We start from the raw sequence: 56,278 nt of genomic DNA on the forward strand, positions 1-56,278 counted from the left end.
GCTTCAATCTGGCCAAATCCACCGCGCACGCCAAGGTGCTGAACTTCACCTCCAACGTTGGCGGCCTGACGTTTTTTATCATCGGCGGCAAAGTGGTGTGGGGCATTGGCCTGGTGATGCTGATAGGGCAGGTGCTCGGCGCACGCCTGGGCGCACATATGGTGATGACCCGCGGGCAGAAGCTGATTCGGCCCATGATCGTCATCGTCTCGCTGGTGATGAGTTGCAAACTGTTGTACGACAACCACGGCGCGGAAATTCAGCAGTGGCTGGCGCTGCATATTTAGCATGCCGAGAGAGCACTAAAGTGGAATAATTACCACTTTATTTTTGTGGTTATAGAGTTTTTATTTATGTCAGACACACAGACTACCCATCAATACGAGCAGCTGATTGATATATTTAATCAATGCTTTAGCGAAGACTACAACACGCGGTTGGTCAAGGGCGATGATGAGCCGATTTACCTGCCGGCCGACGATGAACTGCCGTACCACCGCATCGTTTTTGCCCATGGCTTTTACGCCAGCGGCCTGCATGAGATCTCGCACTGGTGCATTGCCGGTGAAGAACGACGCAAATTGGTGGATTTCGGCTACTGGTATTGCCCGGATGGGCGCGATGCGCAAACGCAAAGCGAATTCGAAGCGGTAGAAATCAAACCGCAGGCGCTGGAGTGGATGTTTTGCATGGCCGCCGGTTTCCCGTTCAACGTCAGCTGCGACAACCTGAACGGCGACTGCGAGCCGGATCGTATCGCCTTCCAGCGCAAGGTGCGCGACCGGGTGCTGTCACTGCTGGAACAGGGAATACCCACAAGACCCGCGCGCTTTATTCAGGCGTTACAATCGTTCTACAATACGCCCCCGCTGGCCGCCGGGCATTTTCCCTATCCGGAAGATTTCTGTTAACGCCACAGCTTGCTATTTAAAGAGGAAATTTGATGATCGCAGAATTTGAAGCGCGCATTCTGGCGCTGATTGATGACATGGTAGAGCACGCCAGCGATGATGAACTGTTTGCCGGTGGCTACCTGCGCGGTCATCTGACGCTGGCGGTGGCAGAGGCGGAAGAGCACGGCGAGCACACCGCCGAAGCGCTGAAAGCGCGGGTGGAAAACAGTCTGCACAAAGCCATCACCGCCGGTGAGTTGTCGCCGCCGGACCAGATTTTGGTGCGCGGCATGTGGGAAAATCTGTACCAGACCGCACTGCCGACCGCCTGATGCCCATCACAGGGCGCTTCAAAAGCGCCCTGTAACGTCTGCATTAAACCGCGCGCCCCTTTAGCAATTTCCTCACCCACATCCGGTTCGGATTCAACGCCGCCAGCATCTCCGCGTCGCCCGGCAAGGGTTCGCCAAACAGCTGCGCCGCCAGGATCTCTGCCGCCAGCGGTGCCGAACACAGCCCGCGTGAACCCAGGGCACCAAGAACAAACAGGTTGGGATAAAGCGGGGCGTCTGCCACGGTTTCGCCAAGCTGACGGCGGCGTTGCAAATCCTGATACTGCTTCAGCGTGGCCTGATAGTCCGGCACTGCGCCAATCATCGGCAGGTGATCGCGGGTAGCGCTGCGCACGCCGCAGCGGGCATGGTGCGCGCTGACGTCCACCTCTCGTGGCCATGCTTGTTCCGGCAGGCAGCGCAACAGACGCGCTCGGTTATCCTGCTGCTCTTCCTCGCGGTATTCAGTGGCGGTATCGCCGCGCTGGTAACTGGCGCCGATACAGTGCTGTTGATTATGAGCATTGACCGGCGTCAGATAGCCGTCGTAACACAGCACCTGCTTCAATTCGCTCAGCGCCGGGGTGGTAGGAATATGGGAAACCTGGCCGCGTACCGCGTATACCGGCAGCGCTTCACTTTGCGCCAGCTCGGAAAGGCGGTGGCCATTGGCCAGAATGACCGTGGCATGCCGGCGGGTTTCGCCATTGCCGAAGCCGAGCTGCCAATTGCCGTCTGTGTGTATGAGGTTGTTTACGTCGTACTCGTAATGGCAACGCATCCCCTGACGTTGCGCCAACGCAATGGCGCCCCGCGTCAGCTCCGCCGGGCATAGCCAACCGCCTTGCGGGTAGCTGATGCCGCCGAAACCGCTGTCTACGCCGCACAGCGCGCTGAGCGTGGCGCGATCGGCCGGTGCCGCCAGCGCCGAAGGCCATTCAACCGCCACTATATTGGCAATTTTCCCGGCACTCTTCTCATCAAAGGCCAACTGGCTGACGCCGCACCATTGATGATCGAATGCCACGTCCTGTTGCAACAGCGCATCGTACAGTCGACGGGCAAACGGGAAGGCGGCGCTGAAAAAGGTTTCCAGCGCGTCACCGCGGCCGTTCAGCAACGGATAGAGCGCGCCCTGACGGTTGCCCGATGCGCCTTCGGCCGGTTGCGGATCGGCGCAGTATAACGTCACTTTCGCGCCACGGCGCAGCAGGGCGAGGGCGGTAAGCGCGCTGGCGACGCCGCCGCCGATGATAGCGATATCGTCAGTGTTTTCCGCCGCCGGGCGCAGGAACCAGGGCGAGGGATGCGGCAAGGCTGGCGCATTGGCGGGTAACTCGCCGATCAGCATTTCGCGTTTCTGACCGAAACCTTTGCTCTTTGCTACCTCAAAACCCGCCTGTTGCAACCCGCGCCGTACAAAACCTGCGGCGGTAAAAGTGGCTAAGGTGCCTCCCGGCCGGGCGAAACGCGCCATGGCGGCGAACAGCTGCTCAGTCCACATATCCGGGTTTTTCGCCGGCGCAAAGCCATCGAGGAACCAGGCGTCGACCTGGTGATTCATGCTGGGGTCAAAGTGCGGCAGCAGCGCGTTGACGTCGCCGAACCACAGATCCAGCGTAATGCGGCCCTGAGCCAGCAGCAGGCGGTGGCAGCCCGGCAACGGCAGCGGCCACTGAGCGCGGAGCTCATCGGCATAGGGGGCCAGTTCCGGCCAGCGTGCGTGCGCGGCCGCCAGATCGGCGTGCAACAGCGGGAATTTTTCAAAACTGATGAAATGCAGCCGTTGCAGCGGGGCATCTTGCATTGCAGCACGAAAACCGGCAAACGCCTGCCAAAGGGTTAAAAAGTTGAGCCCGGTGCCAAAGCCGGTTTCCGCGACGATAAACAGTGGGCGCGGGTGCTCGCTAAAACGCTGCGGCAGCCGGTTGCCCTTGAGAAATACGTAACGGGTTTCTTCCAGCCCATCCTGATTAGAAAAGTAGACGTCATCAAACTGTTTCGAAACAGGTGTACCCTGTTCGTTCCAGGATAACGCTGCGGTTTGGATCGGGGCGTGGTTCACGGTTAGTTGCTCGTAACTCAAGGGGTGACGGGATTCTAACGGGGCTAGCGAAATGGCGCAAACTGGATAAGAATAAAGCTGAAAAACGCTGATCGGACTTGTTCGGCGTACATCTGTACGCTAAAGTGCGATGCAAAATCCCGAATGTAAAATTGTGGAAGAGGTACTGAATGAAACGTGCAGTGATTACTGGCCTGGGAATCGTCTCCAGCATTGGTAACAACCAGCAGGAGGTCCTGGCGAGCCTGCAGGAAGGACGTTCTGGGATCACTTTCTCCCAGGAGCTGAAAGATTCCGGCATGCGTAGTCACGTATGGGGCGATGTTAAACTGGACACTACCGGTCTGATCGACCGTAAAGTGATGCGTTTTATGAGCGACGCGTCCGTTTATGCCTATCTTTCCATGGAAGAAGCCATCAAGGATTCCGGTCTGGCTGCCGATCAGGTTTCCAACGATCGCACCGGTCTGGTGGTTGGCTCTGGTGGCGGCTCTCCGCGCAACCAGGTTGCCGGTTCCGACGGCATGCGCGCCAAAGGCCTGCGCGGCGTTGGTCCTTACATGGTGACCAAGGCCATGGCTTCAGGCGTTTCCGCTTGCCTGGCAACCCCGTTCAAAATTCGTGGCGTTAACTACTCCATCAGCTCTGCCTGCGCAACCTCTGCACACTGCATCGGTCACGCGGTGGAATTGATCCAACTGGGCAAGCAGGACGTGGTCTTTGCCGGCGGCGGTGAAGAACTGTGCTGGGAAATGGCCTGTGAGTTCGATGCGATGGGCGCACTGTCCACCAGCTACAATGAAACCCCTGAAAAAGCGTCCCGTACTTACGACTCTGCGCGTGACGGTTTCGTCATCGCCGGTGGCGGCGGTATGGTGGTGGTTGAAGAGCTGGAACACGCTCTGGCGCGCGGCGCGCACATCTATGCGGAAATCATCGGCTACGGTGCGACTTCCGACGGTGCTGACATGGTAGCGCCTTCGGGCGAAGGCGCAGTGCGCTGCATGAAGATGGCGCTGCAAGGCGTTGATACCCCAATCGATTACATGAACGTGCACGGCACCTCCACGCCGGTGGGCGACGTGAAAGAGCTGGGTGCCATTCGCGAAGTGTTTGGCGACAACACCCCGGCTATCTCTTCCACCAAGGCCATGACCGGTCACTCTCTGGGTGCCGCGGGCGTGCAGGAAGCGATCTACAGCCTGCTGATGGTTGAGCACGGCTTTATCGCGCCGAGCATCAACATCGATAATCTGGATGAGAAAGCCGCTGGCATGAACATCGTGACTCAGCCGACCAAACGCGAGCTGACCACCGTGATGTCCAACAGCTTCGGTTTCGGCGGCACCAACGCCACGCTGGTCATGCGTAAGCTGCAAAAGTAATTTAGCCGTAATCCATGCCAGTTGATCAAGCCCGCTTTGCTGCGGGCTTTTTACTGCCTGTCGCTGCCCGTTCAGAGTTATCCCAAATTACATCTTTTGACGGATCATTAACGCCTCGTTCAGCCTTTTACGCATACAATAGCCCGATAACGCGATTATCACTCGGCGTAGCGTTTTCAGAGTGATCGAACCTTGAGGCATGAGTATGAAAAAGTTAATTGCGGTTGGGTTGCTGTCAGTGTTTCTGGCGGGGTGCGCGACTGAGTCACCTTGTGTCCCGGTTTATGACGATCAGGGGCGTTTGGTGCACACCAACACCTGCATGAAGGGCACGACGCAGGATAATTGGGAAACCGCGGGCGCTATCGCCGGTGGTGCGGCGGCGGTTGCCGGCCTGACGCTGGGTATTATCGCGTTAACCAAATAATCGCCTGTCGGTGAATGTCCCCGCAAAAAGCTCAGCCATTGCTGGGCTTTTTCTTTGGGCGATGAGCCGCCAGTTGATTGAAGTCATGGTATTTTTATTTCTGGTGCGCTGACGAATACCGCTTTGTCAGCGGGTGTAAATTCCATTCCTGCTCCTGCCCTGGGTCGATATACTCCCGCTATCTCATCCGTTGGAATGATCTGATGTCGGCTTTGACGTCCATATCCTTATCCATGCACCGTCTGCGCTTCGCTAAAAAGCGGGCCTGTGCATGGTTATGGGTCGTCAGCTGGCTGTTGTTGAATACCCAGCTGGCGCTGGCCAGCCATAACTGCAACCTGCAGTTCAGCGGCGAAGCGCCGATGGCACAGCATATGATGCATATGCAAAACAGCGTGCCGTCGCAGCAGCAGATACAGGCCCAAGAGCCGCTATGCGAGAAACACTGCGTACCTGAGTCAGCCCAACAGGATCACACCAACCTGACGTTAGCTGCTTTGCCCACCAGCGGCGAATTGGCCGTCATTACGCCTTTCCCGTCACGTTCTACCTCGTCCAATACCTGGCAAACGCCGCCAATAACAGGCCCGCCGGCAGAGATTGTTTTCTGCCGGTTCCGTGAATAGCTCTGACAACCGCTTTGCCGTCCCCGACGGTTTTCCGCGTTTGTTAACTATTTTATGGAGTACCCGTTATGCGTAATGTATTTGTCGTCGTAGTGTTCACCCTTTTTTTTGCCTTTACCGCCAGCGCTGCCGATAGGGCGATGCAGGATCCTGCCGCCAAACCGACCGTCGAAATCCACAGTCAGGGCATCATCAAAGCCTGGGATGTGCGGAAGGTGTCCATCGCTCACCAGGCCATTCCTGCGCTTGATTGGCCGCCAATGACCATGAGTTTCCTGCTCCCACCAGCGCCTTCCTTCGCCGCATTGCCGGTGGGTACCGCGGTTGACTTCAGCTTTCTGCCGATCGACGGCGGTTACCGGCTGATCGCTGTCGCTGCCGCTCGGCAATAACGGAGGCACCATGACCATTATCATTTCTCACCCTCTACGGGTGGGCTGGCTGCTGCTCGCCTGTTGGGCACCGGTTTCTCAGGCGGCGGAACTGACCTTACAGCAGTCGCTGACGGCGGCGGAAGGTTATTCTGCGGAACTGTCCGCCAATCGGCATCAGGTGAACGCCTTGCAGAACATGGCGGATTCGGCGATGCAGTTGCCCGATCCCAAGCTGAAGTTCGGTATTGAAAATGTGCCGGTGCAGGGCGGTAACGCCCAGCGTTTTACCCGCGAAGGCATGACCATGGGGCGAATCGGCATCATGCAGGATTACGTCAGCGGCACCAAACGTCAGCGTAAAGCGGACACCTTGCGTGCCGAAGCCAGCCAGACAGATGCAGGCAGCGCCACCCTTCGCGCTCGTCTACAGCAACAAACTGCGCAGGCGTGGCTGGCGCTGGCGTTGAGCCGACAAACCTTGAGTGATGCCTCAGCGCTGGTGGCGGAGAGTGAACGTCAGATCGCCACTCAGCATGCTGCCGTGGCCGGCGGTGGAACGTCTGCGAGCGGCGTACTGGACGCCAGGCTGACGCTGCTGAGCATGCAGGATCGCATCAGCGAGGCGCAGCGTGACGTTGCTGTCGCGCAGGCACGCCTGGCGCAACTGACCGGCCTGTCTGCAACGGATACTGCTGGGGCGATGCCGCGCTTTGAGCGTTTACCGGCCGACAGCGACGTATTGCGGCAGGCCATCAGGCAGCATCCCGAAGTGCTGCAAGCCAGCCGCGAGGCTGACGTTGCCAAAGCGCGCTCGGCTCAATCAGCGGTGGCGGCAATACCGGATGTCGGTGTTGAGGTGTATTACGGCAAGCGCGCCGACGATTACGAGGATCTGGCCGGGGTGATGTTTACCGTCGATTTGCCGTTGTTCCGCGCACAGCGGCAGGACAAGGACTATGCCGCCGATGTTTCCCGCAGCATGGAGGCCAACGATCGGGTGACGCTGTTGATCCGCGACCATCAGGCACAGCTCGATACGCTGTTGGCGCAGTATCAGGCAGCGCAGGCGCAGTGGCAGCGCCAGCAACGTCAGGTCATTCCCCTGCAGCAACAGCGAGTGAGCCTGTTGTTAGCGCAATATCGCAGCGGTAAAAACGACCTGTCTGCGGTGCTGGAAGCGCGGCGGGCGCTGCTCGACAGCCGCCTCAGCGCCGGTAAGGCCGCCAGGGAACTGGCGCAGATTTGGGCCGCCATTCGCTATCTCACCCCTCAGGAATCGATGCAATGAAAATACAATTCAAGCTGGCGCTGTTAGCGGCGCTGTTAGCGGCGCTGATCGGCAGTGGGCTGGCGGGATACTGGTTTGGCGCAGCGGGGGGAGACGCGCCCGCGCCGGCCGCCAAGAGTGAGCGACAGGTGCTTTATTGGTACGACCCGATGATGCCGGGACAGCGTTTTGACAAACCGGGTAAATCGCCTTTTATGGATATGCAACTGGTGCCGCGCTATGCCGATGAGGCAGAGCCCGAGGGCGGCGTGACCATCAGCGCCCGCCAACAGCAGAACCTGGGCGTTCGCACCGAAGCTGCGCAATTGCGCCAACTGGAGCCGCAACTGAGCGCTTTCGGCAGCGTCGCGACCGATGAACGTGGAGTTCAGATTATCGCTGCCCGCGCCAACGGGCTGGTGGAAAAACTCTACGTGCGTGCCAGCCAGCAACAGGTGAAAAAGGGCGAAGCCTTGGCGCAGCTGTGGATCCCCGACTGGAGTGCGGCGCAGCAGGAGTATCTGGCGGTACGCCAACTGGGAGACACCGCGTTAAGCGCCGCTGCACGCCAGCGGTTGCAACTGCTGTTTATGCCCGAGGGGGTGATTCGGCAGGTGGAGCGCACGGGTAAACCCGAGCCGCGCGTCAAGATCACGGCACCGGGAAATGGGTTTGTGAATAAGCTCAGCATTCTGGAAGGCGCTCAGGTCACCGCCGCGCAGGGGCTGTTTGAGATAGCCAGCCTTGATCCGGTGTGGATCGTTGCCGATTATCCGCAGGCGCAGGCCGGATTGCTGAAAGTGGGCGATAAGGTGCAGGCCGCCTCCGCCAGTTGGCCTGGTGAAAGATTTGAAGGCGAGGTGAGCGAACTGCTGGCCAATGTCGATCCGCTGACCCGAACCTTCAAAGCGCGCATCCTGCTGAAAAATCCGCAGCAAAAACTTCGGCCGGGCATGTACCTGCAACTCACGCTGTCGCACAGTACCCTCGGTCAGCCGGTGTTGGCGATACCGCAGGAGGCGCTGATCGGCAGCGGCGATCGCAATAGGGTGTTGCTCGCCGAAGGCAATGGGCATTTCACGCCGGTTGAGGTGGTGGCCGGGCGTGCACAGGATGGCTGGGTGGAAATCAAACGCGGGCTGAGCGTCGGGCAACAAGTGGTGACCTCCGGCCAGTTCCTGATCGACTCCGAAGCCAACATGCGCAGCGCCCTGCCGCAGATGGCGGCGCAAACTGAGCTGAAACAGTACCAGGCCGAGGGGGTGGTCGATGCCGTAAGCGAGAGCGCCATAACGCTGTCCCACGGCCCCGTGCCGGAGCTGCAGTGGCCGGCGATGACCATGGATTTTGCCCTGCCGTCGGCGGGGTTGCCGGCCGGCATCAAGCCTGGCGACAGGGTGAAAATCGATTTTACCGTTGATGACCAAGGTTCGCATATCAGTCAGATTGTGCTGACGGGCGCTGCGCATGGGGGCCATTTATGATTGCTTTCGTGATCCGTTGGTCGTTGCGCAACCGGCTATTGGTGCTGCTGGCTTCGGTGTTGTTGGCTGGATGGGGCGTTTGGGCATTGCAGAAAGCGCCGCTGGATGCATTGCCGGACCTGTCTGACGTACAGGTGATTGTCCGTGCCTCTTACCCCGGTAAGGCACCGCAAGTGATTGAAGATCAGGTTACCTATCCGCTGACCACCACGCTACTTACGGTGCCGGGAGCCAAAACGGTGCGTGGTTTTTCCATGTTTGGCGACGCTTACGTCTACGTGCTGTTTGAGGATGGCACCGATCTTTACTGGGCACGCTCGCGGGTGTTGGAGGCGCTGAGCCAGGTGCAATCCTCGCTGCCGGCGCAGGTGAAGGTGGCTCTGGGGCCGGACGCCACCGGTGTCGGCTGGGTTTACGAATATGCTCTGGTGGATAAAAGCGGGAAACATAGCCTGGCCGACTTGCGCGCGCTACAAGACTGGACGCTGAAATTTGAACTGAAAACCGTCCCTAACGTGGCTGAAGTGGCCAGCGTCGGCGGTATGGTTCGTCAGTATCAGGTGGTACTGGACCCGCCAAGCCTGCGCGCGCTGAATATCACGCATCAACAGGTGGTGAGTGCCATTCAGGATGCCAACCAGGAAGGCGGCGGCGCAGTGCTGGAGATGGGAGAAGCGGAATATATGGTGCGGACCTCGGGCTACCTGAAAAAGCGGAGTGACTTTGCCAACGTGGTGATTACCGTGCGTGACGGCGTGCCGATCCTGCTTTCGCAAGTGGCGACGTTGCGCGAAGGGCCGGAGATCCGCCGTGGTGTGGCTGAGCTGAACGGCGAGGGCGAAGTGGCGGGCGGCATCGTAGTGATGCGCTACGGTAAAAATGCGCTGGAGACCATTAACGCGCTGAAGGTGAAGCTGCAGGAAGTTCAGCAGACCTTACCGCCCGGTGTGGAAATTGTGACAGTGTACGACCGCTCCCAACTGATTGAACACGCGATTGAAACCTTGTCCCACAAGCTCCTTGAGGAGTTTATCGTGGTGGCCTTGGTGTGCACGCTGTTCCTGTTCCATTTCCGCTCGGCGCTGGTGGCGATGATCACGCTGCCGCTGGGCATTCTGGGTGCTTTTGTGGTCATGCATTATCAGGGCGTCAACGCCAATATCATGTCGCTGGGCGGGATAGCTATCGCGATTGGTGCCATGGTGGACGCGGCTATCGTCATGATTGAGAACATGCATAAGGTGCTGGAGCAGTGGCGGCAACGCCATCCCGGGCAGCAGCCGACGTCAACGGATTATTGGCGCATTTCAGAGCAGGCGGCGGTGGAAGTGGGGCCGGCGCTGTTTTGCAGTTTGCTGATTATCACGCTGTCCTTCATTCCGGTGTTCACCCTGCAGGCGCAGGAAGGGCGGATGTTCTCCCCGCTGGCCTACACCAAAACCTATGCCATGGCGGTGGCCGCCGGCCTGGGCATTACGCTGGTGCCGGTGCTGATGGGCTACTTTATTCGTGGCCGTATTCCCGACGAGCATGCCAACCCGATTAACCGCTGGCTGATTCGGCTGTACCAACCGGTGTTGGCGGCGGTGTTGGCGCGGCCGAAAACTACGCTCGGGGTTTCGTGCTTATTGCTGTTATTGACGGCATATCCGCTTAGCCGATTGGGCAGCGAGTTTATGCCGCAGCTTGACGAAGGCGATCTGCTTTATATGCCATCGTCATTACCGGGCATGTCGGCGCGTGAGGCGAGCAGGTTGCTGCAACTGACCGACCGGCTGATCAAAACCGTGCCGGAAGTGGCGACGGTATTCGGCAAGGCGGGGCGGGCGGAGAGCGCGACCGATCCCGCGCCGTTGACCATGCTGGAAACCACCCTTCGCTTCAAGCCGCGTGACCAGTGGCGGCCAGGTATGACCATGGACAAATTGGTGGCGGAGCTGGACGCGGTGGTCAAGGTACCGGGCATTGCCAATGTTTGGGTTCCGCCGATCCGTAATCGGTTGGACATGTTGGCCACCGGGATAAAAAGCCCGGTTGGCATCAAGGTGAATGGCAATAACATGGCCGACATAGAGCGGATTTCCGGGCAGATTGAGCAGGTGGTAAAACAGGTGCCGGGTGTCACCTCGGCGCTGGCGGAGCGCATTACCGGCGGCCGTTACGTGGACATTGACATCGATCGCCAACGCGCCGCACGCTACGGCGTTTCGGTGAAAGAGCTGCAATCCATGGTGGCGACCTTGGTGGGGGGGGAGAACATTGGCGAAACCGTCGAAGGCCGGGCGCGTTATCCGATCAATGTGCGCTACCCGCGTGAGGTGCGCGATTCGGTGCAGCAACTGCAGGCGTTGCCGGTGTTGACCGCCGGCGGTGGTCAGGTGCCATTGTCGATGTTGGCGGACATTAGTGTCACGGAAGGGCCACCGATGCTGAAAAGTGAAAACGCGCGGCTCTCCAACTGGATTTATGTCGATCTGCGCGGACGGGATCTCAAATCGGCGGTGGAAGAGATGCAACGGGCGGTCGCGCAACAGGTTAAGCTGCCGGCGGGCGTGTCGCTGAGCTGGTCCGGGCAGTTTGAGTATCTGGAACGTGCCAGCGCCCAATTGAAAATCGTACTGCCGGTGACGTTGGCGATCATTTTCGTGCTGCTGTTTGTTACCTTCAGCAGCGTGCGTGATGCGCTGTTGATCATGGCGACGCTGCCGTTTGCGCTCATAGGCGGCGTGTGGCTGCTGTATCTGCTGAACTACAACCTTTCGGTGGCCGGTGCGGTGGGCTTTATCGCACTGGCGGGGGTGGCGGCGGAATTTGGCGTGATCATGGTGTTGTACCTGAATCATGCGCTGGAAAAACACCGTCAGCCGGGGCAACCGCTCACCCGAAAACAGCTGATGGACGCCATCGCCGAGGGGGCGGTATTACGGGTGCGGCCAAAAGTGATGACCGTCGCCACCATCATGGCTGGGCTATTACCGATCATGTGGGGCAACGGTGCAGGCTCTGAAGTGATGCGCCGCATTGCGGCCCCGATGATTGGCGGGATGCTCAGTGCACCGTTGTTGTCGATGCTGGTCGTCCCGGTGGTGTACTTATTGTTGCATCGCAAAGGATGATGGCGCGGGGCGCAGTGTGCTGCGTCCCGCTTTTACGAAACGAAGACTACTTCGCCAGAAACGCTTTGAACTGCGGCGTCATCACGGCGCTGAAACCTTCATCGGTTTTGCTGATCAGGTACACTGCCAGCCCTTTTTCTTTCGCCAGCTTCAGCGCTTTTTCCGTCCCCAGCACCATCAACCCGGTATCCCAGCCGTCCGCTTCCAGCGCGGTTGACGCTATCACCGTGGCGGAGACCAGCCGGTGGGTGATGGGCCGGCCGGTAACGGGATCGATAACGTGCGAATAGCGCTGGCCATTCTGTTCGAAGTAGTTGCGATAGCTGCCGGCGGTACTGATGCCGTAGCCTTGCAGATCGACCAGCGCCTGCACCGCATTTTCCCTGTCGGTCGGTTTTTGGATCGCCACACGCCACGGCTTGCCCTGGCCGTTGACGCCGCGTGAGGACACCGCGCCGCCGACCGACACCAGATAGTTGGTGATACCGTTGCGCGCCATCAGTTTAACCAGCTGGTCAACGCCGTAGCCTTCACCCAGGGTCGAGAGATCGACATACATGTTCGGCAGATCTTTTTGCAGCCACTCCCCACGGCTGTCGCTGAGCAATTTGAGATGCTGCAGGCCAATATTTTTTTGCGCGGCTTCAATCTGCTGCTGCTGCGGTACCTTGACGGCGCGTTTGTCCGGGCCAAAACCCCACAGATTCACCAGTGGGCCGACGGTAATATCCATCGCACCCTGCGTATCGCGGCCGATGCGCTGGGCCGTCAGGATAATATCCGCCATCCCGCGCGGGATGGGTTGCGGGTCGGTACTATGCGATTGATTGAAGCGCGACAGCACCGACGCGGGGCGGTAGGTGGAAATATCATCGTTGGCCTGTTCGAGCAAGGCGTCGACCTGCTGTTGCAGCAACGGCTTGCTGATCTTGACGTCACCGCTGATTTTGACGCTGTAGAAGGTGCCCATGGTTTTGCCTTCGAGGTCGATCTGCGAACGGGTTTCCCGATCGTTACAGGCGGCAAGCAGGCTGAGCGCGGTGCTCAGCAACAGCCCTTTGGCGATAGCGTTGACCATGAAAAGTCCTTAGAAACGTAGAAAGGCGCTACAAATAAAGTAAAGCGCGGCAAATGAAAAGCGCAGAAAGGTAAAATAGCATTTTGCTGGCGTTGACGTCGCGCTTCCGCTAACGTCTGGCTCCTGATTCCAGATTGATTTTTGACGCGATGACCATGAGTTCAAACGCCGCTGCCCGGCTGATCCAACCGTTCCTGAAAGATCGTTTCCTGCATATCCTGCTGTTGGCCGGTGTGGTGATGGCCGCCCTAAACCCGCAGCAGTTGCCCGCACTAGCCGGTTTTATCGACTGGCGCACCATTATTACCCTGCTGGGGCTGATGCTGTTGACCAAGGGCGTTGAGGTCAGCGGCTATTTTGATTTTGTTGGCCGTAAAATCATCAACACGTTGCGCAGTGAACGGTGGCTGGCGCTGTTTTTGGTGTTTTCCGCCGCGCTGCTGTCTTCGTTCCTGACCAATGACGTGGCGCTGTTTATCGCCATTCCGTTGACCATTACGCTAAAAAAACTTTCCTCGCTGCCGATCAGTCGGCTGATTATCTTCCAGGCGCTGGCGGTCAACGCCGGCTCGCTGTTAACGCCGATCGGCAATCCGCAAAACATTCTGCTGTGGAGCAAGTCGTCGCTCTCTTTCCTGGGGTTTATCATTCAGATGGCGCCCTTTGGCGCGGCGATGATGGTCAGCCTGCTGGCCCTGACCTGGTTCAGCTTCCCGGCGCGGGATATCGTAAAGGCACCGCATACTGAGGGCTATCCCTATCAGCGGCCGCTGTTGCTGAGCTGCGTGGCACTGTACGCGATTTTTCTGCTGTGTCTGGATGTCGGCTTGCCGCTGTACGGCTTGTTGGCGGTGTTTGCCGGTTTCTTGCTATTGGCGCGCCGGGTGCTGTTGCAGATCGACTGGAGCCTGATTTTTGTCTTTATCGCCATGTTTATCGACGTCGGCTTGTTTACCCAATTGCAGGCGATTCAGCCCTGGTTCGCCGATATCGCCCGGCTTGGTGACGGCGGCATTTACGCATTGGGGATTGGGCTGTCGCAGATCATCAGCAATGTGCCGGCGACCATTTTGCTGCTCAACTACGTGCCTTCCAGCCAACTGGTGGCCTATGCGGTGAACGCCGGGGGCTTTGGGCTGGCGATTGGCTCGCTGGCGAACCTGATTGCGCTGCGCATGGCGGGGGAGCGCAAGATCTGGCTGAAATTCCATTACTACTCGCTGCCATTGCTGGCCTGGGGTGCGCTGCTCGGCTGGCTATTGGCCTGACACCGGCCGCGCTTTGCTGCGCGGCCAACGCTTTTCTAACCACGAGCCGCCAGCAAACAAATGCTGCGGGTCACCTGATAAGATTTCACAAAGGAACTGACCGGCAGAAACTCGAAACGCGAATGGAAATTGTGCGCGCCGGTGAAGTAGTTCGGCGTCACCACGCCACGGCTGGACAGCGCTGCGCCGTCAGTGCCGCCGCGCATCGGGATCACCTTCGGCGGAATGCCGTGTGCGGCGAGGGCGCCGAAAATCAGTTCGATGGCGCGCTTGTCTTCACCGATTGAATTGCTGATATTGCTGTAGATATCCGTAACGCTGCAGCTCACCCTGGCGCGCGGGTAGTTCGCCGCCACCTGCCGCACCACCTCCTGAATACGCGTTTTACGCGCATTGAAAGCAACCAGATCGAAATCGCGAATCGACACTTTTAGCGTGGCGAGATTGGCGTTGGCGGTGATGTCGTTGAACCAGAAATAGCCTTCGCGCCCCTCGGTATGTTCCGGGGTATCCAGGATATCGAACTGATTGATGATGTCGGTGGCGATGCGAATCGGGTTGATCAGCACGTTCTTTGCCGACATCGGGTGTGCAGTCACGCCCTCGATACGGATCTCCGCCGCCGCCGCATTGAAGTTTTCATAAACCACTTCGCCCAGTTCACAGCAGTCGATGGTGTAGGCGAAATCTACGTCAAAGCGCGCCAAATCCAGCGCTTTGGCACCGCGCAGACCGATCTCTTCATCCGGCACAAAGGCCACCACAATGTCGCCGTGGCGGTCTGTGGCGCTCAGGTTAGCCAGCAATGTCATCACGACAGTAACCGCCGCCTTGTTATCGGCGCCGAGCACGCTGGTGCCGTCGCTGAAAATAATGTCTTCGTTCGGATAGGCCTGGATCTCCGGATGTTCGGCGGTGCGCAGCCAAATGTCGTGCTCCGCGTTCAGGCAGAGATCCTGGCCGCTAAAGCGCAGGCGCTGCGGATGAATATGCGCCGACAGGCCGACGTCGACGGTATCGATATGGGTAATAAAACCGATGCGCGGCGCACCGGGTTGGTTGCCGGGTTTGCGGGCGGTCACGGTGGCGTGCTCGTCGATTTGCACGTCCTTCAGCCCCAGTTGGCGCAACTCGGCTGCCAGCAACTTTGCCATATCATGCTGGCCGGGCGTGCTGGGCAGGGCGTTGACGGCGGCATCGCTCTGGCTGGTGACCGCCAGATAACGAAAGAAACGTTCGGTAAGCTGTTCGGCAATGGCGCTGGTCATGCGGGTTCCTCTCGATAAGCTGTCTATCGGTTTTAATGCTAAATCAGCCGGTTGTCCATTGCTGCAATGCTTTCGCTGTCGGAATGCGAGACGCCGCGCAGAATAAAAAAATAGCGGCGCAACTAGGAAATAGTCGCAGGTATCTGCGGCAGAATCGTTGTTAGCTGTGGGGGAAAGGGTGCCCCAACAATAAATCTGATCGTTAAAGGAGAACCGATGCGCTCACGTAATGCTTTGCTTATTACTCTGTTATCCCTGGGAATGTCTCATGCCGCCTGGTCGTCCACCGCTGCCGGCAATGCCAACAGTAACGTCAACAGCCGCGAAGTGGCCAGCGCACTCGGCGGCCTGAAGAACAAAACCTATGATCTGGAGCAGGCACCGAAGATCCGCATCGCCAGCTTCAATATTGCCGCCGGCAAGGTCAGCGACATGACCGCCATCGCCAAGGCGATCAAGGCGATGAACGTCGACGTGGTGGCGCTGCAGGAAGTGGATAAGCTCACCGGCCGCAGCGGGAAACTCGATCAGGCGGAGGAATTGGCCAAGCTGACCGGCATGCACGTAGCCTTTGGTCGGGCGATAGACTTTGACGGCGGTGAATATGGCCTGGCGTTTCTGTCGAAATACCCCTTGCATGACAGCAAGATTTATCCGCTGCCTTCCGGCCAGCGTGAACAGCGCATTGCCTTTAGCGCCCAGACCGACGTGCCCGAGTTTCCGGCGCCGATCACTTTGATCAATACCCATCTGGACACCAAGGAAGACCCGGCCATGCGCCTGGATCAGGTGCGTGAATTAAACGATCGCACCATCGAGATACGTGGCATCAAGCTGCTGTTCGGCGATATGAACGACGTGCCGGGCAGCGTCACCTGGACCGAACTGAGCCGTTACTGGAACGACATCATGCCCGCGGCGCAAGATGGCCGCAGCTGGCCGGCGGAAAATGCGGAAATCAAAGTCGATTATATCTTTAGCGGCAATGCCCAACGCTGGCATCTCGACAGCCTGACGGTGCCTAACGCCAGCGGCGACTGGAATGGCATTCACTGGCCTGCGGTCAGCGATCACCTGCCGGTGGTAGCCGAGCTGCGGCTGACCGAGCAGTAAAGGGCCCGAGTAAACGCGGGTTGGCGATTGACAGCCGCAAAGCCCGCTGGTTACTATCTGGCGATACAACCCAGGGTTCTGGGTTGCGTAGGCGTTCACGTAATCCAACGCGCTCGTTCTTGTTGCCTTTGGCAACGAGAGAAGAGAGCGTTGGAGTCATCTGGCTCTCTCTGTATTTCCCCTTTTGAGTGAGCAATCTATGTCATCTACGATTTCACATGCGGAGCCTTCCGCTAACAAAGCGCTGCTTTCGCTGACCTGCGCGATCTTTCTCACCTATCTGACTGTAGCTTTGCCGTTGCCGGTGATCCCGCTGTACGTGCATTTTGAACTGGGCATGAGCAACCTGATGGTGGGGGTCGCGGTGGGAATTCAGTTTCTGGCGACGGTACTGACCCGCGGTTACGCCGGTCGGCTGGCTGACCGCTTTGGCGGCAAACGCTCGGCGCGACAGGGGATGATTGCCTGTTCGCTGGCCGGCGTCGCCTATCTGGCGTCAGCGCTGCTGCCGGCGGCGCCAGAGATCAAATTCGCCCTGCTGATCCTCGGACGCCTGATTTTAGGCTACGGCGAAAGCCTGCTGCTGACCGGCACCCTGACCTGGGGTTTTGGTCTGGTGGGGGCCGCCCGCTCCGGCAAGGTAATGTCCTGGACCGGCATGGCGATCTACGGCTCGCTGGCGGCAGGCGCGCCTGTCGGCCTGATGTTGCATCAGCACTGGGGTTTTGTGGCGTTAGGCGTGTCTACTTTGCTGCTGCCGCTGATCGCCATGCTGCTCAATATGCGTGTCGCGGCGGTGGCGCCAACGCACGGTGAACGTCCTTCACTGTGGAAAATGGTGGGCAGCATTTGGCAACCGGGCGTAGCGCTGGCATTGCAGGGCGTGGGTTTTGCGGTGATTGGCACCTTTGTGTCGCTGTATTTTACCGCGAATGGCTGGGGGCATGCCGGCCTGGCGCTGACGATGTTCGGCGTGGCATTTGTGGTGATGCGTCTGCTGTTTGGCCATTATCCCGACAAGTTCGGCGGCATCCGCGTGGCACTGGTTTCATTGCTGATTGAGGCCTTTGGCCTGCTGCTGCTGTTCTCGGCCGCCACGCCGCTGATGGCGTTGGGTGGGGCGGCATTCACCGGCTTAGGTTGCTCATTGATCTTCCCCGCACTGGGCGTGGAGGTGGTGAAACGCGTGCCGCCGCAGGTGCGCGGCACGGCCGTCGGCGGTTACTCGGCGTTTCAGGATGTCTCTTACGCCATTACCGGCCCATTGACCGGGCTGTTGGCCACGTCGCTGGGCTATTCCTCGGTATTTATGGCCGGAGTGGTGTGTGCGTTGACCGGCGTGGCTTTCACGCTGTTGTTTGCGCGCAGCAACGCTAAGCGGGAATGATCCGGGCCAGCCGTTCGACGCCGGCACGGATCTCCCCCGGCGTCAGGGCGGCGAAACCCAACAGCCAGCCGTCGCGTCGCGCCTGCGCCGTTTGATACTGTGGCGCCAGCCCAGGCGTGATCACGCCCAACTGCTGCGCCTGGCGGGTGAGGGCGATTTCCTGGCCCGGCGGCAGCCAGACGCTGAGTTGCAATCCGCCACCTGCCTGCTGTGGGGTGGCATAATGCCCAAGCTTTTCCTGCACTTCCTGCAGCAAGTGGTCACGACGGCTGCGGTACAGCTGGCGCATGTAGCGGATGTGGGCGGCAAAATGCCCTTGATGGATGAATTCGGCGGTGACCGCCTGCATCAGTTGGGCGCTGTGGCCGTCGTAAACCGTACGTGCGGTGGTAAAAGGTTCCACCAGGGCGGGCGGCACCACCAGATAGGCCAGCCGCAGAGAAGGGAAAAGCGCTTTGGAAAAGGTGCCTAAATACAGTACGTTGCCCTGGCGATCCAGCCCCTGCATCGCCGGCATCGGCTGACCGTCATAGTGAAATTCACTGTCGTAATCGTCTTCAATAATCCATGCCCGCTGCCGCTGGGCCAACGCCAACAGTTGGAGTCGCCGTGCCAGGCTCAGTGCCACGCCGGTGGGATAGTGGTGTGAGGGCGTCAGGTAAATCAACTGCGGCCTGGGTAACTGCTCATGTGGTTGCATACCGGCGTCGTCCACGCTGACCGGTACCAGCTCTGCACCTGCGCTGGTAAAGGCGTTTCTGGCACCGGCATAACCGGGGTCTTCCATCCATACCTTGTCGCCGCTGTCCAATAGCAGGGCGGCGATCAGCTGTAGCGCCTGTTGTGAACTGGTCAGCACCACGACCTGTTGCGCGTCGCAGTTGACCCCGCGCGCCTGGCTAACGTAACCGGCAATGGCCTCACGCAGCGGCAGGTAACCCTGAGGGTCGCCATAGCGCATCAGGTTTTCTCCCCGCAGGCGCAATTGCTGAGCGGTGAGCTGCTTCCACAGCTTTAACGGGAAGGCACGCAGTTCCGGTGAGCCGGCGGCAAACGGCAGCGGTTGCTGTGGATCGCGGCAGCCACCGGTTTGCACGATTTGCCGGCCACGTGATGACAAGCGAGGCTCGCCCGTGATTTTGCGGGCTGAAGGGGACTTCACTATGTCTATCGCCACAAAGGTGCCCTGGCCAACCCGCCGCTGCAGATATCCCTCGGCCTCCAGCTGGCTGTACGCCGCCTCGGCGGTCACCCGCGAGACGCCTAAATCCCCGGCCAGAACCCGTGATGAGGGTAACCGCTGCCCACGGCTCAGCGTTCCGTTATGAATAGCGCGGCGCAGCGTGCCGCAAACGCGTTCACGCAAGGTGCCTGCGTCCTGTTCCGGCCGTTGGAAAAGCGAGATTAGTGCACGGGTCATAATGGGTCTTGTCTTGTGGCAAGAATGGGTATCAATCATAAGACCAAAATCAGGCAATATTGTCATTAGTCTCATCCACAGGAGTGAATTTTATGGCGGCATCTTCATTGGTTTTGGCATTTCCCCCTGAGCCGGCGACGCAAAGCCTGGATTATCTGGCGGCGAAATTGAGTTATTACGCGGACGCATGGGATGTGGCGGAAGATCTGCGCAACGGCGTCAGCGAGATCCTGGTGATAGATACTCGCGCGCAAGCCTTGTATGCGGCCGGGCATATTCCCGGTGCTATCAGTTTGCCGCATCGGCTGATGGACGAGGCCGGCACGGCGCATCTGGATCGCAATAAAGTCTATGTCACCTATTGCGACGGCATCGGCTGCAACGGCTCAACCAAGGGGGCATACAAGCTGGCGCAACTGGGATTCAGAGTGAAGGAGCTGATTGGCGGGCTGGATTTCTGGAAACGCGATGGCCATCCATTGGCCACCGGTGAGCAGCCGGGGTCGCTGCGGGGCACTGCAGCAGGGGAAGACTGCGGCTGTGCCTGATGGGTTAAAACACCAGCGCCAAGACCACCGCCAGTACCAGAATCAGCAGGATAAACGCCACTGCCGGCTTGTTCAGCGCCTTTTGCAGCGGTTGAGGCAGCGCGGCGATCAACGGATTGAGCAACGGCTGCGGTTCGGCAGGGCCGCCGGCGATCGGCTGAGTGGGGCCGGTTTTTTCAAGACGGCGGGCAAACAGCTGGTTGATGGCATCGCTCATCTGCGGGTGGGTGAGCGGTGCACTGGCGTTGCAGTTGAAACGTGACTGGCAGTAGTCATTCAACTGTTGTTGTTCCTGTGGGTCGGCCGGTTGTTTAAGTACGGCCAACAGGCTGTTCAGCGTCGGTGCGGACTGCGGACTAAGCGCCACTTTGACCTGCAAAAACTGGTTTAGCAGTTGGAAATGGCGAGCCGGTAGCGGGTCGTTGGTTTTTACCCCGGCCAGATCAAACAGCGTCTGCCAGATCTTGATCGGCGACTCGCCGGTAGCGGCGCTGAGTTTGGTCACCTGCTGTTGCAGGTTTTGGTGCTCGGCAGGCAGTAACGGGCGATCGCTGGTGGCGGTCTGCTGCGGATGAGGAATGGCCAGGCTGCCGGTCTGCAACAGGTTCAACACCTGCTGCAATTGCGGATGGCTCAATTGGCTCAGCACTGTGTGGCCAAACTGCTGGCGAATAAAATCGCTGACGGCCTGGCGGTTATTGCCCTGCGGCAACAGTTCGGTGAGTTGCTGAAGCAACTGGCGGCTGGCATGGCTTTGCTGCACCTGGTTCAGGCGGTTTTGCAACAGTTGCTCGGCCGGCTGGAAATGGCGAGCCAGCAGTTCGCTGCTATTATGGTCTGCCCCGAGATCGTGACGCAGCGTGGCCCAGATTTCTGCGGACTTGGCCGGGCTGAGCGCCATGATCTTAACGATCAACTTCTCCAGCGTAGTGCGTTGCGCCGGAGAGAGCGGGCTGTCGTCGGTGGTTGTGGTTTTGCCCGGGTTCGGAGGGCGATCGCTGGCGATCGGGGTGCCCGGTCCACTCAAAGGTTGCATATCACCAGTCCTTCGCTGTGTATCCCCTTCTTACTTGAGGTTGCAGCTGCGTTGACTGTGCAATCTCACCCGAATCACTTACTGAGTCATCGGGATTCACTTGCTTGCCGCCTTGCCGCAACCCCAATTACTTTGGGGAGAGAAAAATCGTCGTACCCGGCGAAAAGCGCAGGTGTACCTCCATGATACCTGTAAATGGCCGCTACCAATACCGCCCTCAGACATTTCTTTACAGGCAAAATGATTGCTAATCACGTCTGCGCCGCTAAGATAAGCCCAGACTTGGCATTGAGGGCAGCATGGTTAAACAGCAGCGGATTGCGAAATGGTTTTTATGCCTGGCTTGCCTGGTGGTGCTGACCTGCATGACTCAACGCATGGCGGGCCTGCATGCGTTGCAGCAGGCGATGGGCCTGCCCGTTGCCGGTGCCGCAACCTCCGCCCCCGATGACGACGCTGCACTGCAGCCCAAGCCCTGCGAACTGAGCGCCAAATCTCTGTTGGCTGCGCCGCCGGTGATGTTCGAAACCCTGCTGTTCGGTCTCGGCCTGCTGTTGGTGCTGTTGGCACCCACCGTGGCCGCGCGTCTGCGTATTCCCCCTCCCAGAGTGATTTCTCCCACGACCCTCAGGGTACACCTCCGATTATGCGTATTCCGTGAATGAGTTAATCGCCCGTCCTTTTTGGTGATTGACTCATTTATGGAGAAAAAACATGTTGAATATCATCAGGTCGGCGCTTGCCTGCCTGTTAATGCTGTGGCTGCCCGCCTTGCAGGCGGCAGACAGCGGCTGGCTGCAAAGCCCGGCCAACGATCACGCCAAAGTGCGGCTGCGCGCCGACACGTCGCACCCTGGGGAGACCCGGCTGCTGCTGGCAATAGAGTTGCAACAAGGCTGGAAAACCTACTGGCGTTCACCCGGCGAAGGCGGTATTGCGCCCGCGATAAGCTGGCAAGGCAACCCGCCGCCGGCCACCTGGTTTTGGCCGACGCCGCAGCGTTTTGACGTAGCCGGCATTTCCACTCAGGGATATCACGATCGGGTTGAACTGCCGATAGCGATAAAGGGAGCCGTACCGCCTCAGCTGGCGGGCACCCTGACGCTGTCTACCTGCAGTAACGTCTGCATCTTGACCGACTATCCGTTCAGTCTCGATCTCGGCGCGCCGCCAGACGCGCAGTTTAACCATGACTTTGCTCAGGCGATGAGGCAGGTGCCGATAGCCGATGGCCTGGTTGACGGCATTAAAGCCGGTTATCAGCGTGGGGAACTGCAGATCAGCGCCGAGCGCACCGCCGGCTGGCAACAGCCCGAGTTGTTCTTCGATACGCTGGAGGATGCCGATCTCGGCAAACCGCAGATCGGCACCGACGGCAGTCGGATGTTGGCGCAGGTACCGGTCAGTGATGGTTGGGGGGATACCGCACCGGACTTGCGCGGCAAAACCCTGACGTTGGTCATCAGTGACGGCGGCATCGCGCAGCAGGTTCAATTGCCGATTGGCGGGCCGCTGGTTTCTCCGGCGGCGGCTTTCCCGCTGTGGCAGGCGGTGCTGATGGCGCTGGCCGGTGGCCTGATCCTCAACCTGATGCCCTGCGTGCTACCGGTGCTCGGCATCAAACTGGGCTCGATTTTGCAGGTAGAACTGCGGGATCGGCGCAGCATCCGGCTGCAGTTTCTGGCTTCGTCATTGGGTATCGTCGCCTCGTTTATGGCGTTGGCGTTGCTGATGACGGCGCTGCGGCTGAGCAATCAGGCGCTCGGTTGGGGCATTCAGTTTCAAAACCCGTGGTTTATCGGCTTTATGGTGCTGGTAACGTTGTTGTTCAGCGCCAACCTGTTCGGCCTGTTCCACGTGCAGCTTTCCTCTTCGCTGAATACCAAACTGGCGACCCATAACGGGCACGGCCTGAGCGGGCATTTCTGGCAGGGCGCTTTTGCCACCTTGCTGGCGACGCCCTGTTCGGCGCCCTTTCTTGGCACCGCCGTGGCTTTTGCCCTGGCCGCGCCGCTGCCGGTGCTGTGGGGCATGTTTGTCGCGTTGGGGATCGGTATGAGCCTGCCGTGGCTGCTGATCGCCGCCTGGCCGGCGCTGGCGCTGCGTTTGCCGCGTCCGGGGCGTTGGATGAACGCGTTACGGTGGGTAATGGGGCTGTTGATGCTGGCCTCTTCGCTGTGGCTGCTGAGCCTGATGGTGAATCATATTGGCGCCACCCCGACGCTGGCCCTGGGCGGCATGGCGCTGCTGGCTCTGCTGTTGGCGGTATGGCGACGACATGGCGTGCGCCTTGCTGCCGGATGGGTTACCGGCATGCTGGTGCTGTTCGGCGTGGCGTTGTTGGCCGGTTCGCTCACTGCCGGGTTGTGGCGTCAGCCGTTGCAGGACAAGGTGCGCTGGCAACCGCTGAGCGAGCAGGCGATCACCCAGGCGTTGGCCGAGCGTAAGCGGGTGTTTATCGACGTCACTGCCGACTGGTGCGTCACCTGTAAAGCCAATAAATTCAACGTACTGTTGCGTGATGATGTGCAAAAAGCGCTGAATGCCGAAGACGTGGTCGCTCTGCGGGGTGACTGGAGCCGTCCTTCTGCCGAAATCAGCGCCTTCCTGCAACGGCGCGGCAGCGTTGCTGTGCCTTTTAACCAGATTTATGGCCCCGGCAGCCCAGACGGTGTGGTGTTGTCCCCGCTGTTAACCCGCGATGCCGTGTTGCAAACCCTGTCCGCCGCCAAAGGAAATTCACAATGAAAAAGTTACTGATGTTATTGATGCTGATTGCCGTTCCTGTCTGGGCCGCCGCCCCCTTTACCCCAGAGCAGGAGTTGCGCATTAAGGAACTGATCCGCGAAACCCTGGTGTCGAACCCGGATATTCTGGCGCAGGCGGTCGATGCCTGGCAGCAGCAGACCGCCGGCCAGCAGATCGATCAGGCAATTAAGCAAAACGCCAAAGCTTTGTATGAAGACCCTGCCAGCCCGCGTCTGGGGGCCGACAACGCCAGGCTGACGCTGGTGGTGTTCACGGATTACAACTGCCCGTACTGTAAGCGTTTTGATCCGATGCTGGAAAAAATCGTCAAACAAAATCCGGAGGTAGCGCTGGTGGTGAAACTGCTGCCGTTCAAAGGCGAAAGTTCGGTCAGCTCTGCGCGTGTCGCTCTAACTGCCTGGCAGCAACATCCGGACCAGTTTTGGGCGTTGCACCGGCGGCTGATGGCGAAAAAGGGCTTCCACGACAGCGCCAGCATCGCCGCCGCCCAGCAGAAAACCGGGGTGAAAGCGGTGGCGCCGAGTGAGCTGAGCATGACCACGCTGCGCACCAACATGGAACTGGCGGAAAAACTGGGGGTGCAGGGAACGCCTGCGACGCTGATTGGCGACCAGATGCTGCCGGGGGCGGTATCTTACGAGGAATTGGAGGCGATAGTGAAACAGCAACTGGCGAAGGCCAAAAATGGCTAAGCTGCGGCGCTGGGGGCGCGAACTCTTGATCCTGCTGCTGATTGTGCTGGCGGTGGTGATGGCGATGGACTGGCTGCGCGCACCGCAGGCACCGGCGGCTTTCGATGCGCAGGCGTTGACCACATTGAGCGGCGAGAGGGTTTCACTCGCGCAGCTCAGCCGGGACAAGCCGCTGCTGGTCTATTTCTGGGCCAGTTGGTGCGGCGTGTGCCGCTTCACCACGCCGTATGTTGCCAGGCTGGCGGAGGAGGGGGGCAATGTGCTGACCGTGGCGCTGCGTTCCGGTGACGATCTGCAGGTCGAACAGTGGCTGGCGCGCAAGCGGCTGACACTGCCGGTGGTTAACGATCCGCACGGCGAGCTGTCGGCGCAGTGGCAGGTTGGCGTCACCCCGACGCTGGTGGTCATTTCCCAGGGCAAGGTGGTGCAGAGCACCACCGGCTGGACCAGCTACTGGGGAATGAAACTGCGTCTGTGGTGGGCCGGGCGGTAAGCCCCGGTCTATTTGGCGGCGATGACCTCATTAATCGCCCGGCAGAGTCGGGCGATACCTTCTTCAATCAGCGGCGGCGTATTAGCGGCGAAATTCAATCGCAGGCCATGCGTACCACGTTGTTCCTGAGCATAAAAACACTCTCCGCGTGCAAAGGTGACGCCGTGGCGCCAGGCCACCGGCATCAACGTTTCGTTGTTAACCGCAGCGGGCAACGTTAGCCAGATAAACAATCCGCCCTCGGGCGTTTCAAAGTGGCAGCCGTGCGGCAGATGCTGCTGCAATGCCGTTACCATGGCGTCGCGGTGCTGGCGGTAGATCCGCCCGGCACGCCGCAGCTGTTTGTCATAGCGGCCAATGGTGACAAAGGCATCCAGCGCCCGCTGGATCAGGTTGGAGCTGGTAAAGCTGTCGACGTGTTTTAACCGCGCTACCCGCTGATATTGCTCACTGTCTGCGACCAGGTAGCCGATGCGCATGCTGGGCAGCAGCATTTTGGAAAAGGTGCTGACATACATCACCGCGCCCGGCTGCGCCTGCGCCCGCAGTGACGGCAAGTGTTTGCCGTTGTAGCGCAGGTCGCCGACAAAATCGTCTTCCAGTATCAGCACCCCGGCATGTTGAGCCAGCGCCAGCAGGCGTCGGCGGCGGGCTTCGCTCATGCAACGCCCGGTCGGGTTATGAAAGTTGGGGATGGTATAAATCAGTTTTGGTCGGTGCTTTTCCAGCAGCGCCGGCAGGTGTTCAACCCGCATGCCGTGTCGATCGCTGGGGATGGTGACGATATTGATCCTGTGCAGGCGCAGTAGCCCCAGCGCTTCGGCGTAGGTGGGTTCTTCGACGATCACGGTATCTCCCGGCTCAAGCAGGCTTTGCACAATCAGGCTGATGGCGTGCTGCGAGCCGTTGGTGATCAGCACCTGCTCCGCTTGGGTGGGGATGCCTTGGGCGGTGAGGATCCGTCCCAGCGTATCGCGCAGCGGGTAGTAGCCGCAGTATTCGCCATAGCCGAAAGCTTCTTCCGCATGGCGGCTGAGCACCGACAGCAATATCTTGCGGAATTCTTCCTGGGGAAAAACCTTCGGGCTGCCGACGCCGGCGGCAAAGTTGATGATGTTATCCGGCAGCGGCGTGTCGGGGTAGCCGTCCAGTCGCGAGGTCAGCGTGGTGAAACGCTCTGCCGGGAACGGCGTATCGGACGTCGGTTGCGGTTGAGCAGGCCGCGCGCCCGGATGCAGGACGTAGGCACCGCTGCCGCGCCGCTGGCGCAGAAATCCTTTGGACGCCAGTTCGGCGTAGGCATTGTCGACCGTCAGCCGACTGACGGCCAGTTCGGCTGCCAATGTGCGGGTGGACGGCAGTTTGTCGCCATCGACAAAGACGCCGCTCAGTATCGCCCGCCGCAGCGCCTCTTCAATTTGCAGATACAGCGGGACATCCTGCTGGCGGTCTAACGGGATATGCATGGGAATTGGCTCGGTCAGGGGCAATGATTTTTACTATACCTCATGGCTATCGGGCTTCAAGCGGATAAAAGTGGCCTGCATAACAATCGGGGAAAGTGGCTCTGGCGACAAAATCTCGCCGCGTTAGAATTCCTGCCTGAGTCCGTTATCGCAGTTTTTGAGGGTGTCATGTCATTACCGTCGGGTATTTCAGCAAGGCCGGTTTTCCCCGGTGCGCGTATTTTGCAGGGCAGCAGTCAGGGGTATGTCATTGCCATCGTCAGCGCCATGCTGCTGGCCTTTACCGCCATTATTATCCGTGTGCTGACGGAGCATTATCACTTGCCCACCTTTGTGCTGGCCTTTTGGCGTGCGGCATTGGTTGCCCTGGTGTTATTGCCGTTGTTGTTGCTGCTCAAACCCGAATGGGCGCGTTTGCAGCCTGCGCAGGTGCCTTTTTATGCCTGTTATGGCCTGCTGCTGGCGGTGTTCAACAGCCTGTGGACGCTGTCGGTAGCCTTGAATGGCGCTTCTGTGGCGACCATTCTTACTTACTGCTCGGTAGGTTTTACCGTATTTCTTGGCTGGGTGATGTACAGCGAACGGCTGAACCTGCGCCAACTGCTGGTGATTGTGGTCAGCCTGGGCGGCTGTTTCCTGGTCAGTAACGGCGACAGCCTGGGCAATGCCCATTTCAACCTGCTGGGGTTGTTGATCGGCATGTTGTCCGGTATCGGCTATACCCTGTACACCCTGGGAGGGCGCGTAGCCACGGAACGGCGCTATCCGGTGTGGAATACCATTTTGTATGTGTTTGGTTTTTCGGCGGTTTACCAATGGCTGTTCAACATCGCGCTGACGCTGTTTCCCCTGCCGGCATTTCAGGGCATGACCGGCTCTTTGTGGTTCCTGTCCCAGGGGGCGCAGGGCATTGAATGGAGTGGCTGGCTGTTGCTGGTGATCCTGGCCGCCGGGCCGACGCTGCTGGGGTTTGGCCTGTACAATATCAGCCTGAAGACGTTGCCGCTGGCGGTTGCAAACCTGATTTTGTCGCTGGAGCTGGTGTTCACGGCGGTCATTGCCTATTTTCTGCTGGGGGAAAACATGAACCGGCTGCAACTGCTGGGCAGCGCGCTGGTGATGGGTGGGGTGTTGATGCTGAAGAAGAAGACGGATCAGGCCTGATTTGTTACCCTTATGCCTCGCTGGAGAGGCAATCATGACTAACAATCCAAGATTAAAAAAGGCGATCATCGCTTAAACAGGCCGTGTTGAGTGAACGAAAACACGGCCACAGATCTCGTTCCGTGGCTCTTGCAACCAGCAAAAGAGAAAGCGCCATGTCTGAAAAACACTGGTCCAAAACAGAACTGCTGCACCAAACGGTGACCAATCCCAATATTATCGTCAAGGGAACCCACAGCTATTACAGCGACTGCTGGGATAGCGGTTTCGAACGCTCCGTCGTGCGTTATTTACACGGCGACGCGGTCAGCCAACAGTGGCCACCGTTGGGGCCGATAGACAAATTGCTGATCGGCGATTATGTCTGCATAGCCGCCGAGGCGGTGATCCTGATGGGCGGCAATCATACGCACCGTATCGATTGGCTGAGCCTGTACCCGTTTATGGAGAGTATCCAGGCCGCTTATCAGCCCAAGGGCGATACCCGGTTGGGCGACGGCTGCTGGATAGGCATGCGGGCGATGCTGATGCCGGGCGTCACTATTGGCGAAGGGGCGGTGGTGGCCGCAGGCAGCATAGTGACTGCGGATGTCGAACCTTACGCCATCGTGGGCGGCAACCCGGCGCGGCCGATCAAGCTGCGATTTGCTCCGGAGACGATCGCACGGCTGCTCGCGTTGCGCATTTATGATTTGTCGGCGGAGGATTTTGCCCGCGTGCAACCTTGGCTGGCCGACAATGATATTGCCGCCCTGGAACGGGCGATAAACGACATTAAGCGTTAAAACTGAAAAGGGCGGGGTAATCTCCCCGCCCACTATACTTACTCGGCTTTGGCCGTTTCTTCCACCCTGCGGCGTTTTCGCACTCCGCGCAGCAACAGCGGCAACACCAGCACCGCTACCGCCAATACCAGCAGCGTTTGCGCGATACCGCTGCTCCACAGGATGCCGAAATCCCCGTTGCTGATAGACAGCGCGCGGCGCAGGTTCTGTTCCAGCATTTCACCCAGCACGAAACCCAGGATCAGCGGCGACATCGGGAAGTGCATTTTCCGCAAGATATAACCGAACACGCCCAGTCCGACCATCAACAGCAGGTCAAAGGTGGTGCTGTGCACCGCATAAACGCCCACCGCAGACACGGCGGCAATCGCCGGTACCAGGAACCACAGCGGGATGGTCAGCATGCGGGTAAACAGGCCGACCAGCGGCAGGTTCATGATCAGCAGGATCACGTTGGCAATCAGCAACGCGGCGATCAGGCCCCAGACAATGTCCGGCTGCTCGGTGAACATCGCCGGGCCTGGCGTGATGTTGTACAGCGTCAATGCGCCCATCATCACCGCCGTGGTGCCCGAACCCGGCACGCCCAGCGTTAGCATCGGAATGAACGAGCCGCAGGCCGAAGCATTGTTGGCGGCTTCCGGCGCCGCGACGCCGCGAATATCCCCTTTGCCGAAGGTCTCGCTGTTGCCGCTGATTTTCTTTTCGGTCATATAGGTGAGCGCACTGGCGATGGTGGCGCCGGCACCGGGCAGGATGCCGACGAAGAAGCCGATCACCGAAGAGCGCAGCGTCGGGCCGACGCACTCTGCGGCCTCTTTGCGGTTAAACAACAGGCGACCGGTTTTACGCACCAGCTTTTGTCCGCCGCTGGTGCTTTCCAGCATCAGCAGGATTTCACTGACCGAGAACAACCCGATCACCACCACGATAAACTGCACGCCGTCGGAGAGATGCACGCTGTCGAAGGTGAAGCGGTAAACGCCGGTGTTGGCGTCTACGCCTACCGTCGCCAGCCCCAGTCCAATCAGCGCCGCCAGCAGCGACTTCAGCGGGTTTTGGCTCATCATGCTGCCCAGACAGGCGATGGCGAACACCATCAGGGCAAAGTACTCCGCCGGACCGAACGCCAGTGACCAGCGCGCCAGCAGCGGGGCGAACAGAATAATGCCGCCGATGGCGATCATGGAACCGACGAAAGAGCTGACCGCCGAGATCGACAACGCCACGCCGGCGCGGCCCTGTTGTGCCATCGGGTAGCCGTCCAGCGCGGTCATGATCGCCGCCGCGTCGCCGGGTACGTTAAGCAGGATGGACGAGATGCGGCCGCCGTATTCGCAGCCGATATAGACCGTCGCCAGCAGGATCAGCGCGGACTCGGCCGGCAGCTTGAGAGCAAACGCCAGCGGCAGCAGAATAGCCACGCCGTTGATCGGCCCCAGCCCCGGCAGCAGGCCGACAATGGTGCCGACGAAGCAGCCAATCAGTGCGATAATCAGGTTCTGCGGCACCAGCGCCACCTCGAACCCTTGGGTTAAATACATCCAGGTTTCCATCATCGCCCCCGTTAGCTCAGCCAAACGCCGAGTGGCAGTGTTACATCGAGTAATTGGTCAAAGGCGTAGTACAGCGCAACGCCCATCACCACGCCGGAGACCGCTGCCGCAAGCAGGCTGGCCTGGAACAGCAAGCCAATACTGAAGGTCAGCAGTGCGGTGGCCAGCGGAAAGCCCAGCCATTCGAAGCCCCAGGCGTACAGCACCAGCGTAATCACCAGCACCAGCAGGCGTTGCATTACCTTGTTGTGCGGCCATTCGACGGCCTGCGGTTTGTTCAGCAGCAGCAGTGCCGCGCACAGCGACATCAGGCTGAGGATGGCCAGCGGGAAGGGGCGCGGCCCCAGCGGTTCATAGCTGTATTCGCTCTGAATGCCCCAGCCGATAAACAGGCCGCCGATACACAGCAGCAACCAGAAACCGGCAAAAATGCGATCGCTCATGGTATTTCCCCCGGTTATTTAGCCAGGCCGAAGACTTTGGCCTGCTCGCGGTACTGATTGACCTGGTTTTTCACGTAGGCATCCAGCTCCTTGCCGGCCAGGTTGAATTCAAACAGGCCGCGCAGGTCGCGCTGCTTTTTGAATTCGTCAGTTGCCATCATTTTCTTGAAGGTGTCGAGCCACCACTGGTATTCCTCTTCGCTGACCTTCGGGCCAACGTAGAAACCGCGGATGATCGGCCAGATCAGATTGAACCCCTGTTCTTTGGCGGTCGGCACGTCGGCTAACTGGCCCGGCAGACGCTGTTCGGAGTACACCGCCAGCACGCGAATTTTGTCACCTTGCAGGTAGGGCACCATTTCGCTCAAATCGCCGGACACTGCCTGAATATGGTTACCGAGCAGCGCGGTGACCGGCTCGCCACCGCCTTCGAACGCGACGTAGCGCATCTTGTGAGGATCGACCCCGACCTCGCGCGCCAGCAGGGCGGTTTTCATCCAGTCCTGGCTGCCGATCGACGCGCCCGCGCCGAACACCACGCTGTTGGGATCTTTCTGGAAGGCGTTCATCAGCTCTTTGAGGGTTTTGTACGGCGAGTCGGCGCGCACGGCAATCATGCCGTAGTCGGTACCGACGGCGGCCAGCCATTTCACGTCATCGACGTTGTACCGGCCGAACTTCCCTTGCGAAAGGTTGAGCAGGGAGCCGCCGGAGAAGGCCACCACGGTGCCGAATTCCGCAGGGCGTTGGGCGACGATGGCGTTATAGGCCACCGCACCGACGCCGCCGGGCATATAGGTAACGCGCATCGGTTTGTCGATGGCTTGGGTTTCTTGCAGCGACACCTGAATCAGTTTGCAGGTCAGATCAAAACCGCCGCCGGGCTTGGCGGGGGCGATGCATTCGGTGCGTTTCGGCGCTTCTACGGCAAAGGCCTGATTGGCCGCCAGCAGCAGGGCGGTTGCAGCCAGAGTACGGGTGATTGTTTTTTTCATTGCTTTCCCCAAGGTATTTTCTGTCGGTGTGAATCCCCGCCGATACGGGTTGCTGAATTGTTAAATCAACAACCTTTCATTTACCTTTCAGTCGCGGGGAAAGTTTACAAGATGTGATACGCGTCTCCTGTCCGGGGCCAACCGCCGGTGCGCTAGCACATACGGCGTGGCAAGAACAGCCCGTAAACCTGGCTTAAAACATGTGTAATGTCAGTTTTGTTGCGTTGCTCTTGGGGTAAAATAATAAAAAATAAAATTATTACGGACGCATTATTATGTTTTTACTCGGGAAATTATTCGGTGGCAGGGACAACGCCAAGGTGAGCGCTATCAAGATGTTGCCGGCGGCTTATGCTGAAATGATTGGGGAGGCGGGGCATTGTCGGCTAAAACGCCTGCGCCCGGAGATCGGCGTTTTTGAACTGCATTTTTCTACGGCCAACGGCGAAAAACATGCCTGCCAGATGACTGCCTGCATCACCGGCGTGGATATCGTTTTTGCCGCCAATAATCGCTCCGTGCTGGTTTCTCCGCCGTTCAGCCCAGCCAAAGTGCGGCCGGCGCTTGATATCGCCTTGGCCGACAGCGGGCTTCCATGTTGAAATAAACCGGGTGCCGCCAGCACCCGTTGTTCTATACCGTAATTGTGTACCAGCTCCCAAAACGGGCTCTGCGCCACCCTTCTATCACGCCGCCTTCCATGCCATCCTGCTGTTATAAACATGTTAACAAGCGATATGTCGTCTCCTGACGATATGGCGCTGTATTCATCCTGCTTGTACAGAGAAATCAATGGAATGGAAAAATGCGGCTGTTATTGGTAGAGGATCATCCCGAGTTATCCCATTGGTTGCAAAAGGCGCTGACCGGCGCCGGTTTTGCCGTGGACATCGCGCCGGACGGGTTGGCGGCCGACCATCTGTTGTTAAACGAACGCTATGCGCTGGTGGTGCTGGACGTAGCGTTGCCGCGCCTGAATGGCCTGGATCTGCTGGCCCGCCTGCGCAAGCGCGGCCAGGACCTGCCGGTGTTGCTGTTGACCGCCAGAACTGACGTTGCCGATCGGGTCAAAGGGCTGAATCTGGGCGCCGATGACTATCTCACCAAACCCTTTGAACTCGATGAGCTGGAAGCGCGCATTCGGGCGCTGCTGCGCCGCAGCGTCGGCGTTACCCAGCAGGCGCTGCAATATGGCGCGCTGACCTATCACGATGAAGGCTATTTTCAACTGGACGATAAACCGCTGTCGCTAACGCCCCGCGAGTTGGCGGTGCTGACTGCCCTGATCCACCGGCGCGGCCGGCCGGTCGCCAAACAGCAGCTGTTTGAACAGGTGTTTACCCTGTCCGACGAGGCCAATCCGGAGAGTATTGAGCTGTACGTGCATCGGCTGCGGAAAAAGTTACAGGGCAGCAACGTGGCGATCGTCACTCTGCGCGGTCTGGGCTATAGCCTGGAGCTCTGCAATGAGGTGGTTTAACGCACCGCGCTCCCTGTTTTATCAACTGCTGCTGTTTTTCGGTTTACCTTTGCTGGTGCTGGGCGGTATCTCCATTTACACCCATTACTTTAGCGCCATGAACGCCGCCACGCTGGCTTACGATCGCACGCTGCTGGCATCGGCGCGCACCGTGGCGGAGCGGCTGGTGGTGCGCAACGGCCGCCTGGAAGTGGATGTGCCTTACGTGGTGCTCGATAGCTTTGAGCGCAACATGAACGATCAGCTCTATTACGAAGTGATCTCTCCGCAGGGAAAAAGCATCTCCGGTTACGACGATCTGCCGCCCATGCCGCCGCATATCCTGCGCTCCAGCCTGTATCCGGCGCTGGTGCATTTCTATGACGCCGAATACAGCGGCCGGCCGATCCGCGTGGCTGCGCTGTACCAGCCGGTCAATGAATCGGGCGTCATGGGCATGGCGACTATCCTGGTGGCGGAAACGCTGGAGTCGCGCCGTTACCTAGCACGGCAGATGATGCTTTCCGCCTTGCTCAGCCAGGGGACCGTGGTGGTGCTGACGATGATTCTGGCCTTCGCCTTGCTCAAGCGAGTGCTAAAGCCGATGCGCAAGCTTTCCGGCATCATGCTGCGGCGCGATCCGGGCGAACTGACGCCGTTACCGATGGTGTTGCCCTGGTCGGAAATGCAGCCTCTGCTGCTGGCGTTCAATCGCTATATCGAACGGCTGCGGGTAATGGTGGCGCGTCAGGAGCGTTTTAGCGCCGACGCCTCTCATCAACTGCGCACGCCGCTGACGGTGCTGAAAACTCAGGTGGGGGTGGCGCTGGCCAGCGATAAGCCGGAGCAGTGGCGGGAAAGCCTGGCGGCGATGAGCGTCACGCTGGATAACACCGTGGCGCTGACCGATCGCCTGCTCTATCTCTCGCGGCTTAAAGCCCATGAACATCATGCCGATCGCAAGCTGCAACCGGTGAATCTGGCGCAGGTACTGCGCGATGCCTGTTTTTCGCGTCTGCCGCAGGCGCGCAGCAAGCGCATTGATTTAGGCTATGAAGGGGAGTCGGTATGCTGGGTCGGCGGCGAGGCGCTGTTGCTCACCGAGTTGTGCGCCAATCTGCTGGATAACGCGCTGAAATACGTGCCGAATCAGGGCGTGGTCACCGCGCGTCTGACGCTCGATAAACTGGCCGGGGAGTGCGTGCTGGAGATAGAAGATAACGGGCCAGGCATTGCTCAGCAGGATACCGCGCAGGCGCTGCAACCCTTCCACCGGCTGGATAACGTGGGCGATCAGCCCGGTGCCGGGTTGGGGTTGGCGCTGGTCAGCGACATTACCCGCTATCACGACACCCGCCCGGAGCTGTTGACCTCGGCCGCGCTGGGCGGCCTGCTGGTGCGGGTGCGTTTTCAGCTGTTGCCTTAGGACTTCACTTCGGCCGCTGGTTTTTTTTCCTTGCGCCCTAACGGCGTGCGCAGACGTTGCGACAAAATTACGCCCAGCAGCGTGACGCCACCGCCGATCAAATGGTAGCTGTGCAGCTGTTCATGCAGGAACAGCACGGCGATGACGGCGGTAAAGACCGGCGACAGGTTCATAAATATCGACGCAGTATTGGCCCCGAGGCGCATCACGCCCTGGATCCACAAGAAAGGCGCGATGATCGAAGCCGGGATGCCGGCGAACAGCACCAGCGGGATATTCTGGCTGTTCAGCCCGACATCCTGCGCCATCAGAAAGTTGGGCAATAACAGCACGACACCGAACAGGATTTGCACATACAGCGCCTGCCAATTAGGCAGAGCAATCATCCAGCGTTTGGTCAGCACGCCGTACAGCGCATAGGACGCGGCGGCGGCGAACATCATCAGTTCGCCCTTGCCGATGCCATGTTGCAACAGCTCGCCTGGATGACCGGCGCTGACCAGCCAGATCAATCCGCCGAAGGACAGCACGCTGCCGATCGCCACGCCGACGGTCGGTGCAATGCGCAGCAGTACGATGCTGATCAGAATGGTCAGCAGCGGGATCAGCGACACAATGATACCCATAAACAGCGCGCTGACGCTGTGCGCCGCATAGTAGGCCAGGCTTTGGTACAGCACCATGCCGAGCAGGCCGAGGATCAGCAATTTCCACCCGTTGGCGCGCACCTCCCGCCAATTGCGGATCACGCCGGGCAATACGAACGGGGTCAGGACGATCAGCGCCAGCAGCCAACGGTAAAACGAGATGGCGGCCGGATCGATTGCGGTGGCGGAGAGTTTGCTGACGACGGCGTTAACCGACCAGATCAGCACCGCCAGCAGCGGGAAGAGCATATTCACGATGATTATTCTCAATAACGACGGACATGCTGGCTAGTCTACTCGTGTCCGGTTTATTATATATAGCGATATACAGACAATATTTTGTGTCAACAAGACAAATCACGGTGTGCAACCATGTCAGAAATCCGTCACTTTCCTGAAGCCTTGATCCCGGCGCCGCGCCCGGTGCAATTTCGTTGCGAGGAGTTTAATGCCCGCACGGAATTCCAGCCGCACAGCCACCCTTGGGGGCAACTGATGTGGGTGAAAACCGGGGTGATGGTGATGAAGGTCGGCAATCAACGTTTTCTGGCGCCGCCGGAATTTGTGCTGTGGGCGCCGGCGGGGATCGAGCACTCCTGCTACAACCAGCGGCAGGCGCAGTGCCGCATGGTGGATATCATGCAGTCGCTGTGCGTCGGGCTGCCGGCCGACCCCTGCCTGGTGAGCGTGACGCCGATTTTCCGTGCCATCGCCGAAGATTTTTACGCACGCAAACAATACATCCCGCATGACAAACAGGATTTGCGTCTGTGCCGGGCGCTGATCGATCAACTGCATCTGTCGCCGGTCCAGCAAACTTATTTGCCGTCGTCCGAAGATAAATTCCTGGCGCCGGTGCTGGAAGCGCTGGAGCATTGCCCGTCGGACAACACCTCGCTCGCCGTCTGGGCCGCCCGGGTCTATACCACCGAACGCACCCTGTCACGCCGTTGCCGGCAAGAGCTGGGCATGTCATTCAGTGAGTGGCGCCAGCGGTTGCGTTTCCTGCATGCCGTTTCGCTGCTTGAACAGGGCAAAACCGTGCAGAACGTCGCGCTGGAGGTGGGATACAGCTCGGCCTCGGCGTTTATCGTCATGTTTCAGCAAATCGCCGGCAGCACGCCCGAACGCTTTCGCCGGGCCTGATTCGGTGGCACACTCTTTCCCAGATAATCTCTTCATACTTGACGCTGCCTCTGTGTTGGCTGCGAGCACTCGCCCCAGTCACTTACTTGAGTAAGCTCCTGGGGACTCCTGCTCTTGCCGCCTTGATGCAACGCCAATTATTTTGGGGATAAATAGTCGCAAATCGTCGGAGCAACAAGTGAAAATCCTGGTTGATGAAAATATGCCGTACGCGGCTGAATTGTTCAGTCGTTTGGGGGATGTGCAGGCGGTGCCTGGCCGCCCGATCCCGCGTGATGCGCTGGCGGATGCCGATGCGCTGATGGTGCGTTCGGTGACTAAAGTGAATGAAGATCTGCTGGCCGGTACTCGCATCGGTTTCGTCGGCACCGCCACCGCCGGTACTGACCATGTGGATGATGCCTGGCTGAAACAGCAGGGCATCGGGTTTTCCGCAGCGCCAGGCTGTAACGCCATTGCGGTAGTGGAATATGTGTTCTCTGCGCTGATGCTGCTGGCCGAACGCGACGGTTTTCAGTTGCGCGACAAAACCGTCGGCATTATTGGTGTGGGCAACGTAGGTTCGCGCCTGGATGCCCGCCTTAAAGCCTTGGGCGTCCGTACGCTGCTGTGCGATCCGCCGCGCGCAGAACGTGGTGACGTCGGTGAGTTCTGGCCGCTGGAAAAACTGGTGGCGGAAGCCGATGTGCTGACGTTCCATACGCCGCTGAATAAATCCGGTCCCTATCGCTCGCTGCACTTGGTTGACGCCGAGTTGCTGGCGGCGCTGCCCGACAACCGTATCCTGATCAATGCCTGCCGTGGCGAGGTGGTGGATAACGCCGCGCTGCTGTTGGCGCTGGAGAAAGGCAAAAAGCTGAGCACGGTGCTGGACGTTTGGGAACCGGAGCCGGAGCTTTCATTACCGCTGCTGGCGCGGGTGGATATCGGCACTGCGCATATTGCCGGTTACACGCTGGAAGGCAAGGCGCGGGGCACCACTCAGGTGTTCGAGGCCTTCAGCCGCCATGTGGGGCAGCCACAGCAGATTGAGCTGGCCTCGCTGCTGCCGGTGCCGGAATTCAGCCAGATCCAGTTGAACGGGCCGCTGGATGAAGGCAAATTAAAACGATTGATGCACTTGGTGTATGATGTGCGCCGCGATGATGCACCGCTGCGCAAAGTGGCTGGGCAAGCGGGCGAATTCGATCGCCTGCGCAAGCATTATCAGGAGCGCCGTGAATGGTCCTCATTGCGCGTCCAGTGCAATGACAGTGCCAGTGCGGAACTGCTGCACAAGCTGGGCTTCAGCGTGCTGTAAGGGGCCGGCATCCGGCTCCTTGCCTAAAAGGCATCGCGCCCAATACGTAAGGTTGCCTTAAGCAATCGCCGCTATAATAGGCGGCAAAGGATTATCGGGCGGTGGCAACACTGCCCGTCTGCTTTTTAAATGAATACTCTGGAGAAACCCAATGTCTGACGGCTGGAATATCGCTCTGCTTGGCGCCACTGGCGCGGTAGGTGAAGCGTTGCTGGAATTATTACAGGAACGTCAGTTCCCGGTGGGCGAACTCTATCCTTTGGCCAGTGAACGCGGCGCCGGGGCAACGGTACGCTTCAACGGCAAGTCGGTGCTGGTGCAAAAAGCGGAAGAATTTGACTGGTCACAGGCGCAACTGGCGTTCTTTGTCGCCGGTACCGAGGCGGCGGCCCGCTATGCGGAAGACGCCGGCAACATGGGTTGTCTGGTGATCGACACCAGCGGCCTGTTTGCGCTGGAGCCGGATGTACCGCTGGTGGTACCTGGCGTTAACCCGCAGGTGCTGGCGGACTACCGCAACCGTAATATTGTCGCCGTGGCCGACAGCATGGTCAGCCAACTGCTGACGGCGATCAAGCCTTTGACCGAGCAGGCCGGGCTTTCCCGTCTGCACGTCACCACCCTGATGTCGGTATCGGCACGCGGCAAAGTGGCGGTGGACGATCTGGCCGGCCAGAGCGCGCGCTTGCTGAACGGCATTCCGGCCGAGCCGGGCGTTTTCGCCAAGCAACTGGCGTTCAACCTGCTACCGCTGCTGGCCGACGAGCAGGGCAGCGTGCGCGAAGAACGCTTGATTGTCGATCAGGTGCGCAAAGTCCTGCAGGACGAAGGGCTGCCGATTTCCGTGAGCTGCGTACAGTCGCCGGTGTTTTACGGCCACGCGCAAGTGGTTCACCTGGAAGCGCTGCGCCCGATCTCTGCCGAAGAAGCGCGCAGCGAGCTGGAGCAGGTGGATGATATCCAACTGAGCGAAGAAGACGACTACCCGACTCAGGTAACGGAAGCGTCCGGCAGCGATGCGTTGAGCGTCGGCTGCTTGCGCAATGACTACGGCATTCCTGAAATCCTGCAGTTCTGGTCGGTGGCGGACAACGTACGCTTCGGCGGCGCGCTGATGGCGATCGAAACCGCAGAGCGTCTGGTGCAGGAGCAGATGTACTGATGTCTGAAGTTGTCTTGCCCACCCAACCGAGGTTAAAAATCGCGCTGGGGATTGAATATGACGGCAGCCGTTATTACGGCTGGCAGCGTCAGCAGGAAGTCGCCAGCGTACAGGCCAGTCTGGAACAGGCGTTGAGCAAGGTGGCGAATGCGCCGATTAGCGTACTGTGCGCCGGACGTACCGACGCCGGCGTGCACGCTACCGGCCAGGTGGTGCATTTTGAAACCACCGCGCAGCGCAAGGACGCCGCCTGGACGATGGGGGTAAATACCCATCTGCCGCCGGATATTGCCGTGCGTTGGGTGACCGGTGTGGCCGAAGATTTCCATGCGCGTTTCAGCGCCACCGCGCGTCGTTACCGCTACATTATTTATAACCACCGCTACCGCCCGGCAGTGTTGCAGCAGGGGGTGACCCATTTTTATCACCCGCTGGATGCCGAACGGATGGAAAGGGCGGCACAGGCGCTGCTGGGCGAGAACGATTTTACGTCGTTCCGTGCCGTGCAATGTCAGTCGCGCACGCCATGGCGTAACGTAAAACACGTTAAGGTTACGCGCTACGGCGAGTATATCGTGGTAGATATTAAGGCGAATGCCTTTGTGCACCATATGGTACGCAACATTGTCGGCAGCCTGATGGAAATCGGCTGCGGCAATCAGAGTGAGAACTGGATGGCCGAACTGCTGGCGCTGAAGGATCGGAATCTGGCTGCGGCGACGGCGCGTGCCGAAGGGTTGTATCTGGTGTCCGTCGATTATCCTGAGCATTTTGGTTTGCCCCGGCCGCCAATGGGGCCGCTGTTTTTACCCGACGATTAGTTTTAGCTGACGATTAGACGCCGGCGCGCCCGACGCGTTGCTCCCTTGTACATCTGCCGGGTGGGTGAGACACCCGGTAAAAAGAGAGAATCTATGGACATCATCAAGTTTGTGATTGATTTTATTTTGCATATTGACGTGCATTTGGCCGAACTGGTCGCGCAATACGGCATGTGGGTCTATGCCATTTTGTTCCTGATCCTGTTTTGCGAAACCGGCCTGGTGGTTACGCCTTTCCTGCCGGGGGATTCTCTGCTGTTTGTCGCCGGCGCGCTGGCGGCGCTGCCGACTAACGATCTGAATGTGCATACCATGGTTGCGCTGATGGTCGGAGCTGCGATCCTCGGTGACGCGGTGAACTATACTATTGGCCGGCTGTTCGGCGATAAGCTGTTCAGTAACCCGAATTCGAAAATTTTCCGCCGCAGCTATCTGGATAAAACCCATCAGTTTTATGAAAAACACGGTGGGAAAACGATTATTTTGGCGCGATTTGTGCCGATCGTGCGTACATTTGCGCCGTTCGTCGCCGGTATGGGGAAAATGTCCTACCGTCATTTCGCTGCCTACAACGTGATTGGCGCGCTGGTTTGGGTGCTGCTCTTCACTTATGCTGGCTACCTTTTCGGTGATTTGCCGATCGTGCAGGAAAACCTGAAACTGTTGATCGTGGCGATCATCCTGGTTTCAATTTTGCCGGGCATCATTGAAATCTGGCGCCATAAGCGCGCGGCTGCCCGCCAGCAAAAACAGTAAAAACATCGCTTAACCTGTCGGTTCGACCAGTTTTTTATCCACAGTGTCGGGCCGATATGGTTTAATGAGCGACATTTATGGTCTGTTCCTGCGAGCAAACCCTGAAGCCAGTGCCTCGGTCACGCGTTTGTCGCGTTTCACTCGGGCACTTTTTCATTGGGTCTGTCTGCGGGGGGATTGTTAAAGCATGAACAGCGGACTGGCATGTGCCAGGTTCAAACAGAAAGGTCATCGATGAGCTGGATTGAACGAATTCTTAACAAGAGCAATATTACACAAACCCGTAAGGCGAGCATTCCTGAAGGGGTCTGGACCAAATGTGACAGCTGCGGTCAGGTTCTCTATCGCGCCGAGCTGGAACGTAATCTGGAAGTGTGTCCTAAGTGCGACCACCACATGCGCATGACTGCGCGCATGCGCCTGCATACCCTGCTGGACGAGGGCAGTGAGGTAGAACTGGGCAGCGAACTGGAGCCGAAAGATGTTCTGAAGTTCAAGGATTCCAAAAAGTATAAAGATCGTCTGGTTGCCGCACAGAAAGCGACCGGCGAGAAAGATGCGCTGGTCGTGATGAAAGGCACGCTGTACGGCATGCCGATTGTCGCCGCTTCTTTCGAATTTGCTTTTATCGGCGGTTCCATGTCTTCCGTGGTCGGTGCACGTTTCGTGCGCGCGGTTGAACAGGCGCTGGAAGACAACTGCCCGCTGGTGTGTTTCTCAGCCAGTGGCGGTGCGCGTATGCAGGAAGCGCTGATGTCGCTGATGCAAATGGCGAAGACCAGCGCAGCGCTGGCGAAACTGCAGGAACGTGGTCTGCCGTACATTTCGGTACTGACCGACCCGACCATGGGTGGCGTTTCCGCCAGTCTGGCTATGCTGGGCGATATCAACATCGCCGAGCCGAAAGCGCTGATCGGCTTTGCCGGCCCGCGCGTTATCGAGCAGACCGTGCGTGAAAAACTGCCGCCGGGCTTCCAGCGCAGTGAGTTCCTGATTGAAAAAGGCGCCATCGACATGATCGTGCGCCGTCCGGAAATGCGCCGCACTCTGGCGAGTATCCTTTCCAAGCTGACCAACCAGCCGCAGCCGCATTTCGATGAGGCGGAGCCGGTAGTCGCACAGGAAAATCAGGCCGACGCCTGAGGCCGATAAATCACCCGCGCAGGTGCAAGCCCGCGCGGGATTCAGCCGTCGTTTTGTGGCTAAATGCCGGCTGATATGCCCTATGAATTTCACGTTGCGGTCAACTCGCTGCAGCTTGAAAGGTGACGGGTGTTACGGAGAGCATCGCCTTTACCGCGGTGAGGGGGGTGCCCTGATGGATCAATGAACCCAATCAGTGATGGGACTCATGCAAAACCACCAAATTCCCCAAGCCACGTCGTCATTGAGCTCGTGGCTTTATTATCTTGAACGTCTGCACAGCCAGGCGATCGAACTTGGCCTGGAACGCGTACAGCGCGTTGCGGCGCATCTTGATTTACTCACTCCCGCACCGACGGTGTTCACCGTTGCCGGCACCAACGGCAAAGGCACGACTTGCCGGACTCTGGAAGCCATTCTGATGGCAGCCGGTCTGCGCGTTGGCGTTTACAGTTCGCCGCATCTGGTGCGCTATACCGAACGGGTGCGCATTCAGGGCGATGAGCTGAGCGAAACGGAGCACTGCCGTTCGTTTGCCGCCATTGAGGCGGGTCGGGGTGAAACCTCACTGACCTATTTCGAATTTGGCACCCTGTCGGCGCTGCAACTGTTCAAACAGGCTAAGCTTGACGCGGTGATCCTGGAAGTTGGCCTTGGCGGCCGCCTGGATGCGACCAACATCGTCGATCCGAGCGTGGCTGTGGTCACCAGCATCGCGCTGGATCATACCGACTGGTTGGGCAACGATCGCGAAAGCATCGGCCGCGAGAAGGCCGGGATTTTCCGCGGCGGCAAGCCGGCGGTGGTGGGCGAGCCGGATATGCCTGACACCATTCGCGAGGTAGCGGAAACGCTGGGCGCGACGCTGTATCGCCGTGGCGAAGCCTGGACTTACAGCGAACAGGGCGAACGCTGGCAGTGGGAAGGCGGCGGCACGCGGCTGACCGACCTGCCGATGCCCAACGTCCCGCTAGCCAATGCCGCGACCGCGTTGGCGGCGTTGCATTATTCCGCGTTGGAAATCGATGAGCGGGCGATCTTCACCGGCCTGCAGCAGGCGACGCTGCCTGGGCGCTTCCAGATTGTGCGACAGGATCCGATGCTGATCCTGGACGTGGCGCATAACCCGCACGCCGCAGGCTATCTGGCCGGGCGTTTGGCCAAGTTGCCGCGTAATGGCGGCAAGGTGCGTGCCGTGGTGGGCATGCTGTCGGATAAAGACATCGCCGGCACGCTGGCTTGCCTGAGCGAGCAGGTGGATGAATGGTATTGCGCGCCGCTGGAAGGGCCGCGTGGAGCCAGCGTGGAATCGCTGGCGCAACATTTGACGGAACCGCGGCAGTTTGCCGATGTCGAAACTGCCTGGCGTCAGGCTATGCAGGACGCTGATATTCAGGATATTGTGATCGTCTGTGGATCGTTCCACACCGTTGCGCACGTGATGGCGGCGTTAGACGAGATGCGGGGAGTGTGAGTGGCAAGCAAATTTCAAAACCGATTGGTAGGAACCGTCATTCTGGTCGCGCTGGGGGTCATCATCCTGCCAGGGCTACTGGATGGAAAAAAGAAACATTACGAGGATGAATTCGCGGCCATTCCCTTGGTGCCGAAACCGGGTGACGTGGAAGAAAACGACGTGGTGCCGCCGGTAACCCAGTCTTTGCCGGCGCAGCCGCCGGAGGGGGCGGGCGCACTGGTCGAGCAGCAGGCAGCGAACGAAGCGGCCTCGCAGCAGGCCGTGCGCCAGACGGCGCAACAGCCGGTTCAGGTCGCGCCGCCGGTCGAAACTCGCCCGGTGCAACAACCGAAACCGAAGCCGGTCGAAACCAAACCGGTGGAAGTGAAACCAAAACCGGTTGAAACCAAGCCGGTGGAAGTGAAGCCAAAGCCGGTGCAGCAGCCGAAACCGGTTGTTCAGCCGAAGCCTGAGGTTGTTCCGGAGGTTAAAGCGGAGCCCAAAGTTGAGCCGAAGCCAGAACCTAAACCAGAACCTAAGCCAGAACCGAAACCGGCCGCAGAAGAGAAAGCGCCGGCAGGGCAGGCTTATGTGGTGCAACTGGGGGCGCTGAAAAACGCCGCCAAGGTGAATGAGGTTGTGGCGTCGCTCAGGCTGTCCGGCTATCGCGCCTTCACCGTGCCGTCAACGCCGGTGCAGGGGCAGATCACCCGGATCTACGTTGGCCCGGACGCTTCAAAACAGAAGTTGCAGTCTTCGCTGTCTGCGCTGAACTCCATCAGCGGTTTGAGCGGCCAGGTGAAGCCCTACGGCGCACGTTGACAGGATTGGGGCACAGCATGCTGTGCCCCTGAATCGATGAGTGCTGGTGTAATCACTATTAAAAATGTGCCTTTCACAGGCAAAACGGCCTATGTAGGTGCGGCGATTGGGAATTTTTTTATCGCCGTTTTTTATTTGTAACGTGCTAGGAAATCCCCTACGCAAACGTTTTCTTTTTCTGTTAGAATTCGCCGCGAATTGGATGCAGGGGCGATTCATCATTGGAATAGTTCATGGTCTGGATTGATTACGTCATTATAGCGGTGATTGGATTTTCGGCTCTGGTGAGCCTGATCCGAGGGTTTGTTCGCGAAGCATTGTCACTTGTGACATGGGGATGTGCGTTTTTTGTTGCCAGCCATTTCTACTCTTACCTTGCGGTCTACTTCACTCGTTTTGAAGATGAACTGGTGCGAAACGGCATCGCGATTGCCATCTTGTTTATCGCGACCCTGATCGTAGGAGCTATTGTCAACTATGTGATTAGCTCACTGGTAGAGAAAACCGGGTTATCAGGCACCGACCGGGTGCTGGGCGTCTGTTTCGGCGCACTGCGCGGCGTGTTGATCGTTTCGGCGATGCTGTTTTTCCTGGATACCTTTACCGGCTTCTCGCAAAGTGACGACTGGAAACAGTCACAGCTCATTCCCCAGTTCAGTTATATCATCAGGTGGTTCTTTGACTACCTGCAGAGCACGTCGAGTTTCTTACCGACCCATTTACCGGGGCGGTAGCGCTGATGAGGAAAAGACAACATGTGCGGTATTGTCGGTATCGCCGGTTTTATGCCGGTAAACCAGTCGATTTATGATGCGTTGATGGTGCTTCAGCACCGTGGCCAGGATGCCGCAGGCATCGTCACCATAGATGCCCACAACGGGTTCCGTCTGCGTAAAGCAAATGGTCTGGTGAAGGATGTGTTTGAGGCACGCCATATGCAGCGCTTGCAGGGCAACATGGGTATTGGCCATGTGCGCTACCCGACGGCTGGCAGCTCCAGTGCCTCAGAGGCTCAACCATTTTATGTAAACTCGCCGTTCGGCCTTACGCTGGCCCATAACGGCAACCTGACCAACGCCCATGAGCTGCGCCAATCGCTGTTTGAAAGCGGTCGCCGCCATATCAACACCACCTCCGATTCCGAGATCCTGCTGAACGTACTGGCCAGCGAGCTGGACCGCTTCCAGGATTATCCGCTGGAGTCAGACAACATTTTCACCGCCGTTGCCGCCATGCATCAGCAACTGCGTGGCGCTTACGCCTGCGTGGCGATGATCATCGGCCACGGTCTGCTGGCGTTCCGCGACCCGAACGGCATCCGCCCGCTGGTGATCGGCAAACGCCAGCTTGAAGATGGCCGTAACGAGTATATGGTGGCTTCCGAGAGCGTAGCGCTGGATACGTTGGGCTTCGAGTTCCTGCGCGACGTGGCGCCGGGCGAAGCGGTGTACATCACCGAGAAGGGCCAACTGTTCACCCGCCAGTGCGCAGAGAACCCGAAAACCAACCCGTGCCTGTTCGAATTCGTCTACTTCGCACGTCCAGATTCCTTTATGGACAAGATTTCGGTCTACAGCGCCCGTGTGCGCATGGGGCAGAAGCTGGGTGAGAAGATTGCCCGCGAATGGGAAGATTTGGACATCGACGTGGTGATCCCGATCCCGGAAACGTCCTGCGATATCGCGTTGGAAATCGCTCGTATCCTGGATAAGCCGTATCGCCAGGGTTTTGTGAAGAACCGCTACGTCGGCCGTACCTTCATCATGCCGGGCCAGCAGGCGCGCCGTAAGTCGGTACGCCGCAAGCTGAACGCCAACCGCGCCGAGTTCCGCGACAAGAACGTGCTGCTGGTGGATGACTCTATCGTCCGCGGTACCACGTCCGAGCAGATCGTTGAGATGGCGCGTGACGCCGGGGCGAAACGCGTTTATCTGGCTTCCGCTGCGCCGGAAATTCGTTTCCCGAACGTGTACGGCATCGATATGCCGAGTGCCAACGAACTGATTGCCCACGGTCGTGAAGTGGATGAAATCCGCCAAATCATCGGTGCCGACGGTCTGATCTTCCAGGATCTGAACGATCTGATCGAAGCGGTGCGCGAAGAGAACCCGGACATCAGCCAGTTCGAATGCTCGGTGTTTAACGGCATCTATGTTACCAAGGACGTAGACCAGAACTACCTCGAGTATCTGGAATCGCTGCGCAACGACGACGCCCAGGCGATGCGTGGCCAGACCGAAGCAGAAAATCTGGAAATGCATAACGAAGGTTAAGCCTAAGCGCTAGCCAAAAAGGTGCACCGCGGCGTTTGTCGCGGTGCATTATCCTCCCCGACTTGCTTATGCACCGCCATTCCGGCAAAGTCTGCCTGATCCTACTTTCTCTTCGGCAGAGGCCAGCTTTATGAAACGACTCATCATCGGTATTTCCGGCGCCAGCGGCGCAATCTACGGCGTGCGCCTGTTGCAGGCATTGCGTGACGTCGCAGAGGTGGAAACCCATTTGGTGATGAGCAATGCGGCGCGGCAAACGCTTTCGCTGGAAACCGAGCTCGGTCTGCGTGAAGTGCAGGCGTTGGCTGACGTGGTGCATGACGCACGCGACATCGGTGCCAGCATTTCTTCCGGCTCGTTCAAAACCCTGGGTATGGTGATTTTACCTTGCTCAATCAAGACGTTATCCGGTATCGCCAACAGCTATAGCGACGGCCTGCTGACGCGCGCCGCCGATGTGGTCCTGAAGGAGCGCCGCCGGCTGGTGTTGTGCGTGCGCGAAACCCCGTTGCATATCGGCCATTTGCGCCTGATGACGCAGGCGGCGGAGATGGGCGCGGTGATCATGCCACCGGTACCTGCTTTTTATCACCAACCGAAAAGCGTCGATGACATCATCGATCAAACCGTGAATCGGGTGGTCGATCAGTTCGACATTGAATTACCGAAAGATTTGTTCACCCGCTGGCAAGGCTCCAATTAACAAATTTATCCCCAATTTGGCACATTTGTGCAACACCGCACTGAATTAGGGCGGCGCATGCACCATAATGATCCCACTCCATCACGTTCACTGTTTCAAGGCTCTGGCATTTTGTCATTGCCCGTGACGCGGCCCTGACTGGCCGATTTATTTTTGCGGTTATCGTCCCAGGAAACAGTTTTGTGAAGGCCGGAGCCGTTCCCTCCGCCTACAGCAACAAATGTGGCACGATTACTGCAAATTGATTTGGTGGGAAAGTAATGCCCGCAGTGGCATCAGAAAAATCAATTTGAGGGTAATTTATGAAAAAGCTGGTTAAGGTTCTTCCTTTAGTCTTGGCTTTGAGCGCAGTAAGCAGCGCATTTGCCGCGCTACCATCGACGCTGAAGATAGGTACCGATCCGACCTATGCACCATTTGAATCCAAAAATGCCAAAGGTGAGTTGGTCGGCTTTGATATCGATCTGGCCAAAGAGCTGTGCAAACGCATAAATACCCAATGTACCTTTGTGGAAAGCGATTTTGACGCACTGATCCCCTCTCTGAAGGCGAAGAAAATTGACGCCATCATTTCTTCTTTGTCGATCACTGAAAAACGCCAGCAGGAAATTGCCTTTACCGACAAGCTGTACGCCGCTAACGCCCGTCTGATCGCGCCGAAAGGCTCGAAGCTGCTGCCAACGGTGGACGCGCTGAAAGGCAAGAGCGTGGGCGTGCTGCAGGGCACCACCCAGGAAGCCTACGCGAACGCCATGTGGCAGCCTAAGGGCATCACCGTGGTGCCTTACCAGAACCAGGACCTGGTATATGCCGACCTGGCATCCGGCCGTATCGATGCCGCCTTCCAGGATGAAGTGGCGGGCAGCGACGGCTTCCTGAAGCAGCCTCCGGGCAAGGATTACGCTTTCGCCGGCGAATCGGTGAAGGATGACAAGTTCTTTGGCGTGGGCACCGGTATGGGGCTGCGCAAGACCGATACCGAACTGAAGGCGGCGCTGGATAAAGCCTTTGCCGACATGCGCAAAGACGGCACTTACGACAAGTTTGCGAAAAAATACTTCGATTTTGACGTCTACGGCGGTTAATCCCACGTACCGTTCCATGGTGTGACTACGGGGCCGGCCTGCTGGCCCCGATGGTTCGGGCTCCAATGACGACAGGGTGAAGTAGATGCTGCAAGGCTATTCCCAACTGATATTTGAGGGCGCTCTGGTGACGCTGGAACTGGCCCTCAGTTCCGTACTGCTGGCGCTGGTGATTGGTTTGATCGGTGCCGGCGGCAAGCTTTCCCATAACCGCCTGCTTTCTACGCTGTTTGGTGCCTATACCACGCTGATCCGCGGCGTGCCTGATTTGGTGCTGATGCTGCTGATTTTCTACGGCCTGCAGATTGCGCTGAACAACCTCACAGAACTGCTCGGCTTTTCGCAAATTGATATCGATCCGCTCAGCGCGGGGATTATTACCCTCGGCTTTATCTATGGTGCCTATTTCACGGAAACCTTTCGCGGCGCTTATATGGCGGTGCCGAAGGGGCAGATCGAGGCGGCCACCGCCTACGGTTTTTCAGGCTCACAGATTTTCCGCCGCATTTTATTCCCTGCAATGATGCGTTTTGCCCTGCCGGGCATCGGCAACAACTGGCAGGTGATCCTCAAGGCGACGGCGCTGGTGTCGATTCTGGGTCTGAACGACGTGGTGAAGGCCACTCAACTGGCCGGCAAAGGCACCTATCAGCCATTCTTCTTTGCGATAGTGGCCGGTGTGGTTTATCTGATTTTTACCACCGTTTCCAATGGCGTGTTGTTGTGGCTTGAACGGCGTTATTCATTGGGCGTCAAGAGGGCCGAATTATGATCGAGATTTTGCAACAGTATGGACAATCGCTGCTGTGGAGCGACGGCTACCGTTTCACCGGTGTGGCGGTCACGCTGTGGCTGCTGATCTCATCGGTGGTGATGGGCGGCTTGCTGGCGATACCTATGGCGGTAGCGCGCGTTTCCTCAATCTCCTGGGTGCGTTTTCCGGTGTGGCTCTACACCTACATATTCCGCGGCACGCCGCTGTATGTGCAGCTGTTGGTGTTTTATTCGGGGATGTACAGCCTGGAGATCGTGCGAGGTACGGATTTCCTCAACGCGTTCTTCCGCAGCGGGCTCAACTGCACCATTCTGGCGCTGACGTTGAACACCTGCGCCTACACCACCGAGATCTTCGCCGGGGCGATCCGCGCGGTGCCGCACGGTGAAATTGAGGCGGCCAGCGCCTATGGGTTCTCTCGCTTCAAAATGTACCGCTGCATCATTCTGCCTTCGGCGCTGCGCACCGCGCTGCCGGCTTACAGCAACGAAGTGATCCTGATGCTGCATTCCACGGCTCTGGCGTTTACCGCCACCGTGCCGGATCTGTTGAAGATAGCGCGAGATATCAACGCGGCGACCTATCAGCCGTTCTATGCCTTCGGCATCGCGGCTGTGCTGTATCTGGCGATCTCCTACGTATTGATCAGCCTGTTCCGCAAGGCCGAAAAACGCTGGATGGCGCACGTTAGTCACTGATAATGACGGGGAAAAACCATGTCTGAAAATAAATTAGCCGTCACTGAACTGCATAAGCGTTATGGGGAGCACGAAGTACTGAAAGGCGTGTCACTGGCGGCGAATGCAGGGGATGTGATTAGCATCATTGGCTCTTCGGGGTCCGGTAAAAGCACTTTTTTGCGCTGCATTAACTTCCTGGAGAAACCCAGCGAAGGCTCCATCAGCCTGAATAATGAAGATATTCGCATGGTGCGCGACAAGGACGGCCAACTGAAGGTGTTTGACAAGAAACAGCTGCAATTGCTGCGTACTCGTCTGACCATGGTGTTCCAGCACTTTAACCTGTGGAGCCACATGACCGTGCTGGAGAACGTGATGGAAGCGCCGGTGCAGGTGCTGGGGTTGAGCAAGACCGAAGCGCGCGAGCGCGCGGTGCGTTATCTGGATAAGGTGGGCATCGACGAACGTGCTCGCGGCAAATACCCGGTGCATCTGTCGGGTGGCCAGCAGCAGCGTGTGTCCATCGCCCGTGCGTTGGCAATGGAACCGGAGGTGCTGTTGTTTGATGAGCCGACGTCGGCACTGGATCCGGAGCTGGTGGGGGAAGTGCTGCGCATCATGCAGAAGCTGGCTGAAGAGGGGAAAACCATGGTGGTGGTGACGCACGAGATGGAATTTGCGCGCCATGTATCAAGCCACGTGATTTTCCTGCATAAAGGGCTTATTGAAGAGCAGGGACCACCGGCTGAGCTGTTTGGCAATCCAAAAAGCCCGCGCCTGCAGCAGTTCCTTTCCGGCGCTTTAAAATAATCGGTTGCCGGGGCCCTGCTCCGCCGGGCCCCGGCATTCCCCTCAACGGGCGTCGATCCGTTGATTGATAACGTCATCCAGCGCCTGTTCCAGCTCCAGAAAGCGGAAACTGAACCCCGCCTCCTCCAACCGTCTCGGCACCGCCCGTTGGCCGCCCAAGACCAGCACCGCCGCTTCCCCCATCAGTAAACGCATGGCAAATGCCGGCACGCGCAAAAACGCCGGACGATCGAGCACGTTGGCGAGTTGGGCTGCGAACTGTTCGTTATGCACCGGGTAGGGGGCGACCATATTGAAGGGGCCCTGCAGGGTGGCGTGTTCCAGCAAATAAAGAATGCCGTTGACCATGTCGTCGAGATGTATCCAGGGCAGATATTGGCGGCCATTGCCTATCGGCCCGCCCAGCCCCAGACGGAACGGCGGCAGCATTTTCGCCAGCGCTCCGCCTTTGCTTGCCAGCACCACGCCGGTGCGCAGCAGGCAGACACGGGTCGCGTCGCTTTGCGCTTGCAGTGCCAGGGATTCCCACCGTTGGCAGAGCTGATGGGTGAATTCGTCATGCGGAGCTTCATCTTCGGTGACTACCGCCTGGCCCTGATCGCCATAGTAGCCGGCGGCGGAACCGGAAATCAGCACGCCGGGCGGCGAGCTGCCGGCGTTAATCAACGCCGCTAACCGTTCGGTCAGATCCCAACGGCTGTGACACAGGCGCTCTTTCTGCGCCTTGCTCCAGCGTTTATCGGCGATAGGCTCACCGGCCAGGTTGATCACGGCGTCAAAGCCATCCAGCGACGTTTGGTCCTGCAACGTTGACCAGTAGCTGACTTGTTCGCCAAACCGTTCATGCGCACGTTGTACGTCACGGGTCAGTACCGTGATTGAGTGAGACAGACTCAGCAGCCGCTGCGTCAGGCTGCTCCCTATCAATCCTGTGGCGCCGGTGATCAGGATCCGCATGGTCAACCTCCCTGATACGCTATTGTTTCAGCCCCGGCGATAACTCATGGTCATGGAAACCGAGTCGGCATAACGCAGGGCCAGTAGTTTATCGATCTCTACTTCAGCATAGGTTACCCAGGCATGTTCTTTCACGATATCGAGCACATCCTGAGTTAATTTTTCCAGCAGAGCGAAGCGGTTATCTTCAACATGGCGGATGATCGCTTTGGTGATGGTGCGGTAGTTGAGCGCGTCGTCGATGTTTTCGCTATTGCGCGCCTTATCCGCCGGGTAGTGGATTGCTACGTTAATCAGGACGTCCTGGCGGTTGTTGATTTCTTCTTCCTTGATACCGATGAAAGTACGCAACCGCAGATTTTTGATACGAATAATGGCGTCGGGTTGACTGAATGACATCAGAGAGTCTCCACAGGTCTGATTATTGGCGCTCAGAATACACGGAAAGTAGGGAAAAGATAACGAGCTGGAGAAAACTCCCCGGAGGCCGGGGAGTCGGGCGGTTAACCCTGTTCGGCCAGCTTGTAGGCGCGCCCGGTCGCCGGGCGGTTGCTGATGCGTTCGAACCAGTTGCGTACTGCCGGATAATCCGCCAGATCAATGCGCTGGCGCGGATGCGAAACCACCCAGGGATAGGTGGCGATATCGGCAATGCTGTAGTTGTCGCCGCCCAGATACGGGTGCTTTTGCAGCTCGGCTTCCAGCACGCCATACAGGCGCTTGGTTTCCAGATGGTAACGTTCGATGGCGTAAGGCACCGGTTGCGGCGCGTAATGGTTGAAATGATGGTTCTGCCCGAGCATGGGCCCGAAGCCGGCTACCTGCCAGAACAGCCACTGTAGCGTGGCGGCGCGCTCACGCAGCCCTTTGCTCAGCAACTTGCCGGTTTTCTCCGCCAGATACAGCAGGATTTCGCCGGATTCGAACAGGCTGATAGGCGCACCGCCGTCAACCGGTTGCTGATCGACAATCGCCGGGATTTTGTTGTTGGGTGAAATGCTCAGAAAGTCCGGCTTGAACTGGTCGCCGGCGCTGATGTTTACGCGGTGGATACGGTAAGGTAAGCCAACCTCCTCCAGAAACAGGGTAATTTTGTGACCGTTGGGAGTAGGCGCGTAATACAGGTCAATCATGGTGCCTCCTGCGGTAAAGTGATCTGTAAGTCATTACACGTTGCAGCGATCTTCGCCGCATACAAAGGTATATCAAAGATTCAACTATACCCGATGAATTTCAAGTTGCTGCCAACATGCAGCTTGAAAGGCAACGGGGATATAGAGTTACCAACAATAGCAGCTAAGAATAGCAGGCTATGTGAGATTCGTCTGATGCTATATCCGCAAGAGATATCACAATTTCAGGCCAATGAGGTTTGACCTCTTGTCAGCCTTGCCGTCCTGGGCCACTGCGCTAAAATAGCGCATATATCCATGCTAAAGGAATGGTTATGAAGCTGATATTCGCCTCCGATATACACGGTTCGCTCCCCGCCACTGAAAGCGTCCTGGATCGATTTGAACAAAGCGGGGCCGACTGGCTGATTCTTCTGGGCGATTTGCTGAATCATGGGCCGCGAAATGCACTGCCGGCAGGTTATCAGCCCGTTCAGGTTGCCGAACAATTGAATCGCTATAGCGACAAGATCATCGCCGTTCGCGGCAATTGTGACAGTGAAGTTGATCAAATGTTGCTGACGTTTCCCATCACCGCATCCTGGCAGCAGGTGTTGTTGCAAAAAAGACGATTGTTTTTAACCCACGGTCACCTTTATCATCCCTCGGCACTGCCGCCGTTATCTTCCGGCGATGTCCTGGTCTATGGCCACAGTCATGTACCGCAGGCGGAACGGCAGGGAGAGATTTACTGCTTTAATCCAGGGTCGGTCAGCATTCCGAAGGGGGGCTTTCCCGCCAGTTATGGCATACTGGAGGAGGGCATTTTAAGTGTGGTTACCCTGCACGGCGGCAAGGCTGTTGCAGAGGTGGCATTAACGCACTAATTTATACACACACAATAAAAATCTTTGAAAAACACTCATTGATTAACCAGCGCGCGGGATGCAACGCGCCAAAATAGAAGGTTTTAGAGGATGGCGGAACAGGGTCAGGCTGCAGATACCGAGTGGGTTGATATCGTCAACGAGCAAAACGAAGTGATTGCTCAATCAAGTCGCCAACAAATGCGTGCTCAACGGCTGCGTCATCGTGCTACCTATATTGTGGTGCATGATGGAATGGGTAAAATTCTGGTGCAGCGTCGCACCGACATTAAAGACTTCTATCCGGGCTGGCTGGATGCCACCGCGGGCGGGGTGGTACAAAGCGGCGAGAACGTGCTGGATTCCGCACGCCGCGAGGCGGAAGAGGAATTGGGTATTGCCGGCGTGCCTTTCGCCGAACATGGCCTGTTCTATTTTGAAGAAGAACAGTGCCGGGTATGGGGCGCACTGTTTAGCTGCGTTTCCCACGGGCCTTTTGCCTTGCAGGAAGAGGAAGTGGTTGAGGTGAGCTGGCTGACGCCGGAAGAGATCACCGCCCGCTGCGACGAGTTCACACCGGATTCGCTGAAGGCGCTGTCGCTGTGGCTGACGCGCAACAACGAGCAGGCTTACGGTAAACCGCTACGCGACACCGACGAAAACGCCTGAGAGTCGCCAGGTCGTCAACATGAAAAAGCCGGTCATATGACCGGCTTTTTTTATCGGATAACGCTGGGGTTATCAGGCTTTGGCGGCCGCATCAGCCTGTGCAGACTGAATGGCGGTCAATGCCACGGTGTAAACGATATCGTCGACCAGTGCGCCGCGTGACAGGTCATTCACCGGCTTGCGCATGCCTTGCAGCATTGGCCCGATGGATACCAGGTCAGCAGAACGCTGTACCGCTTTATAAGTGGTGTTACCGGTGTTCAGATCCGGGAAGATGAACACGGTAGCCTGGCCTGCAACCGGCGAGTTCGGCGCTTTGGATTTCGCGACGTCGGCCATGATAGCGGCGTCGTACTGCAACGGGCCATCGATGATCAGATCAGGACGTTTTTCCTGTGCCAGGCGTGTTGCCTCGCGCACTTTCTCGACGTCGCTGCCCGCACCGGAGTTGCCGGTAGAGTAGGAGATCATCGCCACGCGCGGCTCGATACCGAAGGCGGCGGCGGAGTCTGCAGACTGAATCGCGATTTCAGACAACTGCTCGGCGGTTGGGTCCGGGTTGATCGCGCAGTCGCCGTAGACCAGAACCTGGTCAGGCAGCAGCATGAAGAACACGGAGGACACCAGCGAGCTGCCCGGAGCGGTTTTGATCAGCTGCAGCGGTGGGCGGATGGTGTTGGCGGTGGTGTGAACCGCGCCGGAAACCAGACCGTCGACTTCGCCTTTCTCCAGCATCAGAGTGCCGAGAACCACGTTATCTTCCAACTGCTCGCGCGCAACCACTTCGGTCATGCCTTTGCTTTTACGCAGCTCAACCAGACGCGGCACGTATTGCTCGCGCACGGCGACCGGATCAACGATTTCGATGCCTTTGCCCAGCTCAACGCCCTGAGCCGCAGCTACGCGCTGGATCTCGTCCGGGTTGCCCAGCAAGACGCATTCCGCGATACCGCGTTCGGCACAGATGGCCGCCGCTTTCACGGTGCGTGGCTCGTCGCCTTCCGGCAGTACGATGCGTTTGCCGGCTTTACGCGCCAGTTCGGTCAGCTCGTAACGGAACGCCGGTGGAGACAGACGACGTGAACGCTCGGAGGTGGCGGTCAGCGACTCGATCCACTCTGCGTTAATGTGGCTGGCCACGTAGTTCTGCACTTTCTCGATGCGCTGATGATCGTCCGCCGGCACTTCGAGGTTGAAGCTTTGCAGGCTGAGCGAAGTCTGCCAGGTGTTGGTGTCGACCATAAATACCGGCAGGCCGGTCTGGAAGGCGCGTTCACACAGCTTTTTGATTGGCGCATCGATGGCGTAGCCGCCGGTCAACAGAATGGCGCCGATTTCCACGCCGTTCATCGCCGCCAGACAGGCGGAAACCAGCACGTCAGGACGGTCTGCCGAGGTGACCAGCAGGGAGCCCGGACGGAAGTGTTCCAGCATGTGCGGAATGCTGCGCGCACAGAAGGTTACGGACTTCACGCGGCGAGTCATGATATCGCCTTCGTTGATCACGGTAGCCTTCAGGTGGCGAGCCATGTCGATGGCGCGAGTGGCGATCAGATCGAAGCTCCACGGCACGCAGCCCAGTACCGGCAGCGGGCTGTTGGCAAACAGCTGAGCAGGATCAACGTTAGTCACGCTGGCTTTGGTGGAGTCGTCGAAGATCTCGGACAGGTCAGGGCGAGTGCGGCCCTGCTCGTCAACCGGAGCATTCAATTTGTTGATGATGACGCCGGTGATGTTTTTGTTTTTGCTGCCGCCGAAGCTGCTGCGTGCCAGCTCAATGCGTTCTTTCAGCTGTGCCGGGGAATCGTTGCCCAGCGCCAGGACGAAGACGATTTCCGCATTCAGGGTTTTGGCGATTTCATAGTTCAGCGCGTTGGCGAACTGGTGTTTACGGGTCGGCACCAGGCCTTCGATCAGCACCACTTCCGCGTCTTTGGTGTTCTCATGGTAGCGCGCTACGATCTCTTCCATCAGCACATCCTGCTGGTTGGAGCTCAGCAAGCCCTCAACGTAGCTCATGCGCAGCGGTTCGGCCGCCGGAATGGTGGAGTTGCTGCGGATGATGGTGGTGGTCTGGTCGAGAGAGTCGCCGCCGGTGCGTGGCTGGGCGATAGGTTTGAACACGCTCAGACGAACGCCTTTCTGCTCCATGGAGCGGATGACACCCAGGCTGACGCTGGTCAGACCGACGCTGGTGCCAGTGGGGATCAACATAATTGTACGTGACACAGAATAGTCCTCTTCACGATTAACATGAGGCTAAAACAGCACCGCCAGCCTTGGCTGACGGTGTCGGAGAGCGTTACGCGGTCAGACGGGATGCGTCTTGCGCGATGACCAACTCTTCGTTGGTCGGGATAACCAGTGCCAGGCGGCTGCCGTCTTTGGTGATGGTGCCGGATTTACCGAAACGGGCGGCCATATTGCGCTCGTGGTCAATCTCAAAGCCCAGCAGGCCCAGTTTGTCCAGGGTCAGCTCACGCACCATGCCGGCGTTTTCGCCGATGCCGCCGGTGAAGATCACTGCGTCCAGACGGCCTTCCATCAGTGCGCTGTAAGCGCCGATGTATTTGGCCAGACGGTGGCAGAACACATCCATTGCACGCTTGGCGTCGGCTTTGCTTGTGTAGTTGTCTTCAACATAACGGCAGTCGCTGGTGACTTCGGTCAGGCCCAGCAGACCGGATTCTTTGGTCAGCATTTTGTTGATTTGATCAACGCTCATGCCCAGGGAGTCGTGCAGGTGGAAGATGATCGCCG

Annotated in this window: 55 protein-coding genes (2 of these 55 cut by a window edge); 40 read left to right on the forward strand and 15 right to left on the reverse strand. The window is 58.4% G+C overall.

All coding sequences use genetic code 11. The features are described from left to right. The 3 genes from ACUTSW_RS13015 to ACUTSW_RS13025 form a co-directional block, all read left to right on the forward strand. On the forward strand, positions 1–287 hold the 3' portion of the coding sequence (locus ACUTSW_RS13015) for a sulfite exporter TauE/SafE family protein (protein ID WP_330761017.1). Its footprint begins 514 nt before the window's first position; the window shows 287 of its 801 coding nt (coding positions 515–801); its start codon lies beyond the left edge, outside the window; the stop codon is at positions 285–287. Between the two features lie 66 nt (positions 288–353). Continuing rightward, entirely contained in the window at positions 354–911 is a 558-nt protein-coding gene (locus ACUTSW_RS13020) for an elongation factor P hydroxylase (RefSeq protein ID WP_062868134.1), read from the forward strand. A gap of 32 nt (positions 912–943) precedes the next feature. Next, a complete protein-coding gene (locus tag ACUTSW_RS13025; protein ID WP_013813937.1) occupies positions 944–1,225 on the forward strand; it encodes a YfcL family protein in 282 nt (93 codons plus the stop codon). 43 nt (positions 1,226–1,268) lie between these two features. On the opposite strand, the gene mnmC is transcribed toward ACUTSW_RS13025, so the two are convergent. After that, positions 1,269–3,290, reverse strand: a complete 2,022-nt coding sequence (mnmC, locus tag ACUTSW_RS13030) for a bifunctional tRNA (5-methylaminomethyl-2-thiouridine)(34)-methyltransferase MnmD/FAD-dependent 5-carboxymethylaminomethyl-2-thiouridine(34) oxidoreductase MnmC (RefSeq protein WP_445584597.1) — start codon at positions 3,288–3,290, stop codon at positions 1,269–1,271. A 170-nt stretch (positions 3,291–3,460) separates the two neighbouring features. Between mnmC and fabB the strand changes: the two genes are divergently transcribed. The 7 genes from fabB (at position 3,461) to ACUTSW_RS13065 (ending at position 11,969) form a co-directional block, all read left to right on the forward strand. Continuing rightward, on the forward strand, positions 3,461–4,675 hold the full coding sequence (gene fabB / locus ACUTSW_RS13035; RefSeq protein WP_062868132.1) for a beta-ketoacyl-ACP synthase I: 1,215 nt from the start codon (positions 3,461–3,463) through the stop codon (positions 4,673–4,675). Between the two features lie 205 nt (positions 4,676–4,880). After that, positions 4,881–5,102, forward strand: a complete 222-nt coding sequence (locus ACUTSW_RS13040; RefSeq protein ID WP_004947462.1) for a hypothetical protein — start codon at positions 4,881–4,883, stop codon at positions 5,100–5,102. 203 nt (positions 5,103–5,305) lie between these two features. Beyond that, positions 5,306–5,728, forward strand: coding sequence for a hypothetical protein (locus tag ACUTSW_RS13045; protein ID WP_063201297.1), 423 nt, complete (start codon positions 5,306–5,308; stop codon positions 5,726–5,728). A 68-nt stretch (positions 5,729–5,796) separates the two neighbouring features. Continuing rightward, a complete protein-coding gene (locus ACUTSW_RS13050; protein WP_445584598.1) occupies positions 5,797–6,120 on the forward strand; it encodes a copper-binding protein in 324 nt (107 codons plus the stop codon). A 10-nt stretch (positions 6,121–6,130) separates the two neighbouring features. Further along, the gene (locus ACUTSW_RS13055) at positions 6,131–7,390 is read left to right on the forward strand and encodes a TolC family protein (RefSeq protein WP_445584599.1); all 1,260 of its coding nucleotides are present in this window, start codon (positions 6,131–6,133) and stop codon (positions 7,388–7,390) included. After that, positions 7,387–8,853, forward strand: coding sequence for an efflux RND transporter periplasmic adaptor subunit (locus ACUTSW_RS13060; RefSeq protein ID WP_445584600.1), 1,467 nt, complete (start codon positions 7,387–7,389; stop codon positions 8,851–8,853). The genes ACUTSW_RS13055 and ACUTSW_RS13060 overlap by 4 nt, the downstream gene beginning before the upstream one ends. Then, positions 8,850–11,969, forward strand: a complete 3,120-nt coding sequence (locus tag ACUTSW_RS13065) for an efflux RND transporter permease subunit (protein WP_020439507.1) — start codon at positions 8,850–8,852, stop codon at positions 11,967–11,969. Before ACUTSW_RS13060 ends, ACUTSW_RS13065 begins: the two co-directional genes overlap by 4 nt. A gap of 46 nt (positions 11,970–12,015) precedes the next feature. On the opposite strand, the gene apbE is transcribed toward ACUTSW_RS13065, so the two are convergent. After that, a complete protein-coding gene (gene apbE / locus ACUTSW_RS13070; protein ID WP_445584601.1) occupies positions 12,016–13,047 on the reverse strand; it encodes an FAD:protein FMN transferase ApbE in 1,032 nt (343 codons plus the stop codon). Between the two features lie 155 nt (positions 13,048–13,202). On the opposite strand from apbE, the gene ACUTSW_RS13075 reads away from it, so the two are divergent. After that, positions 13,203–14,315 (forward strand): SLC13 family permease, encoded by a 1,113-nt coding sequence (locus tag ACUTSW_RS13075; protein ID WP_062869704.1) that lies wholly within the window; start codon positions 13,203–13,205, stop codon positions 14,313–14,315. A 35-nt stretch (positions 14,316–14,350) separates the two neighbouring features. Here the strand turns inward: ACUTSW_RS13075 and pepT are convergent, their stop codons facing one another. After that, on the reverse strand, positions 14,351–15,583 hold the full coding sequence (gene pepT, locus ACUTSW_RS13080; RefSeq protein WP_445584602.1) for a peptidase T: 1,233 nt from the start codon (positions 15,581–15,583) through the stop codon (positions 14,351–14,353). 216 nt (positions 15,584–15,799) lie between these two features. On the opposite strand from pepT, the gene ACUTSW_RS13085 reads away from it, so the two are divergent. Beyond that, positions 15,800–16,696 (forward strand): endonuclease/exonuclease/phosphatase family protein, encoded by an 897-nt coding sequence (locus tag ACUTSW_RS13085; RefSeq protein ID WP_062868125.1) that lies wholly within the window; start codon positions 15,800–15,802, stop codon positions 16,694–16,696. A gap of 199 nt (positions 16,697–16,895) precedes the next feature. Next, positions 16,896–18,083 (forward strand): MFS transporter, encoded by a 1,188-nt coding sequence (locus ACUTSW_RS13090; RefSeq protein ID WP_445584603.1) that lies wholly within the window; start codon positions 16,896–16,898, stop codon positions 18,081–18,083. On the opposite strand, the gene pdxR (ACUTSW_RS13095) is transcribed toward ACUTSW_RS13090, so the two are convergent. Then, entirely contained in the window at positions 18,070–19,503 is a 1,434-nt protein-coding gene (gene pdxR / locus ACUTSW_RS13095) for a MocR-like pyridoxine biosynthesis transcription factor PdxR (protein WP_445584604.1), read from the reverse strand. The two genes, ACUTSW_RS13090 and pdxR (ACUTSW_RS13095), sit on opposite strands and share 14 nt — an antisense overlap. A 92-nt stretch (positions 19,504–19,595) precedes the next feature. On the opposite strand from pdxR (ACUTSW_RS13095), the gene ACUTSW_RS13100 reads away from it, so the two are divergent. Beyond that, positions 19,596–20,051, forward strand: coding sequence for a rhodanese-like domain-containing protein (locus ACUTSW_RS13100; protein WP_445584605.1), 456 nt, complete (start codon positions 19,596–19,598; stop codon positions 20,049–20,051). Positions 20,052–20,055: 4 nt separating this feature from the next. Here ACUTSW_RS13100 and flk read toward each other — a convergent pair whose 3' ends face one another. Beyond that, positions 20,056–21,087 (reverse strand): flagella biosynthesis regulator Flk, encoded by a 1,032-nt coding sequence (gene flk, locus ACUTSW_RS13105; protein ID WP_062868122.1) that lies wholly within the window; start codon positions 21,085–21,087, stop codon positions 20,056–20,058. Positions 21,088–21,386: 299 nt separating this feature from the next. Here flk and ACUTSW_RS13110 point away from each other — a divergent pair, with 299 nt between their 5' ends. From ACUTSW_RS13110 to ACUTSW_RS13125, 4 genes are read left to right on the forward strand one after another with little or no spacing between them, the layout of a single operon-like run. Beyond that, positions 21,387–21,752, forward strand: coding sequence for a copper resistance protein (locus ACUTSW_RS13110; RefSeq protein WP_073441027.1), 366 nt, complete (start codon positions 21,387–21,389; stop codon positions 21,750–21,752). A gap of 49 nt (positions 21,753–21,801) precedes the next feature. After that, positions 21,802–23,835 carry a protein-disulfide reductase DsbD family protein gene (locus ACUTSW_RS13115; RefSeq protein ID WP_445584606.1) on the forward strand — a complete coding sequence of 678 codons (2,034 nt, stop codon included), beginning with the start codon at positions 21,802–21,804 and terminating at the stop codon, positions 23,833–23,835. Next, complete coding sequence (locus ACUTSW_RS13120) at positions 23,832–24,548, forward strand: DsbA family protein (protein WP_445584607.1); 717 nt, start codon at positions 23,832–23,834, stop codon at positions 24,546–24,548. Before ACUTSW_RS13115 ends, ACUTSW_RS13120 begins: the two co-directional genes overlap by 4 nt. After that, positions 24,541–25,041: a protein disulfide oxidoreductase gene (locus ACUTSW_RS13125; protein ID WP_062868118.1), complete on the forward strand. Its 501-nt coding sequence runs from the start codon at positions 24,541–24,543 to the stop codon at positions 25,039–25,041. Before ACUTSW_RS13120 ends, ACUTSW_RS13125 begins: the two co-directional genes overlap by 8 nt. An 8-nt stretch (positions 25,042–25,049) precedes the next feature. Here the strand turns inward: ACUTSW_RS13125 and pdxR (ACUTSW_RS13130) are convergent, their stop codons facing one another. After that, complete coding sequence (gene pdxR, locus ACUTSW_RS13130; RefSeq protein ID WP_445584608.1) at positions 25,050–26,507, reverse strand: MocR-like pyridoxine biosynthesis transcription factor PdxR; 1,458 nt, start codon at positions 26,505–26,507, stop codon at positions 25,050–25,052. A gap of 168 nt (positions 26,508–26,675) precedes the next feature. On the opposite strand from pdxR (ACUTSW_RS13130), the gene ACUTSW_RS13135 reads away from it, so the two are divergent. Further along, on the forward strand, positions 26,676–27,671 hold the full coding sequence (locus tag ACUTSW_RS13135; protein WP_445584609.1) for a DMT family transporter: 996 nt from the start codon (positions 26,676–26,678) through the stop codon (positions 27,669–27,671). 155 nt (positions 27,672–27,826) lie between these two features. Then, positions 27,827–28,456, forward strand: coding sequence for a CatB-related O-acetyltransferase (locus ACUTSW_RS13140; protein ID WP_445584610.1), 630 nt, complete (start codon positions 27,827–27,829; stop codon positions 28,454–28,456). A gap of 38 nt (positions 28,457–28,494) precedes the next feature. On the opposite strand, the gene ACUTSW_RS13145 is transcribed toward ACUTSW_RS13140, so the two are convergent. From ACUTSW_RS13145 to ACUTSW_RS13155, 3 genes are read right to left on the reverse strand one after another with little or no spacing between them, the layout of a single operon-like run. Continuing rightward, entirely contained in the window at positions 28,495–30,012 is a 1,518-nt protein-coding gene (locus tag ACUTSW_RS13145; protein ID WP_004947387.1) for a tripartite tricarboxylate transporter permease, read from the reverse strand. Positions 30,013–30,023: 11 nt separating this feature from the next. Continuing rightward, positions 30,024–30,455, reverse strand: a complete 432-nt coding sequence (locus ACUTSW_RS13150) for a tripartite tricarboxylate transporter TctB family protein (protein WP_004947383.1) — start codon at positions 30,453–30,455, stop codon at positions 30,024–30,026. A 14-nt stretch (positions 30,456–30,469) separates the two neighbouring features. Beyond that, complete coding sequence (locus ACUTSW_RS13155) at positions 30,470–31,450, reverse strand: Bug family tripartite tricarboxylate transporter substrate binding protein (RefSeq protein ID WP_063201259.1); 981 nt, start codon at positions 31,448–31,450, stop codon at positions 30,470–30,472. Between the two features lie 275 nt (positions 31,451–31,725). Here ACUTSW_RS13155 and ACUTSW_RS13160 point away from each other — a divergent pair, with 275 nt between their 5' ends. The 3 genes from ACUTSW_RS13160 to ACUTSW_RS13170 all read left to right on the forward strand — a co-directional run bounded on the left by ACUTSW_RS13160 (position 31,726) and on the right by ACUTSW_RS13170 (position 34,335). Then, positions 31,726–32,052, forward strand: coding sequence for a hypothetical protein (locus tag ACUTSW_RS13160; protein WP_063201256.1), 327 nt, complete (start codon positions 31,726–31,728; stop codon positions 32,050–32,052). Between the two features lie 203 nt (positions 32,053–32,255). Beyond that, the gene (gene tctD / locus ACUTSW_RS13165) at positions 32,256–32,930 is read left to right on the forward strand and encodes a transcriptional regulator TctD (protein ID WP_013813917.1); all 675 of its coding nucleotides are present in this window, start codon (positions 32,256–32,258) and stop codon (positions 32,928–32,930) included. Beyond that, positions 32,917–34,335: a sensor histidine kinase N-terminal domain-containing protein gene (locus tag ACUTSW_RS13170; RefSeq protein WP_445584611.1), complete on the forward strand. Its 1,419-nt coding sequence runs from the start codon at positions 32,917–32,919 to the stop codon at positions 34,333–34,335. Before tctD ends, ACUTSW_RS13170 begins: the two co-directional genes overlap by 14 nt. Here the strand turns inward: ACUTSW_RS13170 and ACUTSW_RS13175 are convergent. After that, positions 34,332–35,231, reverse strand: a complete 900-nt coding sequence (locus ACUTSW_RS13175; RefSeq protein ID WP_445584752.1) for a DMT family transporter — start codon at positions 35,229–35,231, stop codon at positions 34,332–34,334. The two genes, ACUTSW_RS13170 and ACUTSW_RS13175, sit on opposite strands and share 4 nt — an antisense overlap. Before the next feature lie 123 nt (positions 35,232–35,354). On the opposite strand from ACUTSW_RS13175, the gene ACUTSW_RS13180 reads away from it, so the two are divergent. The 15 genes from ACUTSW_RS13180 (at position 35,355) to hisP (ending at position 49,914) form a co-directional block, all read left to right on the forward strand. Next, complete coding sequence (locus ACUTSW_RS13180; RefSeq protein ID WP_062792094.1) at positions 35,355–36,128, forward strand: AraC family transcriptional regulator; 774 nt, start codon at positions 35,355–35,357, stop codon at positions 36,126–36,128. Between the two features lie 178 nt (positions 36,129–36,306). Next, positions 36,307–37,428 (forward strand): 4-phosphoerythronate dehydrogenase PdxB, encoded by a 1,122-nt coding sequence (pdxB, locus tag ACUTSW_RS13185; protein ID WP_062868112.1) that lies wholly within the window; start codon positions 36,307–36,309, stop codon positions 37,426–37,428. A gap of 151 nt (positions 37,429–37,579) precedes the next feature. Next, complete coding sequence (locus tag ACUTSW_RS13190) at positions 37,580–38,590, forward strand: aspartate-semialdehyde dehydrogenase (protein ID WP_004947358.1); 1,011 nt, start codon at positions 37,580–37,582, stop codon at positions 38,588–38,590. Next, positions 38,590–39,411, forward strand: a complete 822-nt coding sequence (gene truA / locus ACUTSW_RS13195; RefSeq protein ID WP_004947355.1) for a tRNA pseudouridine(38-40) synthase TruA — start codon at positions 38,590–38,592, stop codon at positions 39,409–39,411. The genes ACUTSW_RS13190 and truA overlap by 1 nt, the downstream gene beginning before the upstream one ends. A gap of 93 nt (positions 39,412–39,504) precedes the next feature. Next, on the forward strand, positions 39,505–40,167 hold the full coding sequence (locus ACUTSW_RS13200; protein WP_006317062.1) for a DedA family protein: 663 nt from the start codon (positions 39,505–39,507) through the stop codon (positions 40,165–40,167). Between the two features lie 234 nt (positions 40,168–40,401). After that, on the forward strand, positions 40,402–41,310 hold the full coding sequence (gene accD, locus ACUTSW_RS13205) for an acetyl-CoA carboxylase, carboxyltransferase subunit beta (protein WP_004947349.1): 909 nt from the start codon (positions 40,402–40,404) through the stop codon (positions 41,308–41,310). Positions 41,311–41,518: 208 nt separating this feature from the next. Continuing rightward, on the forward strand, positions 41,519–42,784 hold the full coding sequence (gene folC / locus ACUTSW_RS13210; protein WP_445584612.1) for a bifunctional tetrahydrofolate synthase/dihydrofolate synthase: 1,266 nt from the start codon (positions 41,519–41,521) through the stop codon (positions 42,782–42,784). Next, a complete protein-coding gene (gene dedD, locus ACUTSW_RS13215) occupies positions 42,785–43,588 on the forward strand; it encodes a cell division protein DedD (RefSeq protein WP_063201238.1) in 804 nt (267 codons plus the stop codon). It begins immediately after the preceding gene. 233 nt (positions 43,589–43,821) lie between these two features. After that, on the forward strand, positions 43,822–44,322 hold the full coding sequence (gene cvpA, locus ACUTSW_RS13220) for a colicin V production protein (RefSeq protein ID WP_004947341.1): 501 nt from the start codon (positions 43,822–43,824) through the stop codon (positions 44,320–44,322). 21 nt (positions 44,323–44,343) lie between these two features. Next, a complete protein-coding gene (gene purF / locus ACUTSW_RS13225; protein ID WP_004947338.1) occupies positions 44,344–45,861 on the forward strand; it encodes an amidophosphoribosyltransferase in 1,518 nt (505 codons plus the stop codon). Between the two features lie 130 nt (positions 45,862–45,991). After that, a complete protein-coding gene (locus ACUTSW_RS13230) occupies positions 45,992–46,564 on the forward strand; it encodes a UbiX family flavin prenyltransferase (protein WP_013813906.1) in 573 nt (190 codons plus the stop codon). 302 nt (positions 46,565–46,866) lie between these two features. Further along, positions 46,867–47,649, forward strand: a complete 783-nt coding sequence (gene hisJ / locus ACUTSW_RS13235; RefSeq protein WP_004947333.1) for a histidine ABC transporter substrate-binding protein HisJ — start codon at positions 46,867–46,869, stop codon at positions 47,647–47,649. Between the two features lie 85 nt (positions 47,650–47,734). Beyond that, a complete protein-coding gene (locus tag ACUTSW_RS13240) occupies positions 47,735–48,421 on the forward strand; it encodes a histidine ABC transporter permease HisQ (RefSeq protein ID WP_004947330.1) in 687 nt (228 codons plus the stop codon). Further along, a complete protein-coding gene (locus tag ACUTSW_RS13245) occupies positions 48,418–49,122 on the forward strand; it encodes an ABC transporter permease (protein ID WP_004947327.1) in 705 nt (234 codons plus the stop codon). Before ACUTSW_RS13240 ends, ACUTSW_RS13245 begins: the two co-directional genes overlap by 4 nt. A gap of 18 nt (positions 49,123–49,140) precedes the next feature. Continuing rightward, positions 49,141–49,914 carry a histidine ABC transporter ATP-binding protein HisP gene (gene hisP, locus ACUTSW_RS13250; protein ID WP_004947323.1) on the forward strand — a complete coding sequence of 258 codons (774 nt, stop codon included), beginning with the start codon at positions 49,141–49,143 and terminating at the stop codon, positions 49,912–49,914. A gap of 42 nt (positions 49,915–49,956) precedes the next feature. On the opposite strand, the gene ACUTSW_RS13255 is transcribed toward hisP, so the two are convergent. The 3 genes from ACUTSW_RS13255 to yfcG form a co-directional block, all read right to left on the reverse strand. Next, positions 49,957–50,871 carry a TIGR01777 family oxidoreductase gene (locus ACUTSW_RS13255; protein WP_004947320.1) on the reverse strand — a complete coding sequence of 305 codons (915 nt, stop codon included), beginning with the start codon at positions 50,869–50,871 and terminating at the stop codon, positions 49,957–49,959. A gap of 27 nt (positions 50,872–50,898) precedes the next feature. Next, positions 50,899–51,270: a dihydroneopterin triphosphate 2'-epimerase gene (gene folX / locus ACUTSW_RS13260; RefSeq protein ID WP_004947317.1), complete on the reverse strand. Its 372-nt coding sequence runs from the start codon at positions 51,268–51,270 to the stop codon at positions 50,899–50,901. A gap of 104 nt (positions 51,271–51,374) precedes the next feature. Further along, on the reverse strand, positions 51,375–52,004 hold the full coding sequence (yfcG, locus tag ACUTSW_RS13265; protein WP_004947314.1) for a GSH-dependent disulfide bond oxidoreductase: 630 nt from the start codon (positions 52,002–52,004) through the stop codon (positions 51,375–51,377). A 314-nt stretch (positions 52,005–52,318) separates the two neighbouring features. Here yfcG and yfcE point away from each other — a divergent pair, with 314 nt between their 5' ends. After that, complete coding sequence (gene yfcE / locus ACUTSW_RS13270) at positions 52,319–52,870, forward strand: phosphodiesterase (RefSeq protein WP_004947311.1); 552 nt, start codon at positions 52,319–52,321, stop codon at positions 52,868–52,870. Positions 52,871–52,960: 90 nt separating this feature from the next. After that, entirely contained in the window at positions 52,961–53,518 is a 558-nt protein-coding gene (gene yfcD, locus ACUTSW_RS13275; protein ID WP_004947308.1) for an NUDIX hydrolase YfcD, read from the forward strand. A 72-nt stretch (positions 53,519–53,590) separates the two neighbouring features. Here yfcD and pta read toward each other — a convergent pair whose 3' ends face one another. Then, on the reverse strand, positions 53,591–55,747 hold the full coding sequence (pta, locus tag ACUTSW_RS13280; RefSeq protein WP_062868104.1) for a phosphate acetyltransferase: 2,157 nt from the start codon (positions 55,745–55,747) through the stop codon (positions 53,591–53,593). A gap of 73 nt (positions 55,748–55,820) precedes the next feature. Further along, positions 55,821–56,278: the final stretch of an acetate kinase gene (gene ackA / locus ACUTSW_RS13285; protein WP_445584613.1), read on the reverse strand. The gene runs 745 nt beyond the window's last position; 458 of the gene's 1,203 nt are visible here — the last part of the coding sequence; its start codon lies beyond the right edge, outside the window; it ends in the stop codon at positions 55,821–55,823.

Source organism: Serratia sp. TSA_198.1, assembly GCF_052686505.1.

Bases quoted from the DNA above. Each gene is read 5' to 3' on its own strand.
- ACUTSW_RS13020 (WP_062868134.1), top strand. From the start codon at position 354: ATGTCAGACACACAGACTACCCATCAATACGAGCAGCTGATTGATATA.
- ACUTSW_RS13025 (WP_013813937.1), top strand. From the start codon at position 944: ATGATCGCAGAATTTGAAGCGCGCATTCTGGCGCTGATTGATGACATG.
- fabB (WP_062868132.1), top strand. From the start codon at position 3,461: ATGAAACGTGCAGTGATTACTGGCCTGGGAATCGTCTCCAGCATTGGT.
- ACUTSW_RS13040 (WP_004947462.1), top strand. From the start codon at position 4,881: ATGAAAAAGTTAATTGCGGTTGGGTTGCTGTCAGTGTTTCTGGCGGGG.
- ACUTSW_RS13045 (WP_063201297.1), top strand. From the start codon at position 5,306: ATGTCGGCTTTGACGTCCATATCCTTATCCATGCACCGTCTGCGCTTC.
- ACUTSW_RS13050 (WP_445584598.1), top strand. From the start codon at position 5,797: ATGCGTAATGTATTTGTCGTCGTAGTGTTCACCCTTTTTTTTGCCTTT.
- ACUTSW_RS13055 (WP_445584599.1), top strand. From the start codon at position 6,131: ATGACCATTATCATTTCTCACCCTCTACGGGTGGGCTGGCTGCTGCTC.
- ACUTSW_RS13060 (WP_445584600.1), top strand. From the start codon at position 7,387: ATGAAAATACAATTCAAGCTGGCGCTGTTAGCGGCGCTGTTAGCGGCG.
- ACUTSW_RS13065 (WP_020439507.1), top strand. From the start codon at position 8,850: ATGATTGCTTTCGTGATCCGTTGGTCGTTGCGCAACCGGCTATTGGTG.
- apbE (WP_445584601.1), bottom strand. From the start codon at position 13,047: ATGGTCAACGCTATCGCCAAAGGGCTGTTGCTGAGCACCGCGCTCAGC.
- ACUTSW_RS13075 (WP_062869704.1), top strand. From the start codon at position 13,203: ATGAGTTCAAACGCCGCTGCCCGGCTGATCCAACCGTTCCTGAAAGAT.
- pepT (WP_445584602.1), bottom strand. From the start codon at position 15,583: ATGACCAGCGCCATTGCCGAACAGCTTACCGAACGTTTCTTTCGTTAT.
- ACUTSW_RS13085 (WP_062868125.1), top strand. From the start codon at position 15,800: ATGCGCTCACGTAATGCTTTGCTTATTACTCTGTTATCCCTGGGAATG.
- ACUTSW_RS13090 (WP_445584603.1), top strand. From the start codon at position 16,896: ATGTCATCTACGATTTCACATGCGGAGCCTTCCGCTAACAAAGCGCTG.
- pdxR (WP_445584604.1), bottom strand. From the start codon at position 19,503: ATGACCCGTGCACTAATCTCGCTTTTCCAACGGCCGGAACAGGACGCA.
- ACUTSW_RS13100 (WP_445584605.1), top strand. From the start codon at position 19,596: ATGGCGGCATCTTCATTGGTTTTGGCATTTCCCCCTGAGCCGGCGACG.
- flk (WP_062868122.1), bottom strand. From the start codon at position 21,087: ATGCAACCTTTGAGTGGACCGGGCACCCCGATCGCCAGCGATCGCCCT.
- ACUTSW_RS13110 (WP_073441027.1), top strand. From the start codon at position 21,387: ATGGTTAAACAGCAGCGGATTGCGAAATGGTTTTTATGCCTGGCTTGC.
- ACUTSW_RS13115 (WP_445584606.1), top strand. From the start codon at position 21,802: ATGTTGAATATCATCAGGTCGGCGCTTGCCTGCCTGTTAATGCTGTGG.
- ACUTSW_RS13120 (WP_445584607.1), top strand. From the start codon at position 23,832: ATGAAAAAGTTACTGATGTTATTGATGCTGATTGCCGTTCCTGTCTGG.
- ACUTSW_RS13125 (WP_062868118.1), top strand. From the start codon at position 24,541: ATGGCTAAGCTGCGGCGCTGGGGGCGCGAACTCTTGATCCTGCTGCTG.
- pdxR (WP_445584608.1), bottom strand. From the start codon at position 26,507: ATGCATATCCCGTTAGACCGCCAGCAGGATGTCCCGCTGTATCTGCAA.
- ACUTSW_RS13135 (WP_445584609.1), top strand. From the start codon at position 26,676: ATGTCATTACCGTCGGGTATTTCAGCAAGGCCGGTTTTCCCCGGTGCG.
- ACUTSW_RS13140 (WP_445584610.1), top strand. From the start codon at position 27,827: ATGTCTGAAAAACACTGGTCCAAAACAGAACTGCTGCACCAAACGGTG.
- ACUTSW_RS13145 (WP_004947387.1), bottom strand. From the start codon at position 30,012: ATGGAAACCTGGATGTATTTAACCCAAGGGTTCGAGGTGGCGCTGGTG.
- ACUTSW_RS13150 (WP_004947383.1), bottom strand. From the start codon at position 30,455: ATGAGCGATCGCATTTTTGCCGGTTTCTGGTTGCTGCTGTGTATCGGC.
- ACUTSW_RS13155 (WP_063201259.1), bottom strand. From the start codon at position 31,450: ATGAAAAAAACAATCACCCGTACTCTGGCTGCAACCGCCCTGCTGCTG.
- ACUTSW_RS13160 (WP_063201256.1), top strand. From the start codon at position 31,726: ATGTTTTTACTCGGGAAATTATTCGGTGGCAGGGACAACGCCAAGGTG.
- tctD (WP_013813917.1), top strand. From the start codon at position 32,256: ATGCGGCTGTTATTGGTAGAGGATCATCCCGAGTTATCCCATTGGTTG.
- ACUTSW_RS13170 (WP_445584611.1), top strand. From the start codon at position 32,917: ATGAGGTGGTTTAACGCACCGCGCTCCCTGTTTTATCAACTGCTGCTG.
- ACUTSW_RS13175 (WP_445584752.1), bottom strand. From the start codon at position 35,231: ATGCTCTTCCCGCTGCTGGCGGTGCTGATCTGGTCGGTTAACGCCGTC.
- ACUTSW_RS13180 (WP_062792094.1), top strand. From the start codon at position 35,355: ATGTCAGAAATCCGTCACTTTCCTGAAGCCTTGATCCCGGCGCCGCGC.
- ACUTSW_RS13190 (WP_004947358.1), top strand. From the start codon at position 37,580: ATGTCTGACGGCTGGAATATCGCTCTGCTTGGCGCCACTGGCGCGGTA.
- truA (WP_004947355.1), top strand. From the start codon at position 38,590: ATGTCTGAAGTTGTCTTGCCCACCCAACCGAGGTTAAAAATCGCGCTG.
- ACUTSW_RS13200 (WP_006317062.1), top strand. From the start codon at position 39,505: ATGGACATCATCAAGTTTGTGATTGATTTTATTTTGCATATTGACGTG.
- accD (WP_004947349.1), top strand. From the start codon at position 40,402: ATGAGCTGGATTGAACGAATTCTTAACAAGAGCAATATTACACAAACC.
- folC (WP_445584612.1), top strand. From the start codon at position 41,519: ATGCAAAACCACCAAATTCCCCAAGCCACGTCGTCATTGAGCTCGTGG.
- cvpA (WP_004947341.1), top strand. From the start codon at position 43,822: ATGGTCTGGATTGATTACGTCATTATAGCGGTGATTGGATTTTCGGCT.
- purF (WP_004947338.1), top strand. From the start codon at position 44,344: ATGTGCGGTATTGTCGGTATCGCCGGTTTTATGCCGGTAAACCAGTCG.
- ACUTSW_RS13230 (WP_013813906.1), top strand. From the start codon at position 45,992: ATGAAACGACTCATCATCGGTATTTCCGGCGCCAGCGGCGCAATCTAC.
- hisJ (WP_004947333.1), top strand. From the start codon at position 46,867: ATGAAAAAGCTGGTTAAGGTTCTTCCTTTAGTCTTGGCTTTGAGCGCA.
- ACUTSW_RS13240 (WP_004947330.1), top strand. From the start codon at position 47,735: ATGCTGCAAGGCTATTCCCAACTGATATTTGAGGGCGCTCTGGTGACG.
- ACUTSW_RS13245 (WP_004947327.1), top strand. From the start codon at position 48,418: ATGATCGAGATTTTGCAACAGTATGGACAATCGCTGCTGTGGAGCGAC.
- hisP (WP_004947323.1), top strand. From the start codon at position 49,141: ATGTCTGAAAATAAATTAGCCGTCACTGAACTGCATAAGCGTTATGGG.
- ACUTSW_RS13255 (WP_004947320.1), bottom strand. From the start codon at position 50,871: ATGCGGATCCTGATCACCGGCGCCACAGGATTGATAGGGAGCAGCCTG.
- folX (WP_004947317.1), bottom strand. From the start codon at position 51,270: ATGTCATTCAGTCAACCCGACGCCATTATTCGTATCAAAAATCTGCGG.
- yfcG (WP_004947314.1), bottom strand. From the start codon at position 52,004: ATGATTGACCTGTATTACGCGCCTACTCCCAACGGTCACAAAATTACC.
- yfcE (WP_004947311.1), top strand. From the start codon at position 52,319: ATGAAGCTGATATTCGCCTCCGATATACACGGTTCGCTCCCCGCCACT.
- yfcD (WP_004947308.1), top strand. From the start codon at position 52,961: ATGGCGGAACAGGGTCAGGCTGCAGATACCGAGTGGGTTGATATCGTC.